This is a genomic window from Yersinia sp. IP36721 (genome assembly GCF_003634395.1).
In the GTDB taxonomy this organism is placed as follows: Bacteria; Pseudomonadota; Gammaproteobacteria; order Enterobacterales; family Enterobacteriaceae; genus Yersinia; species Yersinia entomophaga.
Genome location: NZ_QCZL01000019.1, coordinates 1 through 57671, shown reverse-complemented (window position 1 = coordinate 57671; position 57671 = coordinate 1). Strand labels below are relative to the sequence as shown.

Here is a 57671-nt window from a genome sequence, read left to right as displayed (position 1 = left end):
TTCAAGAGGCCGCCGATAGATTCAGCGTGATATTACCGAATTATCAACCCGGTGGACGCGCCGCGAATACCTATAATTTAAGCGCCGTTGCTTACGATAAAAAAGGAAACGCTTCATCCCGCGCGCAAACTGAGATTGTGGTGACGGAAGCCGCCGTCAGCACCTTAAACAGCACCTTTAGTCCAGCAGAAAGTCAGCTAACTGCCGATGGGCAGCAGACTGTCGATCTCGTGTTGAATATTCGCGATAAAGATAATCAGCCAGTTGATGTGCAAGATACTGAGATCAATCTGGATATTAGCAGTCAGGCGAGAAGTAAAGTCAGCACTCAGGTTACGCCATTTACTCGCGTGGATGTGGGGCAATATCGCGCAACGGTGACGGCAGGAACTCAAACCGAGCGAGTCATCTTAACGCCTTCGACGCGCAATATAACATTGGCTGAGGCCAAGGTTACGCTGGTGGCCGGGGATGCGGATATCGGACATTCCACTTTGACGGTATCACCTGAAACAATTGTGGCTGACGGTTCTACTCACAGCACGCTGACCTTTACCGCTAAAGATAGCCATGACAATTTGGTTAGCGGCTTAACCGATGTGAGTTTTGCTATCAGTGGGCTGAATGATAATAGCAGCCTGGTGGTAGGCAAAGTGGCGGAGAGCCACGGGGTTTATCGCGCAACATTGCAGGGAACCGAAGCGGGCACGGCCAGTTTGACACCGGTCATTAACGGTGTGGCGCTCGGTGGATTGGCGGCGTTGCTCACACTTACCGCCGATAACGGAACGGCGCAGATTACCGATGGCAATTTGTGGGTGACCTCCGACGGCGCGTTGGCAAATGATATTGAAACCAATGGTGTTAGCGTCAGAGTTACCGATGCATCGGGTAATGTAGTACCAAATCACGAGGTCACGTTTAGCACCAGTAACGGGCAGATCCTTACGCCGCATGTCATAACTGATGTGAATGGATTGGCATCGACGCTGCTGACCAGCACTCTCTCTGGGACTATTCCTGTCACCGCGACGGTCAACGGGCAATCGAAATCTGTCGATACCCAGTTTGTCGGTGATCTATCGACCTCTTTTATTACCGACCTTACGCCATCGGTGACGCAGGCCGTGGCTGATGGCAGCACGAAGGTGATATATCGAGCGACGGTAAAAGATGAAAAGGGGAATACTTTACCTAACGTACCGGTGTATTGGGAGCGCGACAATACTCAGGTTATGTTGAGTGCCGCTCGCAGTGAAACCGATGATCAGGGCATCGCGCAAATTGAGGCTTCCAGTCTGAAAGCGGGGGAGGTGATTGTCAGTGCTCAAAGTCGGCTTTCTCGTAAATCGGCAACCTCGGTTTCCTTTATCGCCGATATGACTCAGGCCAAGATCGATCGGCTTAGCGCGGATAAAAATGTCTTAGTGGCAGATAATACGGAAACCGCCACCTTGACGGTCGGCATCACTGACAAGAATGACAATATTCTGACTGGTGTACCGGTGAGCTGGCAGATTATTGAAGGCAGCGGCACGATCATTCCCGTTGAGTCAATTACCGATACGCAAGGGCTGGCGACCGCCTCTCTAAATACCCGTCAGTCTGGCGTATTAAAAGCGAGCGTAAGTCTGAATAATGGTGATTCGCGCAATATTACGCTGAATGCTGTGGCCGATAACCGCACGGCAAAAGTGTTATTGACGGCGGAAAATAACAAAGACTCGGCCATTGCGAATGACGTCGATTCTGTTGTGCTGCTTGCCGAGGTTAAAGATGCCGAAGGTAACGCCATTATTGATTTGCCAGTCACCTGGCGCAGTTCGATTAATTCAGTAAATCAATCCGTGTCCAACACCGATATCACGGGTGTTGCGCGGATGACGCTAAAAGGCAACCAGGCCGGAGATGCGCAGGTAACGGCGCTACTGTTCAATGGCGAACAGGCGGATAAAAGCGTCAGGTTTGACCCTACAGCGGCAGAAATTGGGAACAGCCAATTGAGCACATCGCCACAAACTATCGTTGCAGATGGCGTTGCCAAGTCGCTGGCCACATTGATATTGCGTGATACCAACGGTAATCCGGTATCGGGGCAAAGTGTGAGATTCAGCGCGGAAAACGGTTCCGATATTTCTTTCGTCAATCAACTCGAAAAAGGTCAGGGTGTTTATCAGGTCGAGGTGATAGGAACGCGTCAGGGAACGCATACTTTAACGGCTCATATCGATGGAGCAAATCCATTTAACAAGAGTATTGATCTGGGGCTGGTTGCCAATGCTTCAGATGTACGGATTAAGTCGGTAACCGTTGCTCGTTCGCAGGCCAATGCTGACGGCAACGATTCAGTGGAAATAACGGCTCAGGTTGAAGACAGCCACCAAAATACCGCGCTGGAAAACGTGGCGGTAGGCTGGAAAACCAATCTGGGAGAATTAATACGGCCGGTTAGCCAGACTAATAAACAAGGGGTTGCAGTGATTTCGCTGACCAGTACCGAAGCCGGAAATGCGCAAATTGCCGGGCTATTAGGTTACGGTCAGGAAGAAAATGCCGACAAACTGGTTACATTTGTGACCGGAATGGTATCCGATGACAAATCAACCTTCTCGTTGTCACCGACGGTCATTACTGCCAATGGTAACGATAGCGCCACGCTGCTGGTGACTGCGCGGGATGCTCAGGGGAATTTGTTAACTGGATTGCAGAAAGAGATCGTGCTTTCTTCTCCGGAGGGCATCACCTTAAAGACCTCGGCATTTACTGAGGTTTCCACCGGAATTTATGAAGGAAAAATCAGCGGGACTAAAGCAGGGGTTGCCACCCTAAACGTTGCGATCAAAGGGGTTACCCTTAAGCAGCAGCGCCAATTAACGCTACGGGCGGATGCGGCTACGGCGAAGATGTTGGGTAGCGCAACGGCGACCCCAGCGTCCGCTATGGTGGGCGAGTCGGTTATTTATCGGGCGACTTTAGTCGATGCCTATGATAACCCGCTGGGGGCGGGTATTCCGGTGACCTGGCGTGCTAACGCCGACAGCTACTTGAGCCAGCAGCAAACCCTGACTAATGCCCAAGGGATAACCGAGGTGTCGCTCAGTCGCACCAAGGTGGGTACGGCGCAACTGAGCCTAATATTGACCGGTGGAACCTTTGATGCGCCGAATGTGCCTTTCCACGCAGGCGCGGTTGATGAAAGTAAATCCGAGTTGTCTCTCAGTCCGGGCAGCATTACCGCCGATGGCGTAGACATTGCGACGCTGAAGGTGATACTGCGTGATAAACAAGGCAATTTGCTGTCACTGCAAAAAGTATCGGCGGAGGCGGATCAGAAAGACGCGGTGACGATCTCTGCGGCTAAGGAAAATTCACCAGGTGAATATCTGATCCTGGTTCAGGGAAAAAAGGCGACCACCGTCAGTTTATCCACTCAGGTCAATGACGCTCCGTTCAAAACTGCGCAGACGTTAACGCTTAAGGCTGATATTTCCAGTGGAAAGGTCGATAGTATTACGCCGGCCGTCACCAGCATTGTTGCAGGGAAGGACAGCGTCGTTTATCGCGCGGTGATTAGCGATGCTGAGGGTAATTTACTGAAGGACGCTATTGTGTCCTGGCAATTAATCTCAGGTTCGGCGGTCTTTGATCGAATATCCAGAACGGATGGGATGGGAGTAGCACAAACTACCTTGAGCAGCACCGTAGCGGGTGACGTGGTTATTGCAGCTTATCTGAACAGTAACCAATATAAGAATGCTATACCGGTAACGGTGAAACCCGGCGCCATCGATCAAAACGCGTCGACCTTTGTCAGTGACAAAATCACAATAGGCTCGGATGGAACCGAAGCGGCCAATTTGCTGGTTAAGCTGAAGGATATTTACGGGAATAATATTCCTAAAGAGGTGGTTAATATTACCTCATCTTCTACATTGACCGGTTTTAAGGTGACGCCTCAGCCAATGAAGGATATAGGCAGCGGTAATTACACCGCGGCTGCTACCTCTACCGCCAAAGGTCAGCAGGTGATCAGTGCCAAAGTGGGCAGCACCCAAATTGGCAAAGATATTACGATTACCATCGGGGCAATAACGCCGGATTTGCGTTTTGATAATGCGCAGCAGCAAGTGACCTATGTCAAAACCTTTAACCAATCGCAGCCGGCCAGAAATGTTCCCGTCGGCGTGCGCCAATTTTGGAGCAGTAGCGATCCTGATGTGGCGCAGGTAGATGACGTTGGCAAAGTGACCCTATATAAATCGGGCAAGGTCACTATCACGATTCAAACCAGCGGTAATGGGCAATATAACCCGGCTCAGGGCAGCTATGAACTTCAGGTAGATAAAGCCGATCCTCAGCTCACGACGGATCAGGCAATTATTGCCGATTACTGGGCGGAAGGTAACAATCCATCGGTGAAGGTTTCACTCAATAATAGTGATGCTGCCGCCTTAACCCCAACTTATCGAAGTAGCGATAGCAAAGTAGTGACCATCAATGCTCAAGGTAATCTGACGCAAGTCAGACCCGGAGCGACTGATATTACCGTTTCAACGCCGGAAACCGATCAATTCAAAGGGAGTGAATTAAAGATTGGCTATACCTTAAGTAAAGGGCGGCATCCTATTACCTTCAGCCAACCGACTTTCCAGGTAACGGATCAGGAGAATCTGTCGGTAGAGCAGCCTATTGTGGCACTACCCGCTAATGCTAAATATAGTTGGGGAAGCAGCGATAGTTCCGTCGTTAATATTAAACCTACTACTGGGGAGATAAATAGTCAGGCTGTCGGCAAGGCTCGGTTGACGTTAACCATGGCATCGAATGAATTCTACGAGGAAAGTAGCGGCTATTACGATGTGGAGATCTACGGAAAACCGAGTATTAGCGGCAAGGTAGTTCACCTGAGTAAAGGTCAGTCATCTGAATCGAATAAATGGAATCCGACGTTTACCCGCGATACGATATCGGTGAACTGGTCATCCGAGAGCAGTAATAAATACACGGCGCCAACGAAGGTGGTAATTCAGATATTTGATAACAGTACCAACGCTAAGCTTGAAGAAATAACGGAAACTTCCAGCTTTATGTCGAAAACAACGACCTTCCAACCCAAAGAAAGCTATTGGGGAAAAAGGCTAAGGATTGTTGCCACGGCATACGGGTTTAATAATCTGCAGGATCGCTACCAGTATATGGTTGACGCGTACCCCTTAGAGCCGGCCGCTATTTGGAATAGTGCTATTCTAAGATCGCGTAGCCTTATTTATATCACTAGCTCAGGGGCAAGAGATTCATCATGTCGGGAGACATGGTTGGGTCGGGAGCATCATGTTAACGCGAACATCGATAATTTGGCCTTAAACTTTAGTTCAGGGGATAGATTAATCGCACCGATGGAAGTGACGGTAAGAGTCGACTTTGGCGGTCAGTCCAATTCGAATGTTTATACAAAAACCAATATTTTCTCCAGTGAGAATATTGCCGTTAATAAAAGCACCAAAATTTTCAGCGAGTGCTGGAAAAGCCACGTTGGGGGTTACTCACCATCATTAGTTGTCAAGTTCGGTGGGATGACAAGAACTTACTGGGGCGGGTCTCATGGCTGGGGGGGAAATGGTGACGGCAACGATACGCCGCGTGTGGATAATTACTAATGCTAAAAATATGACTATGGGGTAGTCATTTTAGATAAGTAGGACAGGGACGTTATTTACAATCCTCACCGCGACACTCAGTTTCGGTGAGGGTTATTTTGACAATAACAGGTAATGATTTTCACAGTAAAAATGATATCAAAAGATCAGAAATGTCCTACGATTAGTTATTTTAACCATGATGTGATGTCGCAGGCCGACCGCGGTGATCATTTTTCTCAGAGAGAGAGTCAGTTACTGAGTATTTCTAATATAGGACACAGTTTTATTCAGGACAGAGTGATGTACAGCGAAGATGTGTTGGATTTAAATCCGGCGTCGAATAAAAGAATATTGGCAGGAAGTAAAACTAAAGCAGAGTCTAGCTGTAGAGTAAAATTACAGACATTAAAAAAAATAACCATTTATTTAATCGAGTGTAATGAAGAAGGTTTTTATTTGTTGAATCAGCGCTCTGCCTTATCTGAAAATCCTGTCGGCATTAATAATAAACAGGAGATTAAATATAGCCTTTGTAACAATGATTCTTTTCCTGCGCGTAAAGATAAATTAGGCCAGGGGATTTTGTAGTAAAAGTCAGGGGGAATAATGTTCCCCATTATGTTAATAACAGCAAATCAATCAAGAAAAAGGAATGAAATATGCATTTAAGAAATCACTCATTCAGATCCTCTTGTCGTCATTATATTAAAAATGCAGAAGTAACTAAAAAGGCATCAGAAGTTTCTATAAATATAGGGAGAGTTAATTCTGGTTATTTTGCTAGTTTATTCGGTGTAAGCAATACCAATGTTAATATTAGTTGGAAAGGAAATTCCACGTCATTAGATCTGAATAAGGTAGTTAAAAATTGTTGGAAGACAATAAAAAATAATAATAAAGATATGGAAGAATGGCGGCGGCAGGAGAGAAGCGTATATATCCCTGCTGCCATTAATAAATCAATCGACACTGCTGCTGGATATTTAGGTGCCAAGGTAAGCACGGAGACGAAGGATCGTGTTTTTGATAGAACATTCCAATATAGGTATATGTCTGCCGAGTTTTCTGGTGTGAGTAACGTAAAGAGCGCAGCTCAGACTTCTATTGGACAAACGGTAGGGAACTATCTTAGTCGGAATAATTCTCTAGACAATTTATTTAAAAATAATGAATTGGGAAGAGATGCCAGCCAGCCAGATATGAAAAGAAAAATCAGAGAAGAGCATTCTTTAGTCAGTGCGGAAGTAACAAATTTCATCTCAGACCAGATCTATAAAAAATATTTCTCACAGGATGTCAGTGCGATAAGAAAAGTTGCATTGCAATTAACACTTGAGGAAACAGGGATGTTTAAGGCTAAAAAAATCATGCCGCCGCGGGTGTAAATTCTAAGTAAACAACCAACCCACATATAAGTGATATTGCCAGTAAAGCCATATCTTGGGTAATGACCGAAAAAATAAAGCGTGATTAAAATATGCAATATATGATCGAACTTTAAATTCACGTGAACTAAAAGTGAATTCTCGCTTTATGATATATAGAAGGAACAATAATGAAGATTAACAATTCAAGCACGTTGGTGATCAACCCTACTAGGGTAAATGAAAATAGTCAGACTGAAAGTGAGAGTTCTCGTCTCAAAAAAAATGTCGCAACAACCACGGCAGTCAGTAATACGACATCTACATTAAAAGCAAAAATAAACAGATATAAAGCTCAAAGAGATGAAGCGAATAAGACATTCACACCTAAAGAACAGCGTGTAAAGGAGTTTTATGGTTCAAAGTTTACTGTGACTCAAGAAGGCGGGTTACTCACCACCTCTAAACCTTATCCTAAGGAAGTACACTCCTTATTACATACCGATGCTAATATATCCGGAGCTAAAACGGCTGCCACGATGAGGGCTTTAATTGCCGAGGGGAATATGCTTGCGGCCAAAAAGTCGCACATGCCTGATGCCAATATTGACTTGGCTAAAGCGATACAAAACACTTTGTTCGAGGCAGCCGCAAACAATTTATCAGCGCTCACTGCACCTATTTCCTTACATATAGATAAAGAGCAGGGCATTTCACTCAATAATGCTAAAAGAGAATCGGTTAATGAGTGGGTGGCAAGGAATGATAATAGTGAAACCTTTATCATCTTAAATGGAAATAATGATGAAACCTACGTCAATTTCATTGCTGAGACGCTGAAGGATTCAAAGAATATCAATTTCATTACCAGTGGATTTGGCGGACATGGAACAACGGATCGGCACAATATTGCGATAAACAAAACCGAAGGCGATCGCTTCAAGGAAATTTTGGTCGGGAAAGGGATTTCGGCTAGCCGGGTAACCGTCGATCCTTTCTCTACTAACAGTGGCCAAAACGCTACGAATGTCGCAGATATTCTAGATCGTGTCGCTGATTCAGGTAAACCTGTATCAACCGTCGTGGTCAGCGGTACGCCAGCTGCAGTACCCAGGCAGACTCTTACCTACGGACAACAGCTGAAGTTAGATAATACAAAGAGTTTCAATATAGAATCATTCCCATTCTTTAATCCAAGTGAATATAACACTTTGGCCGATAGCCTAGCGACAATCAGAGAGTTTTCAACAACGCTTAATTATCTGTTCAACACGTCATATTTGCCTGCCAAACCCGAGCTGTATTCCGATGATTTTTTCTCTGCGGCTAAAGCATGTTTTAGCACATTGGAATCGAAATTGGGTAGTGAACATTCAGAGTTCGCCCAACAGAATAAACCTCTATTAGAGGCAATGAGGAATGTGGACGATGCCATGATAGAGAGATTCCGCAGCCAAAGTTTGACTGAAAATGATAAGGCGGCGGTAAAAACAATAGATAATTTCTTCAGATCTTTGTTCAATCCTCTTGAACTGACCTTTAAGCGTGATAATAGCTAGTCAATACCAATGTGCCCTCTTTGGGGGGCACATTCAATAGTTTTTGGAGGGGGCGTCATTTGCAGCGATATGGGATTTTTTATCAGGTCATGCAGATTATCTAACGGGTACGAAGACTAGAAGGGCGGGTTTCCTTTTCGGTAAACGTCCCAAACTTTTTTCGCATATTTCATCCGCATTTCATGACGATCTTTTCCTGTTCCTGAATTATATGCCCCGACGGCTTCCCAGCTATAACCATAGATCTTCATCATATCGGATAGTATTGAGGCACCGACCAATATGGAAACACAGGGATCTGAGGTCAACATTGCATCATCTACGCCTATTTTGCGCAGTCGGGGAATATGGCTGCTGTTTATTTGCATTAATCCTAAATCGTAACTTCCGTTATTATTTTTTCCTACGGCTTCTGGTTTCAATCCAGATTCTACCTGAGCGATAGAATAGAGCAGCTTGGCCTCAATGCCGAAAAATTGTTCTGAATAGGTCCAGCAGTTGGCGTAACCTTGATAAGGGAAAAAAAAGCTCAGGATAAAAATAATTATCCTCGATAAAGTCACGCTATTCATTAATTTATTTTCCCTGGTGGAATGGAACGATTCTTGTGATAAGTGGGGTTGTAAGAATTTTATCAGTAAATATATCATCATGAAATGATAATAACTGGTTATGTATAACAAGCTGGTTTTTTGGAACAAAAGTGACATCCGGTGGATTAGTAATATTAATATTAAACACAATCATAATTTGTATTGATCTTCCATTTTTGTTTTTTGATTTCATTTGTAATTCATTGTATTTATTGGTTTTTATTTATAATGCTTGATTTTTAATCTTATCAGATAGGGTTAGGATATTTATTAAATAACGCTAAATCAATGGGTGATTGTTTGTCACTGGTACAATCTGTTCTACATCAGGAATTGATGGGGAACGGTAACACTCTTTCCTAGATAATTAAATTTCCTCTCGTTAATACTAACGTTATCGATATACTCTTACGCAGTGTCTCGTCATTTTCTCATCATGTTTTTACTGAATCAAAGACATATATTGAGCCAAGAGATCATGACGCTCCCTATAAAGAATATAATAGATATATCTTTAATCGAATATGTCGGAATGTTTCTGAAACGAATGGTAACTAACTTATGGATAGGCTTAGTACTCATCTATATCTACAACAAAATGATCGGTTAGAGTTTCAAAAGCCGCAGCTGTTGCTGACTGAACCTCATAAAAGCACCGGTGTTGATTTTAAATTGATCGGTGAGAACGGCAGCGATGTTACCTGCCAGTTTAAGCCGGGTGAAACGGGTATCGCGGCTTTTTTACCAATGTCATTGCATATTATCGAAGGGAGTATGCGCTATCGGTCATTGGATCTCATTGCCCTGTGCAAGCTACAGGCATTTATAGATACTTCGCTTAATCGCGTAGGTTTTGAACGTAACAATGATATTTGCTGGGGGTTTGAACCCCTAGGGTTTCAAGAGAATGTGACTTTTAAACATATTGAGTATTGGTTAATCCGTCAATCGTTACGGGCAGACTCCGGAACGGGGAATATCGCCAGCATCTTACGTTCTACCGAATGGTATCGCTTAGTCAGATTTTTACTACAGGAAGCGGATAGCACCGAACGTTTGCAGGATTTGGGCGCACGCTATGGCGTTTCTGTGTCTCATTTTCGCCGCCTGACGCGTAAGGCTTTGGGTAATACAACCAAAGTAGAAATGTGCGATTGGCGGCTAGTTCGGGCGTTATTAGATCTGATGGGAGAACAGAAAAGTTTGACTACGTTGGCGATGAAGCATGGTTATTCGTCTCTTTCTCATTTTTCTAACGACGTCAAAATATCATTAGGTGTTTCTCCACGTAGCCTGAAAGATGTCATTATCAGCGATGCTAAAAAATGAATTATGTTATTGGTTTTAAAAGAACCTGCGTCTGTATTTTAGGGGTGGTTGTACTAGCAGGCATGCCTGAAAAGGCATTTTCTGAGGAAGATTCATCAAGTCTTTCGGGCTATGTAGCACGGCAAAATGATATAAAAGGGCTGATTGACGCTTTGTCATCAAGAATGAATAAGCCAATTATTATCAGCAAAGCCGTGGCGCGAAAGAAGATTAGCGGGGAGTTTGATCTTAATAATCCTCAGCGTTTAATTGACAACATTTCGGCGCAGTTAGGGCTGATTTGGTATCACGATGGGCAGGCTATTTATATTTACGATGCATCAGAGATGCGCAATGCCGTGGTGGTATTAAGAAACACCTCTTTTTCAGCGGTGAGCAATTTTTTGCGTAAATCTGGTCTATATGATCAGCGTTACCCATTGCGCTCAGATAGCGTGAGTTCCACGTTTTATGTATCTGGGCCCCCGATCTATGTTGAATTGGTGACAAATACAGCCAAATTCTTAGATGAAAAGAACAACGATTTGGATGGACGCTCAAAAGTTGCGTCTATCCCGTTGTTTAATACGTTTGTTCAGGATCGTGATTTTAAATATCGTGACGATAGGATCATTATTCCGGGAGCCGCTAGCATTGTTCAGCAATTACTTAACGGTAATGAATCCGGTGGGGATGTTATGGTGCCAGCACCGGCGACAGATACTATTGCCACGGATTTACCTCCTCGGCTGGATGAATTTCCCGGTGTCAGTCAGGCAAAACCCAAATTACCTTTTGCAGATTTGACTACGGCAATAAGGGGGCGTCCTTCAGCCTCGGGTTTTCAGATTGTGGCTAATCCGGGAACCAATAGTCTATTGGTTAAAGGAAGCGCTGAGCAAGTCTCATACGTGCAAAATATTGTCAGTGTTCTGGATTTGCCCAAGCGCCATATTGAGCTATCGGTGTGGATTGTCGATTTGCAAAAAGATGCGCTGGAACAAATGGGCGTTGAATGGAATGGTGGCGTGAATGTTGGGGGGAAACTAGGGATTTCTTTTAACGGTGGAGCATCCAGTACTGTAGATGGCGCAACATTTATGGCCTCAGTGCTGGCATTAAGCCAAAAGAACCAGGCGAATATAGTTTCCCGTCCGATGGTATTAACACAGGAGAATATTCCTGCCATTTTTGATAACAGCCGGACGTTTTATACTCAATTGATCGGTGAGCGTAGCGTTGAATTACAGCATATTACCTATGGTACTTCGGTTAACGTATTACCGCGTTTTACCGATGGTAACGAAATTGAAATGATGCTGAACGTAGAAGATGGGTCGCAGGTTCCTGTCTCTTCAGACACTCCAAATGGTTTACCGGAAGTTGGACGCACCAATATCAGTACTATTGCCAGGGTGCCCAGAGGGAAAAGCTTGTTAATTGGCGGTTATACGCGAGATGAAAGTACCGATGGGGAGGCCAAAGTTCCACTATTGGGAGATATTCCTCTAATAGGCGGGTTATTTAGATATAAAAAATCGCGCAACTCTAATACGGTACGGGTTTTCCTGATTCAGCCGCGAGAGATTGAATCTCCGTTACAACCGGATGCCAGTAATCTTATTGCCGATATGCAAAAAAATCTGGCCAATCCTGCGTTGCAAGACTGGATGCGAAATTATGTGGATAGCCAGAAATGGCTATAGATATTGGCAAGTTTTCCTCTTCATCACTCGATTTGTACCAGTTACGTCGGGATAAGGTGAGCAGTGAAAAAAGTGCTAATACGCAAAAAGCTGCCCAAGAAGGGGCTGTGAATAGTGACGAAACGCAGAATATTGCAGATGATTCACCAGCCGCCGCGGTGCAGCGTTTTGGCGACTCTATTGATGAAATGTCAATTCTATTATCGCAATTTCGCAATCGTCGAGATTATGAAAAAAAGATTGGTAGTGCGAGTGAAAGCAGCTTTGAACAAATTTTGGACGAGGACGTACTGCCTAAAGTCTATGCATTATTAAAAGTCACGTCGAGTGTCGATGGTTCAAATATAAAGAATCTATTGCAACAGGTGCGCTCATTATTTCCTGATGACAGCGATCTGGTTTTGGTGCTGCGCGAACTGCTACGTCGCCGCAATATTGATGAGGTAGTTAGACGCCGCCTTAAAATCATGTTGCAGCAGGTTGAAAAGCAGGCTAATCCGCGCCGGCTTAAAGCTGGAATAAATGTGGCGTTTAAGGCCCGCTTATTTGGGAAGGCACTGCAGCTTGATCCGGCACTCATGCGCGAGAGTTACCGTGATTTTTTAGAGAGTGATGCCCATGAGGTCGAAGTTTATCAAGATTGGATTTCGACATATGGCGCTAAGCATCGTGCCGCGGTGGTCGATTTTATGGAAAGTTCGCTGCTTAGCGATATGGATGCCCAGGATCCAAGTTGTTCTCATATTGAATTTGGTAATTTATTAGGGCGGTTAGGACAGGTAAAACTGATTCGTTCAAGCGACAGTGCCTTTATAGATAACGTATTGAAAAATGCCTTAATACGGGCGCATAACGATTCGGAACAAGCTTGGTTGTTATTTATGCTATGCGTATTACAGCATCCGGAACATATAAAAGATTATTTACAAGAAGCGATTGGTGAGAGAATAAAATTAAGTAAACACGCGGAACGTTCCTCGTTACTACATATTATCTCGCAAGCCTGTAAAAATTTACCCAGAGAATTATTTTATGAACCTGAAGATGCCGATGTATTAGCGCGGGAATTCGAGAGATTGGCAACAATAGCCTATCGCTACGAGTTAATTGAGCTTCGTCGGGGCAATTTAGAGTAAACGAAAAAATTACCCGGCTCGCACACTGACTCTATTGTTAAACCACCGCCCGTTATTATGAATTCGAGCATGTCGGGTTGTGCCTGAAATTGCAGTAGACCTTTTACTGTTAATTTCTTATTGCGTATATGATTTATAACTCTGTTGGCATCAATAATGGAACCTGATTTTGATTACTGAATTTCTTATTAAAACTAGACGGCATCCAGAGTTATTTATTCTACTGCTGGTTATTGTCATTATTGCCATGTTGGTTATACCACTGCCGACTTATCTGGTCGATTTTCTCATTGGCCTGAATATTGTTATTTCTGCATTGGTTTTCCTGTCGTCTTTTTATATTGACAGAATATTGAGTTTTTCGACCTTTCCAGCCGTACTGCTGATAACCACGCTGTTTAGGTTGGCTCTATCTATTAGCACCAGTCGATTGATACTTAATGATGCTGATGCAGGCGATATTATTGCGACATTCGGCCAGTTCGTTATTGGCGATAATCTGATCGTTGGCTTTGTTATTTTCTCTATTGTGACCATAGTGCAGTTTATGGTCATTACCAAAGGCGCAGAACGCGTTGCGGAAGTTGCCGCTCGTTTTTCTCTGGATGGAATGCCTGGTAAACAGATGGGGATTGATGCCGATCTCCGGGCGGGTTCTATTGATGCAGATGCAGCAAAAGAGCGCCGCAGCGTGGTTGAAAGAGAAAGCCAGCTCTACGGTTCTTTTGATGGCGCGATGAAATTTATTAAAGGTGATGCTATCGCTGGCATTATCGTCATTTTCATCAACTTTATTGGCGGTATGGGCGTGGGCATTAGCCAGCATGGCATGGATATGTCCACAGCGCTGGCGACATACACCATGCTGACTATTGGTGATGGATTAGTGGCTCAAATTCCATCTCTGCTGATTGCTATCAGCGCCGGTTTTATTGTCACCAGAGTCAACGGCGATGGCGATAATATGGGCCAGACCATGATGGACCAGTTATTAGGCAACCCATTTGTGTTGCTGATTGCTGCCATGCTGGCGCTAGGAATTGGCAGTTTACCGGGTTTCCCGTTCTTTATTTTTGCTATTCTCGCCGCAGGACTCAGTGGATTATTCTATTTCAAATGGAGTGAGAAAAAGCGCCATGCAGCTAAAAAGAATGCTCCGGCAGAAATAGCTTCAGGAGAAAAGAATATCGATGCCGAAGGGACATCTCTGGGGCTAATTGGTGATCTGGATAGCGTGGCGGCAGAAACAGTGCCTTTAATCCTATTGGTTCCGACAGCGCAACTGGCCGCATTACAGAAAGCCAGCGTGGTGGAGCGTTATCGGAGTCAATTCTTTATCGATTACGGCATTCATTTGCCTGAAATGATGTTGAAGGCATCGGATAATCTTAGTGCTAATACCGTCGCCATCTTAATAAATGAAATAAAAGCGGACGAATTTAATATTTACTTTGGCCTGCTGCGTATCGTCAACAGTACCGATGAGCTAAAGCAGTTAGGTGTTGAATGCGTTACCCATAATAAAGAAAGTTGGACCGATAGCACTAATCAGGCATCGCTTACACAGCTAGGCTATCAGCTTAGACCGGCAATTGATGAGCTCTATTACTGTCTGTCAGTTTCTCTGGTTCGCCACGTTAATGAGTATTTTGGCGTACAGGAAACCAAAGATTTATTAGATAAGTTAGATAATAAATATCCTGACCTGATGAAAGAAGTCCTGCGTCACGCGACGGTTCAGCGTATTGCCGAGGTATTTCAACGCTTGCTGAGCGAAAAGATATCTATCCGTAATATGAAGATGATTATGGAGTCGCTGGCTTTATGGGCGCCCAGAGAAAAAGACGTGATTGCGTTAGTTGAACACGTACGTACTTCATTATCGCGTTATATATGCCATAAATTTTCACAGGGAGAGACGCTACGCGTTATTAATCTCTCTGCGGAGTTTGAAGAGAAATTACGGCAGGGAATAAGAAATACCTCCGGTGGTTCATTTTTGAATCTGGAACCTGCGGTAGCGGAGGAACTCATTGATGCGCTGACGTTAGCCACAGATAAATTGACAATATCTAATAAAGACATGGTTATTTTATCTTCGGTAGATATAAGGCGATTTGTTAAGCGCTTTATAGATTCTCAGTTTAAAGACTTGGAGGTAATGTCTTTTGGCGAAATCACGGATAGCGTATCTATTGATGTTTTAAGAACTGTCTAATCAACAAGGAGATAATAATGAATCTAGATATTGTAACTTTAATTCGTGACACACTATTGGAAACAGGCTGCGATGAATCGTTATTAAATGATTTCGACGGCCACTCGACTATATCGCTAGATTTTTCAGATCGTGCCAGCATGTTAATTAGCCTGATTGACGATCAGGTCTGGTTATGGTCGCGTATTGGTGAGGAAAATACTCACGTATTAAGTCAAAAAGCTGATGACCTTTTAAAAACTTTAATGGAAGGCTGCGCTTTCACTCCGTCAGGGCAATTACAGTTAGCCACCAATGATGGGTATATCGAATTAAAGGGGCTAGTTAATTCAAGCTATACCGAGACCAGTACTCGATTTGCTGAAGCATTAGATGAGTTCTTTGCGCTGCAAGAAAAGTTTGTGGAAATTCTTCAATAATGAGTGAAATACCATTGATCCGTTATCAGGCTCATCCTTTGCGCCTGAGCGGGCCGATTCTTGAATCGGTTCTGCCAGGGGTAAAGATCGGTGAAATCTGTGAAATACGTCAGCATTGGCAAAGTACCGAGGTGGTTGCTCGTGCCCAAGTGCTGGGATTTAATCGCGATCTGGCGGTACTTAGCCTGATTGGTAACGCCAATGGTTTATCCAGAGATGCCGTGATTAGCCCAACCGGTAGCGCATTGACGGTCGCACTGACCCATTCATTATTAGGTTGTGTATTAGATCCCTCAGGGCAAGTCGTCGAACGATTCTCCGATTCCGCCGCCATATTGGGGCATGAAATTCGCCCCATTGATGCACCGCCACCATCATATTTGCAGCGCGTAGGTATTCGTCAATCGTTTATTACTGGCGTGCGAGCCATTGACGGCTTGATTACCTGCGGGATCGGTCAACGGCTCGGTATTTTTGCTGCGGCAGGCTGCGGAAAAACTACGCTAATGCATATGTTGATCGAGCAGGCAGATGCAGATGTGTTTGTTATCGCACTCATAGGTGAGCGCGGCCGAGAAGTGACTGAATTTACTGATATTTTACGAAGGTCTGGGCGGCAACAGCAGTGCGTGTTGATTTATGCCACCTCGGATTTTTCTTCTTTGGATCGCTGTAATGCGGCTTTAGTGGCTACCACGGTTGCTGAATATTTTCGTGATTCAGGCAAAAAAGTGGTGCTGTTTCTGGATTCAGTTACGCGTTATGCCCGCGCTTTGCGGGATGTGGCATTAGCCGCAGGCGAAGCACCAGCCCGGCGAGGCTATCCGGCTTCGGTATTTGAGGCTTTGCCAAAATTACTCGAGCGTCCCGGCTGTACTCATAGTGGAAGTATCACCGCGTTTTATACCATTTTACTGGAAAGTGATGATGAACCAGATCCAATTGCGGAAGAGATTCGCTCTATTTTGGACGGACATTTTTACCTTAGCCGCAAACTGGCGGCCAAAAATCATTATCCGGCAATTGATATTTTACGCAGTGTGAGTCGTGTAACCGGTCAGGTTTGCCAACCGTCGCATTTACACAGCGCAGCCGAAGTCCGACGGATATTGGCGAAAATCGAAGAATTACAGATTTTTGTGGACCTAGGGGAATACAGCGCCGGAGAAAATGCGGAAAACGATCGCGCTATTCAGCGACGTGATGATTTATTCCGTTGGCTGTGTCAGCCCGTTGAAGAACACGCTGTATTTGAAAATACATTGAGTCAATTGCATGAATTTGCTTCGTAAATTCACTGCACTACTACTGCGCAGTGAAAGCAAAACTCAGCGTCAGGAGCGGATATTAACGCAGCTTGATAGCCGGATACGTGAGTGCCAAAAATCTGTTCAGGCTCTAGACGCTCAACGCAAAGCGGCAACCGGCCTGTTGCACAGTTTGCGCCCGCAGGGGCAGGGACTAAATCGCGCCATGCTGTATGCAGTACAGCGGAAACAGTCCGCGCTTCGTCGCCGAATTGCCAATATTGACCTGGAAAAAGTACAGCAGCTAACGGATCTGAAAAGCTGTGAAGAGGACAGGCAAAAGGCGCAGGTGCAGCGTCTGAGACTCATTCATCAGTCTGATAAATACAAGCATTTGCAAATGCTTGAGCGGAAAGCTCACCGCCAGATGGCCGACCGAATGGAAGAAACCGAAATTGAGGAGATTATTGCATGGAACAAGTAAATAGCGTTTCAGGAGCCAATACGGGGCGAACGGAAAATATCTCCGAAGTTGCGCAACCTATTTCCGATATTGTCAGAAAGAAACAGCAGGAAGAAAAGGGCGAGCGTTTTACCGAGATCGCCGATAAAACCGTTCCGTCTATGCCAACCCTATTATCGCCGCTATTGGCCTTGCAGCTTGGAATTGGTCATAACGCTGACTCTACAACCAAAAAGGCTGAAATAAGCGCGCTGAAAGGATCTAAGCTTCAGGCAACTCATCCGCGTTTGGATTATTTAACTCAGGAAATTCCTGCTAAGCCGATCGCACAGCTTCAGCAAAGGATTCCTGAGCGTCTAACAACGAAAGATATGACAGATAAATCCCTACTGGCTGCTCTACCGACGGGAAAAGAAACAAAAAATATTGAAGTAATAAGAAATCCGCAGCCGTTGCAGAAAAATAGCCATGTCACAGATGCCATACCCGTTGCTTCTCTTGCCCGGTTCCCTACAGATAAAACCAGCGAGTTTTCTGCCAATGGAGATCGTCAAAATTTAACTGCGCCGAATCATGAAAAGTTAAATATTGTGCAACAGATTGGCGGCAAACCGACATCGACTGATATGACAGCTACTGGAGAGAGTGAAGCTTTATTTCCTCAGTTTAAAAAAGAGGTAAAAGTGGATTCTCTAGCCTCAGATAAAGGGCGCCCTGAATGGTTATATCCGGTACCGAATAAATCAACCCATTCGGTGGTGGATATAGCAACCAAGGCTGCATTGCCTATGGGAAAAACCGATAAGTTTCCACAGCCGCAATCAGGAAATAATGAAATAGAAGGGCCAGGGAAACTCACTTACCGTTTTAAACAATGGGGTGAAGGACATCATGTCAATATTTCAACGCAAACCCAAAATCACTCAGCTCAGGTGGTCTTTCAACCCTCGGACGCCACGGTTCAACAGCGTTTAGGCACTGGAGAAATGCCCCAGCATTGGAGCTTATTGCGTGACGGGGAATCGCAACAGCAGCAGAAACAGCATCAGGAACAACCGACTCAGGACGAGGAGGAAGCTCAGTGATTGGCCGGTATTTTCGTCAAATAAGTCAGGAACAACTTGTCTGGTCACGTGTTGCTGAACATTGGGAACGGCAAGGTATCGACGTGAGTTTTACTATTCCTCCGCAAAATGTTTGCCTGGTGTCATTTGCTACTGATGCCGGTTGGGAAGGCCTTCTTGATTTACGTAACTGGTTTATGCAAATGATGCCAGAACAGGCAGGGTTAGCGACCAGCGCTTTTACCAATGAACAAATTAAAAATTTATTTATCGGATGCTCGCAGCCGATAAATATGGCGTTGCCGGAATTTAGCTATCAATCAATGCAGAATATTGAGACGGTTGAAGATAACAAGCTATTTAATACTCCGTTGTACGCCATAGATACGGATCGCGGTCGAGTATGGTTGACTAAATTTGTTCACGAATCTGTCAATATTCCAGCAAAAAATCAACGGACAGATTTATCCCATCTTCCTTTGCCGATATGTTTTGAAATAGGAAGTAGCAAGGGGAGTTTAAGGTTACTTAATAAATTAATCTGCGGTGATGTTTTACTTATTACTGATGTCAGGCAGCAAGTAACAATTCATGGCAAACATATTAGATATTACCAGCGTAATGGAGATGAAATAATGCTAGAGGAAGCGATGTCAGATATGCCTGTAGAAAACAAATCTCAGGATAACCAGAGTGATGGTAGCCATGACCAAGAAATATCTATGGGTTTGTCCCCTCGCTCTCAAATGCCTGTTCGCTTAACATTTACCTTGCAACAAACTCAGGTAACGGTTGAAGAACTGGAATTACTATATAAAGGACATATTTTCACCTGTGATCCTGATGCGGAAAAGAAAATCATCATTAGCGGTAATGGCCTGGCACTGGCTCGCGGCGAATTAGTTTGGATAGAAGATCGCTTAGGCGTTGAAATAACCGAGATATACCACGAGGCTGGCAATGGAAAATGATGTTTCCCTTGTTGGGCTATTAGCGTTTGCCACTTTACTACCTTTTATTATTGCCTGCGGCACCTGCTATATCAAATTCTCCATTGTCTTTGTTATGGTCAGAAACGCGCTGGGATTGCAGCAAATCCCTTCAAATATGACGCTTAACGGTATCGCGCTGTTGTTATCGATGTTTGTCATGATGCCTGTGGTGCAAGAGGGCTACCACAGTTATCGCGAGAATAATGTCGATATTAGCAGCGTAGAGTCGGTGACTTATTTCGTAGAGAATGGCTTCGAAGGTTACCATCGCTATTTAGAAAAATATTCAGATCCGGAGTTAGCGCGCTTCTTCTCTGATGCGCAGCTAAAAAGGGACGGTGTTAAAAGTGGTAGTGCAGAGGATACCGAAAGGGTTTCTATTTTATCCCTGTTACCAGCCTACGCTCTAAGTGAAATCAAAAGTGCCTTTAAAATTGGCTTTTATTTATATCTACCTTTCGTGGTAGTTGATTTGCTAATTTCCAGTATTTTGCTGGCTTTGGGAATGATGATGATGAGCCCGGTGACCATTTCTGTGCCGATAAAATTGGTGCTGTTTATTGTGCTGGACGGTTGGTCGCTATTGTCTAAAGGCCTAATCACGCAGTATCTGGATCTGGCTCTATAGCTCGGAGGGCTGGAACAATGAATGAACTCGTCTTTGCCGGTAATAAAGCCTTATATCTGATTCTAATGCTTTCCGCTGGGCCAATTGCCGTGGCAACCATCGTCGGATTAATTGTAGGCCTGATCCAAACAGTCACGCAGCTACAAGAACAAACTTTACCCTTTGGTATTAAATTACTTAGCGTCGCGTTATGCCTTTTTTTAGTTTCAGGTTGGTATGGTGATGTATTGTTGGGCTTTGCTCAAGAAGTATTAACAATAGCGTTGAAATAACCTATGCAAATCGGACTGTTTTTTAATATTCACGACTGGCTCTACGCAATGATATTGGCTTCGGCCAGGTTGATGCCTTCTTTTATCCTACTGCCGTTCCTTAATAATAATACTCTAACGGGTATGATCCGTATGCCGGTTGCCATGATTGTGGGGGTGTCATTGTGGCCTTATCCACTCCAGGAACTACCTGATTTTGATACGTTGTTTTATTTCGGGCTGGTTGCAAAAGAAGTTATCATTGGACTATTAATGGCCTGTTTTTTTTGCTGGCCATTATGGGTATTACATGCCGTCGGTAGCATGATTGATAACCAGCGGGGTGCGACGCTAAGTAGTAGCATCGATCCATTAAGTGGTGTCGATACATCAGAACTTGCCAATTTATTTAATTTGTTTGCTGCCGTGATTATATTAGAAAGCGGCGGGCTTTTGCTCATTTCTCAGGTATTTCAAGCAAGTTATCAACTTTGGGACCCACTGTCTTTTACTTTGCCTTCCCTTTATCCAGCGCTAACTTTCCTGAGTATTATGATGGCGAAAGCATTTATTCTCGCCAGTCCGGTTTTGGTCGGCTTTCTATTGGCTGAAGCGCTGTTAGGTTTATTATCCCGTTTTGCCCCGCAAATGAACGCATTTTCGCTGGCGTTGACGATTAAAAGCAGCATAGCGTTCTTTATTCTTATTTTGTATTTCACCCCGATTATTCCAGTCGAGGTCATTAATATGCGCTTTCATGCGGATTCATTATTTGGCTGGTTGAAATAATACGGTAAAATGGACGTTTTATGTCATCAAATAAAACAGAGAAACCCACGCAGAAAAAACTGAAGGATGCGGCTAAAAAGGGCCAATCTTTTAAAAGTAAGGACTTGGTTATCTCATGTCTTATCTTAATTGGTGCCGAGTACATTATTAATATATCGAGCTTTTTAGAAATGGGGAAAATCGTTACCGAAGCCATCGCAAATGGTTTTTCCAGTACCTTCCATGAGTATGCGCGAATGGTGGCATGGACGGGATTAAAGTTATTGCTTCCCTTTTTACTGCTATGCATATTTGCGTCCGTATTCCCGACGTTGTTACAAACGGGATTTCTCATCGCCACTAAAGCACTAAAGATTAATTTTGCAGCGCTTAATCCTGCGAGCGGTGTGAAAAAGCTATTTAGCTTACGGTCAGTTAAAGATGTGATCAAATCATGTTTGTATTTGGTTAGTTTTATCGTTGCCGCAAATATTTTTTGGGAAAAAAATAAAGAGCTCCTTTATTCGCAGGTTAACGGGGCGCCTCAGCAGATTATATTAGTTTGGGGGGTGCTGTTTCACTCGCTGATCCTGATATGTCTCTCTTGTCTGCTTATGGTCATTATTCTGGATGCATTAGCTGAGTTCTTCCTGCACATCAAAGACAACAAAATGGATAAGCAAGAGGTTAAACGGGAAGCCAAAGAGCAGGATGGCAATCCGGAAATGAAATCCAAACGTAAAGAAATACATATGGAAATGTTGTCGGAACAGGTGAAGTCTGACATTGAAAATTCCAAGGTGATCGTGGCTAACCCAACTCACATCGCCGTGGGAATTTATCTAAATGTAGATGTTATTCCAATCCCCTTCATTTCAGTGCTGGAAACCAATCAGCGAGCCATTGCCGTTCGTACTTATGCGAAAAAGGTCGGCATACCAGTAATCGAAGATGTGAAATTAGCCCGACAAATCTTCAAAACTCACCGACGCTATTCCTTTGTCAGTATGGAGGAATTAGATGAAGTACTCCGTTTACTGGCCTGGCTTGAACAGGTTGAAAATGCCTGGAGCAGCGAGGTCCCTAAAGAATAAACATCGTTTTACAAAGATATTTTTCGCTCATTATTTAAGAATTGCCTGTGTTTGAAAGGGGATGAGCGTTCCTTAAATGTAGTTTTTATTTACCCATGATTAAATATCGTTATCGGCAGCAGCATTCACGCGGTAACGAACAACCTAGGAGATAACAAGGTATGACCCAGGAAAATACGATTATTAGCGATGATGAAATTGAAAACATGCTGTGGGCTGCTCTCAATCAGGGTGCCATGCTAAAAGACATTCACGGTGTATCTGATGAAATGATGGAGCATATATATGCTCATGCCTACCAGTTTTATCACAAGGGGCATTTAGACGAGGCTGAAAATTTCTTCAGTTTTCTCTGTATGTATGACTTAAATAATACCGATTACTTTATTGGATTAGGCGCAGTGAATCAGCTGAAGAAAAACTATCAGAAGGCATGCGATCTCTATTCTCTTGCTTATGTGATGGGGAAAGATAATTTCAGCCCGGTATTCTTCAGCGGTCAATGTCAATTATTAATGGGTAATTTTGTTAAGGCCATGCAGTGTTTTGATTTGGTGTGTAAGCGTAGTGACGATGAAAATTTAATTAAAAAAGCGAAAGTTTATTTACAAACTATTCGACAAAACAGGAAAGAAACGAACGAAGAGGCAGATTAAGCCGAAGATCGTTACGTAATTGGAGAAATTATGGCTACGACGAGTGTTAATAATACCCCTATCCAGCTTGCTGGCTATTTGTTAAATGACGCCAGCAATGAAAATATGGCGGCATTAAAGCAAAAAACTCGAATGCTGCCGCAGCAGGGTGGTTCAATTATGGCGGCGGCCAATCAAAAATTGCAGGCAGCGCAAGAATCTGCACGCAATATCATTTCCGCCGGCATTGACCCAACGCTTAGTGGTGATGTTGAAGTTGAGCTGAATAATGCGCTTTTACAGGAAGCTCCAGTCCTGAGAAAAGCGAACAGTAATCTGACTAAAGACGGAGCTCTGTTGCTGTTATTAACTCAAATGCTGAATTTAAGCAGTGAAATGGCATTGAGTAAACTCTCGTCTAACCTTTCCATATTAATGTCTACCCTGGACGCGCGTAAGAAAGAGGGAGAAAAGGCAAATGCCGAGATTGATAAAGCAATGGGCGAGACCGAGCAGGCTTTATCTGAGTTTGAAAATGCGGTAAGCCAATTAGGCTCGGCTAATAAAAATCAATCGCAGAAAAAAGAGCTTCTCGATCAGGCCAAATCAGATCTGGACAAGCTAAAGAGAGAAGGCGTAGAAAAAGACGATCCTCGTTATATTGCCGCGGAAAAGAAAGTCGCTGGCGCGCAGTCCGATCTCAATACGGCAGAGGCGGCAACCAGTAAAGCTCAGGCCGTGGCGGATCAAAAGCAACAAGCGGCCATGAGTCTGCAAACGAAACTTGAAGGGTTAATAAAGGCGGCGGACGTTAAATACAGCGCCGCTTTACCTGGCAACGCAGCTATCGCTGGGCAAATCGATCAGCAGAAAGAAAAACAGCTCAGCAGCATGGCCACCATGACCATGCTGATGGGGAAATTTATTGAAATCGTAGGTGAGAACTCGATCAATAAATTAAAGAATGATTTAGCCATGACGCAAAAACTCCAGGAAGCGCGTCAAAAGGATATGACCAAAAAAGCCGCTGAATACGATGAGCAACTGCGTAAGGCGGAAGAAACGCGCAAGATGACCGGCTGCATTGCTGATATTCTGGGCGGACTAGCCATTGCCATTGGTGCTATTACATCGGTATTTGGCGGCGCCGGAGTAGCATTAATGGCAATAGGTATAGGTTTAATGGTTGCCGACCCTATTATGGAGGCGGCGACGGGACAATCTTTGACTGGCATGATTTTAAATCCATTTATGGAACATATCTTTATGCCATTAATGTCATTAATTTCTAAAGTAGTGGAAGAGATATTTGATAAAACTCCGATTGGTTTATTGCTTAAAGCAATAGATAAAGCCACCGGGGCAAATATGATGGATACCATTCATAGCGTAGTTTCTGCCGCAGTGACCGTTGCGGTTATTATTGCCGTAGCTTATTTTGCTAAGTCAGCGGCTAAGTTTGTCATCGAAAAAATGGGTAAGGCGATGACAAATATGATTATGGAAACGATTAAGAAAACCATCGAGCAAGCGCTGAAAAAACTGGTGCCGAAAGTAGTTAAAAGTGCCGGTAAGCAAGTGAATCAGGTTTTCAAACAAGCGAGCAAAAGCCTGTCCAAGTCACTATCAAAAGATCCGGTAGCATTGAAAAAGCAATTGAATAATATGGAGATGTTACGTAGCGTAACCACCGTTGGCTCTGGCGTGACTCAAACCACCGGCAATATAGTGGCAGGGAATTTACAGGCTGATGCTATGGAGGCGTTAGCGGCATTTAAACTCGGTAGCGCAGATATGGAAATACTGAAAAAATTCTCAGAGCAGATTCTTGCGTATTTTAAACAAGAGCAAACGCTAATGCAGGAGTTGATGAAGAATATGTCCTCGGTACTCCTTAAACAACAAGACACAGGACGTACTATTCTTCGCAATATGCACGTTTAATATCACTCCATAACCTAATAGGTAAATAATATGTCATCATCCATTGGCAGTAATAGTCACAACCTTATTCTGAATTATCCGAATCTAGATATTACAAAAAAAGAATTAAATGGCGATAAAGAGTCAATTAAAAAAAATGCAAATAATACGAATCAGCCGACTGAATCGAATAAATCAACGGCTGAAAATAAAAATGTAAAAACAGAGGGGAAAATTAGCCCTCAGGCGGCGGCGCTGCGAGAACCTCAAGGTGAGATTCAACCAACGGCGAGTAAATTGATGATGGTGGATTTGGCTGAGAAGAGAACCACCGCTGCGGTGAGCCCTGCGGACGACACGCCAAAACCGGCGATTGCCGCACCGACGGTTGAAACCCAGCCAACGCTGTTGCAAGAGCAGCTGAAACATATTACCGGCGTCAGCAATTTCGCTGCTGAACAAACCAAGGCTACCGATGCAGCACAGCCTAAACAGGGCTTTGCCATCACCAATCTTAATAATTCATTTGGTGCCAGATTATCTAATGTCGTGATGCTTGCAGTGAAAGTATTGACTGAAATGCGAGTGGCGGAAAATAAGCTGGGCGGCCATCAGCTAGAGCTTTCGGCTAAAGCGGCGCAAGCCTCTGCCGCACATACTATCCAAAGTGGTAAAGAAGCACGAAATCAAGCGATTACTCAAGGTGTCGTTGGTTTGGCCACCACCGTGGGTGGGCAAGCTCGGGCGATGAAGGGCACCAAAATGTCGAATAAATCGCTTGATGTGTCCAAACAACAGGCTAATTTCCAGAATCAGGCGAACAAAAGTATCAGCGCTCTGAACAAAGTGGGGCCAGGGCAAAAACCTGGCTCTGCCGTACTACAGAATGATAAATCAATTATCGAAGGCGGCGCGATCCACGATAAACAATACAGTGCAACGCTGAAGGGGATCGAAAGCAGTCGCCAAATGAATAATGCGCAAAAAGTCATTGGTCAAGGTAACGCGGCCAGCCAGATGGGCAACCCTATGGGGGCGGTAGCGGCGTCCCAGTTCCAGGTGAATGAGGCTGAAGAGAAAGCCGGCGCGGCGATTCAGGAAAATGAGAAATCCGTCAAGCAGGAAACCCATGCTGAATCAGTCAAACGTAGCGACCGTGATAAGCAATTGCTGAATTTGCTGATGAATATGCTGTTCCAAACGGTAACGGCAAAAAATGAAACGATCAGCAGCATGATCAATAACAAAGTGTAGTTGCTAAGCCCCCGGAGTTTTGGGGGCGATTTTTCATATGTCTGAGCGATAAGTGAGTCAGTTATGGATGGAATTACTAATAATCACAACACTGTGCGTTTTTCCGAGCATTTAGCGGTTAATTCTAATGAAACGTCGCAGGCTCCCGCCGCTGCGGTTAATGAAGAGGCAAAAGCTGCTCGCATGACCATCCGGCAACAGGTTTTGACGAAAACAAAAACTCAGTTAGATACCTTGCATAATTCAGATAAAATCGCTCAGGGCGCCAACGCGCTGTTAGGCACATTACGCGATATTGAGCAGCGTCAGCCTGAGCGAGCTGCGCGATTAGCCGCATTTTCTACTGAGGGAAAAAGTCAGCAGGATTGTGATAAACAGCTAGAGATATTGCTAACACCCGATAAAAGTGACGCTCTTGCTCGCACGCAGTTAGATGCATTACGTGCTGCGGCTTCGGATAAAAGCAGCCTTGCTCGCCGCACATTGTTAATTGACAGCACCAGTAAGCAATTGCAAACCATTGCACAATTGGCGCAGGCAAATCCTGAGAACTATGACTTAACGGACGAACAAGCGGCTGAATTACAGGCTGCCGCTCGGTCTGTTCGGTTCGCTCCTGCGACAGAACCTACGGAAAATAAAGGTCCGATCTCCAGTTGGGATATTTATAAGGACTTGGCCGACGCCATTGGCGAAATGGATGACAGTTATTTATCCGTCCATGAGTACGCAGTGAAACAATATTCTGATTTTTTCAGTGATTTCTCCGATCTGAAATCTAAATTACAGGAATTTATTAGTTCCGGTAAAGACGGAAATATCATTCTGAAGTCAGGTGAGATCAGAAAGGAATTAGATGCATTACTGAAAAAATATTCTGTAAACCCTGTCACTAAAGCCGCCGTTTTATTTCCTAAACAAAGTGAGACCGGTGGGATTAAAGGGGCATCTAAGGAAGATGCAAAGGCATGGGCCAGTGAATTAGGTGTTGATCCAGATACCTGCGTTAAACAACTGCCTGATGGTTCTTGGGTTTGTACCATAGACACCAGCCCGCTAACAAAAATGAAAAGCGATCTGCCGCATAACGATGTTGAAGATATGAACTCTGCCAAATTCCAGGCTTGGATGGCAGGTTTTGACGCGCAGGCAGAAAAACTACAAACAGCTATGCAAAGCCACTTACAGAAATACAGTACCGCCAGCTCCACGTTCGATAATTTAATTAAAGTTCTCAGTAGCACTATCTCCAGTTTGCTTGAGACAGACAAAAGCTTTTTCAGTAATTAGCGATAAGGAAAGAATATGCCATCTTCTATACAACTGGCTGTCACTCCTCAACTTGATTTCAGCCGTATCACGCAGAACGCTAATACCCATAGCCAGTCTTCTGTGGCTGCGAATATTAGTCACATACAGAATGTGCCTGTTAAACCCTCAACAGAACCTGCATGCAATAATCCCAGCAGCAAGTGTTCTAATGTGCGTAGCGTTTGTGCCCAGTTACATACCCAAACGCAGTCGCAGTTGCAGGGTTCAAACTCCCCTGAGCCGCAGGCTCGTGCTGCGACCTTAAATGCTCCCGCTGATATTCCAACCGGCGAGATTTTTTACGGTCAGCATATGGAACAGGCTAAAGAAGCCTTTCTCTCCGAGCTACCGGCAGACAAAAAGGCTGAGGTCAAAGGAATATTAGACAATGCCATTGATGCAAAGGGGAAAGATAATGTCCTGAGATTTATGCAGTTATTTAGCGAAACCAAAAACTATTGCTGCGAAAATCAGCTTACAGGGGAGAGTAAAGACAAGGCGTTTTCTGATATCGCTAATTCTTTAGTCAAACTGCTGACACAGGATAAATTGCGTAATAATTCTGCGCTAGGCGATAATAGTACAAAAAAGAATCACGAAAAATTTGCTGAATTGCAGCAGAAGCTAATTAGTATGGGATCAGCGGAACCGAAAAAACTTGGTGAACAAATATTGGTTAATCAGGTGTGGCCGCTGGTGTCTGCTTATTTTAGCGATAATGCCGATCCTCACGAAATATTTCGTGAATCACTGTCATTGCTCGATGGGCAAAGGGATCAAAATATAGCGGACAGTGCCAAGTCGCGGTTTGAGAATCTTACTCAGGATTTCAAGCTGATTGCGGTGGTATTAGATCTTCTGCAATCGAGAATTAACGCTCCGCAGGGAGACACCATCGACGGCCCAAATCCGCCCGCGGCACCGAACAGAGAAACGCCTGCCGCTCCGGCAGCACCGGCCACGCCAACAGCAAACGCGCCTGGAGTAACCTACAATACTTACAACTATTACTTTGGTGCTAGTTCCTCATCGCCAACTCAGCCGGCTAATCCAACGACTGTTACGGTAAATCCGACTATCAGCCCTTTATTTAATCCGGTATTTAGCCCATCTATTAATGGTTATCCGGCAGGTGACAGACCAGCATCGGCTCATGCGACGGAGACTAAACGCGTTAATGTTGCAGATAAAACTCTGGAAAACGATGGGCAGAAAGACATCGCGCAAAGAGAGGCAATGGGTAAGTCGGTCATTGGTGTTAGTAATGACAGCAAGCCAACGCCATTCACAACTTTTGTTGATGGTAATACGCCGGGAATGGATTCAACGGAAGTTCGTGAACCCATTAGCCCCGCGCCTTTGATGAATCATAAATCGATTTTGACCCGCGACAGGTCAGCGCAGGGGGATCATGTACCTGCGACTGAAACAGATACCCACGACGAATTGGTGGTCCAGAAAAAAGTTTCTCATCAGTCAGAGATAACTCGGTCAACCCGTGTAGTAACAGATAGCATTTCACAGCTTGATTCAGATGTGGTACTGCGTAGCAAGAATTCTAATCATGAAACGGGAGTCTCTACTCGTTCCGCGACTATTACAGCTAATCCGATTAAGGCTGAGATAAATGCGCCAGAGACAAACGCGCAGGTAAATAATAGGGTAGTGCCGCCACGGTTTAATGGTTCCACTACGACGTGGGATTCAGTTACTCCGTATTTGCCGAAGCAAAATCATGTCAATCCGCCTAATACGCGTACTGTAGGGCCTGCTTTTATCGGAGGAATGGAATCGCCAAACCGAATTGATCAATTAAACCGGAGAAGTAGTGAAGCGGTTCGTAATAGCGGCCAGTTTTTGCCTAAGATGACTGCGGAGAAAACCTCCTCACCAGAACAAGAGAGTCATAATGTCAATCGTACCCGCGTGATAATGCCGCCAAATCGGCCATTGAATAATCCTACGGTGCAGACTCAGGTTGAAACAGCGTTAAATATTACTGAAACAGATTCTATTTCGACACCAAATGCAGCACATACTAATTTAAATGCAGTACCCGAAGAGCATCCAGAATCATTTACCGCCAAACGCCAACGCTTCGAAGATGAGAGTAAAGGGCGTGATGCGTCACGATTAAAACCTAAAAACCCTGCACCTGCGGCGGTTGATTCTGATCGAATAGTGATGAGTCCAGGTTCTTCCTCGGCATTATCTGGGTATCAGCCTCCTCGCAGCGCAAACAAATAAATTTAACTGAGCTAATTTCACCTTTCCTTATTGTAGATAAGGAAGGGTGAAATTAAAGGACAGATTAGATATGAAAGCGATTATTGATGAAGTTTTGGTGTCCTGCCTATTTTGTGAGCAGGTTGATATTTCACCAGATAAGCACATTGTTAACGATCTTTATGCTGACTCCGTTGCTTTGCTTGATATTACGATGGCTTTGGAAGAACGATTCGGATTTGATTTCAATAAACAGGATATCGAGCAGTTTGAAACCGTTGGCGACCTTTACGAAATTGTCATGAGAAATACGGTAACTCTTTAGTAGTATCTTAATGTTCAATGAAAATCATTATTTTCTTATCTCAAGGATAAATCAATGACTCACAAATCACTTTGAGTTAATGCATCAGCCATCATAGTTTTGTAAATATATGTATATATTTATCATCGGCAGTGAGTAAGATATTGCGCAGAATCTTTCTTTATCAAAAGGCCTTAGGTTACGACCTCAAAAAAATCAATTTAATCTAAATCATAATAATTATAATGATCGTTTTTTTAAAGTAATCACTTAGTGATCTGGTTAATTATATAAGCATGTAGATATCTTGTGAGTTTATATTTGCAGGCCGATTAGTCTATTTTTCAGCATGGCTGCGACTCGTTAGATATGTTGCATAATAAGAATGATTTACATTACACCTTGTAAAATTAATATTCCCTTTTGATTTTTTAAAGGGTGAACATAGGAAAGAGTAAACTATGAGGGCCGCAAAGTGATTCAGCATCGATTTGGTAATTACTCATTAAGCTATGATGGCGACCTTATGCATCTTAACGAACGTATTCTTATTCCACCGAAAGAATTGGCGCTCTTAAGATTGTTTCTTGATTCACGAGAGCAACTGCTCTCTAAAGATACGATTATTGAAAAAATCTGGCATGGTGTGCAGATTTCCGATGAGTCTTTAACCCGCTGTGTTTATGGCCTAAGGCGATTATTAGGTGGGAATAAAGATTATATTGTTACCGTATATGGACGAGGTTATCGCTTTGTTCCTCCTGCGAAGGAAAAAGAAGCTTCAACGCTGTTTTTCTCCCGCAGTAATAGCTTCTTTCAACGGCCGGATCGATTCATCTATCCATTACTAAATTAATGTTAACTTGACGGTTAACTATATGGTTTTATAATGATTTTTATTGAGATTTACTTCGTGTTTTGAGAGGGCGTATTTTATATGGCTCTCTCGCTTTTTCATGCTAACTCTTCTACTTAGCCTGTTCCTTTCGGACTGTAAACCTGCATCAATCTCTCATCATTTTTTAATCAAGATCTCACTCTAAAAAATGTTTCTAATAGCGCCAGTAATTTGAATATTTCAATAAATTAATAACGCGCGCTTGGGGCTAGAACTCTCAATTATGGTTAATGAAACTGAACATGGCGGCACATCACCACGCATTGTTGTGCGTCTACTTAACAGTGTCTTGCGAGGGTGCGAGTTTGTTTTAGACTCGGGTACAACTTTATTTATCGTGTCTGAACGGGAGAATATTCACGCTCAAAATTCAGGAACGGTACTTCCAGAAAATATGATATTTGTTCCTATGGAACAAGGCGGTGTTAGCTTTGAAGCCGTGGTGGAGAATAATCAAAATGAAAAAACCACTCTAACACTACGAGAGTTAAAACCTGACGGTAACATAGAAAATACAGTTAATCTTAACGAAGTGATTCATATCGGTACTTTAGATCTCGCCGCGCGTTTTGAACATGATACGTGGAGCCAGGATATCCTCAACCATCCTGAAACGGGAATCAAAAATACGTCAAAGCCGATGGAGAAGAAAAAAGGTTGGTTTTGGACTGGGCTGATACTCCTGTTGCTCACGCTGTGCATAACGGTTTGGGGCTATACCTATTTTAATAGCCAGCAGCGTAAGATTTTAGAAATTTCGTCTCTGCTTGGATATAAAAAGAATCAGTATCAGTATCTTCAGGGAAGAGACAAGATAACTTATATTCTGGCCAATGATGAAAAATCAATGTATTGGGCACAACAAGCCTTGGTAAGAAATCCACCTTCATCTTCAGTTAAAGTGGTCAATATCCCGGCAGAGGAGTCGCGTATTAGCCTTTGGCTGAATGAACATTGGCCAGCGTTAAAATTTCATCGCATTTATCTCAGCAATCCCACAGAGCCGGTTGTTCTGTTGAGTTATGAAAGAGGGCGTCTGGACAATACTCAGAAAAACAGATTGTCTGAATTGCTGAAAAAAGAAATACCTTATGCTGATTCAATTGTTTTTAATCAGATGAAAGATTCGTTAGTGGCGAAAGAAGCTGAGCAAGGCTTGAGTAAAATGTCGATTGTTTTTAGTGAGAATAAGAACGTTGATAGCGTCACTTTTGTTATCCGGGGAGAAATGGATGACAGCGAATTACAAAGAATAAAGACCTTTGTCCAAAGTTATTATCAGCTTTGGGGGGGCCAGTATGTGCAATTTTCCATAGAGCTAAATAATGACTGGCTCAAGGGCAAATCCTTTAAATATGGTGATCAGGGGTATGTAAAGGTTTCTCCTTCTCACTGGTATTTTCCTAAACCTTTATCTTTAAATGAGAAATAAATATGGCTAATCCTCCAATTTATGCGACACCTCCATGGGAAGGTTTTCTTTCCGAGAAATCAGCCTCTTTTGATACTGGCGTAACCAGTTTGAACGAGGAACTTGAGAAAGCATTGGCCTCGTTGAAAGGGGATCCATCTGACCCGATGCTGTTAGCACAATATCAATCACGACTTTCCGAATATACGTTGTACCGAAATGCACAGTCCAACGTGGTTAAAGTCTATAAAGACGTTGGTTCGGCGATTATTACCAACTTCCGCTAGTTATTACGTATGAGTTATTACACAAAGGGTATGACTGCCCTTTGTCATTAATTAATTGAGATCACTATGTCCGAATCTATTACTGGAGTTATGTCCGTCACGGCGTTTTCTCATGATGCGGTGATGGCATCTGATGATGTTATGTCGCTAGATAGTCTGGTTATGCAGGCTCTGGCTAAAGGCGTGGTGACATCTGATGCTGAAAAAAGCCATGTGCTGAATAAAATACAGGACCCGCAAACAACGTCAGATCCGGCACAGCTATTCGAGTTGCAGCAAAGAACCGCTGAATATAATTTGAAAATGTCCTTATTCGCCACGCTGACCCGAAAAGCTATCGGGGCAGTTGAAACCGTTGTGCGTGCATAACAATGCTTAAATTTAAAATACTTGTTCCTCTGTTGTTGTTGTTATTGGTCGGCTGTAAAGAGCAGGAGCTGCTTAAAAAGCTCGATCAAACGCAGGCCAACGAAATTATCGCGTTATTACAGCGTAATAATATTGATGCCAGTAAGAAGGAAATTACCAAAGAAGGCTATGTGGTATCGGTCAATAAGATCGATTTCGCCGCGGCGGTTGATCTGATGAATACCTATGATTTACCCACCAGACCTCGAATAGAAATTGCCGAAATGTTCCCCAGCGATTCTTTGATTTCTTCTCCACGAGCGGAGAAGGCACGACTTTATTCGGGAATCGAGCAACGTCTCGAACAGTCGTTACAAACCTTGCAAGGGGTTGTTTCAGCGCGGGTTCATGTCAGCTACGATTTAAGCTCGAGTGAAGGCCAAAAGAATAGTATTCCGGTTCACCTTTCGGCGCTGGTGAAATACGATGCTGAAAATATTGATGCCACAGTGATGATCAGCGATGTGAAACGCTTCCTGAAGAATAGCTTTGATGACGTTGCCTATAACGATATTTCGGTGGTTCTTTCCAAAATACCGCAAATGCAACATCAGGCTCCTTTCACGGTGAAAAAAGGTTTAGGTGGGACGCTGTGGTTTATGATTGCCGCGGTAATTCTCTTTATTTTTTCCAGTATCGCTATGTACCTGTATCGGAAAAAACGCACTGAAATTCATCCAGCGGCGGAAAGTGAATGAGCTTGAAGAAGGGAATGGGTGTTAGCCAGCTTGACCGGATATTATTTGATCCTTTGTCCTGGATACATCCTGAGCGCGTTCGAATTCCCGACCAATTTAACCGCGGCCTATGCCGCAGCGTAATCAATCAAGTCTTGCTTGACGCGTTGAATATTTCGACACAATACGACCACAGGATATCTAATGGGCTAACGCGCCTTTTTATTGATAACTGGTTCATTCTTCCCAAGGTGGCTTTTTTAATGAGCTGCCAGCGTTATCGTGCCTGTCTGGCATATGGTGGAAAGCTGGAAATGCTTTCTGCTATGGCACGTCAGTTCGCCCAATTAGAATTAATAGAAACCAGTCGTTGCCCGTCAGATATCTCGCCGGATGTTCAGTGGCTGCGGGCTCAGGCAATAAATGAATTATTGTGCTTCAGTCAGGATTTACCTGACGCAATCAGGCAACGTATTCCATTACTCTTTCCTGGCGGTGGAGCAATCAGCCTTGAGCGGCAGATAAATCCGACTGCTGATGTATTGTTATTAAGGTTAGCTATCCAACATGCAAAACGATATAGAGACTAGCCATCCGCTAAATGCGCTAGAAGGTATCTTGTTAACTAAGTCGGCTATTTTACGACGCAAGATGGCTAAAAATATTCTGGTAGAGGCTCAGATTCGCGCCAGAAAAATAATTAAACAGGCGCAGGCAGACGCTGAAATTTTACATCATCAGGCTTATACCCAAGGTTATGAAAAAGGGATAGTGAGCGCGGCAGAAGCCGTAGTCGGTTATATGGAAGATTATCAGTCTCTCAGCCACCAATTATACCAAGAGTTACAGCTCGAGGTTAAAAACATGTTATCGGGGATATTACATCAAGACGAAGTTTTTCTTGCCCTGCTGGATAATTGGTTACATGAATTGCGTGTTGAAGATACGCCACAATCTCTGCATCTATTACTTCCTGCGACGATGAATCAAGGCTCGAAAGAATTGGCTGGATTGCTGGAGCGAATTTGGAAAGGGCCGGTGGTGATTGATTACCACGCCGATCGGCGTTTTGTCATGAAATATAAAGATCAGCTCGCTGAGTTTATTCCAGATGAGTTTATTGATAGCGAAATGCCCAAACTGTTAGGGACAAAATCACTACGGGAATCATGTGGGAAACTGTCTGAGAGTGGCTTACAGCGGCTGAGAACTGTACTGACTCGACATTTGGATAACGCGCCACAGAATTTACCGGTAAACGAGGCGTAATTAACTAAGGATGAATGTGATGATCGGTGATATTAATAAGATTAGCGGTGGGAACCTTGCAGGGGATGTGGCTGATAACACAAAGGTAGAATCGCTGGATGTCATGATGAATCAAAAAACAGATATACCCATGACGCCTGAAGAGTTTGCTTTCAAAATGCTTTATAACGAGTGGATGCAGGAAACATTATTATCAGACGGACTTCGCCCTGAAGATAAGGTTGAATGGTGAAACCGATGATATTTAAAAGAACAACATCACCGCTATATTTTCTCCCTTTGGGGCTAGTAATTGTTCTGAGTGGCTGTAGTTACCATAAACAAATAACCCCTTTGTTTAAATCGCAGGAATCCTTAACGCGAGCTGAAATAATAAAGCAGTTGCAGTGCAATGATGCTAAAGATAATACGGCTGACTCATTGTTACCGGTGGCGCTTTACCAGCAAATGAATCAATGTGCTGAACAGGGAAATTACCGCTCGGCTACGTTGTTATTTTCATTAGCGGGAACCTACACCTGGTACGACGCCAGTCGAATAGATACGGATTCGGCGCGCAATAAACATGCACAATTACTGGGAGAGGCTCTCGGACGATTAGCGCCAGAGCGAAGAGAATACCTGTGGCGCAATATTCAATCGGTGCTAGGAGATCGCCAACAGCTGGATACCGTTTGCCAAATGGTTCGCCTGATCGGCCCGCCAGCATACCAGCCGGATTATATGGCTGGAGGTGAGGGTAAGATGATGCCTGATTTTTCGGCGTTGCCACGTTGGGATGGAGCATTGCAGAATTATCTACATTGTCCGATAGATTAAATGGTCGGATTGATATTGGCCAGCCGCTTTTGTCTTTCCATTTTCAATCTCTTCATGCCAATGGCGTTTGTAAATTAGGGGTGGCCAATTTAATTTCCCATCGTTCACAAACGCCGGTTCCAAGCAGTGATTCAGGGCATAACGCGGATAAATGCAAATAATAGTGCCAGTAGGATAACGATTACCCCCGTGGCTACAGCAAGCCTTTCAGAAAATAGACGACGCATTAGGAATATCCTTAGGCAAAGTGATAACGTTCGGAGTGGTATTTGGATAGCGGCACGTTCAATTCATCCAACGCTTTTTCTATGGCATCCATCATGATATCTGGGCCGCAGATAAAGTATTCATGGTCTGCATATTCGGGCGGCAGATGACGTTTTAGCAGTTCACCGGTAATAAAACCACGTTCACCCGGCCAATCCGGCGGTGGCTGGGTAAGTACATGTACCACCTTCAGATCCAGTTTTAATTGCAACGACTCTAACTCTTCGCGAAAAGTAATGGATTCCCAGCTTTTACTGCCATAAAGCAGAATGACAGGGCGTTTATCCCCGCGATCGGCCAGCGTGCGAATCATGCTCATCATGGGGGTAATGCCTACGCCGCCCGCAATCAAGATATGCATATCGGCCGGATGACCCAAAGTAAAAGCGCCGTAAGGCCCATCAAGGTAAAGCCGTTGTCCGGGAGTGACCTCTGGAATTCTCTGAGTAAAGTCCCCAAGATTGCGAATTGACATCTCAACTCGCCCATCCTGAGCCTCGGCGCTCGACGAAAATGAAAATGGATGACCGGTAATCTTAAACGGGCTGCCCCAAAGCGTTAACCAGCCAAACTGACCCGGAGTAAAACGAAAGCCCTTATGCCCATCCGGATGCATCACCAAAGTCACGGTATCGCCGCGCTCCCGGCGCACTTCGCTCACTCTATAAGGTTTTCGTAGCATAAATAACGGCTTAACCAGGCGAATGTAGAGCAGCAAGGAAAACCAGAAAGCGATCAGCGCCACCCATAGCCCGCGTTTCCACGGGTCTTGCAAATAGAAACTCCAGCCAATCATATGCAGAATACCGGCGATCACCGCCAGTAATGCGAGAATAATGTGGGTTAGATGCCAAATTTCGTAGCGAATTTTTAACTGCACACGCCATAAAGCCGTCACAACCAATGCTATTAATGAATAAGTTGAAATAGCGGCGAAGCGGGCGCGCCAAGGTGCTTCGATAAAATTCAGCAGAGCCAGGAGTTCGGGGCGAATAACAAACAGAATTATCGGGTGAGCGATAACCAGCGCAACGGCAATCAGAGAAATGCGACGGTGGAAGTGATAAATTACGTCCTCCCCCCAAGGTTCAGTTACATAGCGAAAGCGAGCGGTCAGGCCGAATTGTAGCCCCATCATCGCCAAACCGGCATAGCCTAGAGCCACAGAAAACTCGGTCCAGAAATCTCGCGCAGGCGGCATGGTGCCAAGCAACATGGCAAATAGCGGAGCCAGAATAAAGAACAGATAGGTTAGAATCCAAAGCGTGCTGCGTATGGCATAAGGCATCTATTGTCCCTTTTTCTGGATCACGATATGACTAAGTATAATCGGACAATATAAGCCTCCATTTTTTTATTAATCTTGAAGCGTTCCCATGCATAACTCATTGTAAAAACTGAATTGTGCCCTGCGAGCTAAATTAGCTAAAGGGGAGGGGAAATACCGGCGGGCTATCACCCCTTTTGGCGTCAACGTTGTCAATTCAGTCGGTTTAATCAATTGGCTTAATTAATAGGAGAATAGCAACCGGAAAGTCATCTATGCGGTTATAGCGGCTCTTGTTGTGTTGTGCAGTGAATACCGCCGCCGCCTGCTGCGATCCCGTCAATGTTAATCATCACGATATCTCTATTTGGATAAAGGTGTTTAAGCTGCGCTTTGGCCGCTGTATCAGTGATTTTGTCGCCAAACTCCGGTGCAATAACCGCATTATTACAGACATAGAAATTGATATAACCGGCGGCAAAATCGTGGTTTGCATATTCCCCTCGGCTATCAGAAGGATTTTCTAATACCACGACGTTGAGCTTACGGCCTTTGGCGTCCCGCGCATTGCGTAAAATAGCCAAATGCTTTTTAGTGACTTCGTGATCGAAAGACTGCGGATCGGGATCGTAACCAGCCACCACCGTTCCCGGCGTGGTGAAACGGGCATAGAAATCGGTATGACCATCGGTAATATCTTTACCTTTGATACCGGGCAACCAGATGATTTTTTCTAAACCTAACAGGCGCTTGAGTTCGGTTTCACAATCTGCTTTGCTCAGACTTGGGTTACGATTTTGGTTCAGCACGCAGCTTTCGGTGATAATGGCGGTGCCTTCGCCGTCAACCTCAATTCCTCCTCCCTCAAGAACCAGGTTTGTGGTCATCCGTTCTACGCCCGCCTGTTCAGTGACAAAACTGGCTACGTGCGCATCCTGTCGATGCAGTTGCTTATTTCCACAGCCGTTAAAGTTAAAATCAATACCGGCTTTTTTACCCTGAGCGTTATGGACAAACACCGGGCCGGTATCGCGTAGCCACAGGTCATCTAATGGGCAAATCAACAGTTCTACCGCCGACCCGATTAATTGATAGGCGATTTGGTAATCATCCTCTCTGACGAGCATGGTGACCGGCTCATAGTCGGCGATAGCTAACGCAATGGTGGCAAGATTACGCTGCACTTCCGGTAATAAACGACCGCCCCAGATGGCTTTGCTGGCACCAAATGCCATCCAGGTGCGACGATGGGGCGCGCTTTCGTCGGGCATCATCCAGCGCTGTTTATCATCCTGATCAATCATAGAGAACACCTTATTTGGTTGTAATAATAAGCCGCCCGCCATCAGCGTGGCGGCCTGAATAAATCGTCTACGGGTTGCCATATTTTCGTCCTTCGGGTTTATGTTTACTGTAGATAAGTATCGCTGGTGCGGCAGCTTATCTCGCGCTGGCACCGTTCATTTCCTGCATAGCGGGTGAGTGGCTTTATTATCTGCCTTCTGTTTCTTGATAAAAATTGATGTTTATTGCATTAATACCCCAATAAAATTAATGTGTGAGTGAAAAGTGAACCGTATTCCCTCTCTCAAACTATTAATGGGGTTTGAAGCCGCAGCGCGATTAGGCAGTTTTGCGCGAGCCGCCGATGAGCTTTGCCTATCGCAATCCGCCATTAGTCATCAGATTTCGCAGATAGAAGCTCAGACTGGGCAGCCGCTGTTTCGACGGGTTGGCCGAGGTGTAGAATTAACCGTAGCGGGAGAAGTGTTACAGCGAACGGTACTGCGCACGCTGGAAACTTTGCGTAGCGGAATGAGCCGGATTGCGACTTATCTTGATCCTGGGCTGGTGGCGATGGTTTGTCCCTCGCCGATATTACAGGGTTGGTTACAGCCGCGTTTAGATGCGCTACAACAGCAGATTCCCGATCTTTGTCCGCTGTTATCCTCCGATGAAACCGCCCGTTTTATTGACGAAATTGATGTGGATATTGCCATTGGGAGTCGACCTCTCGATCAGGAAGGATTGCTACAGCTTCCTTTTTTGCAGGATGAGTGGGTGATGGTGGCGAGCGCTGCCGTAGCGGAAAAATTGATTCTTCACCCGGCGAATCACCACAGCGACATCACCAGCCTGATTTGTCTGGAGGAGCATCTCACCGGTGAGAAAACCGGCGCGCTGCTGGCGAGCTTGTTACAGCGCTTCCGGCTGTCCGCCATTTATGATGATCAATCTGGCGTGATGGATGCAGTGCGGCGGGGAAGGGGAATGGCGTTGCTGTCCCGTTTGGCCGCAGATAGCGGATTACAGGATGGAACGCTGGCTGTGGTTGACGATTATGCGCCGTTGCCGGGGCAAACGTTCTGGATTTCCCGCGTGGCGGGAGAGGCGCGATCGCCTCAAGTCATGGCGGCATTCGCTTGGCTACAGCAGCAAAATAATATATCTGAGTCATTCCAAAAACATATTTGATTGACTACAGATAACCCGCTTTAATTTGCTGAATGGGGTTTTAAAATCAATCGGTAGCGATTAAGTGTGAGTTAGGATGAAATGTAACAAATAAGTTAATTAACTCCATGATTGCAGGCGTTAATTTTATTTAGTACATTGTTGCGCGTATTTAGTCTTTATCTGGTTTTTAGCACGCCTAATTGGAAAATTAATACAATCTAGAGAAATAGGGATATATGAAAACCTCTCATAAGTTACTCATCAGCTTCATTTGTGTCGCTGCGCTTTCCGGCTGTGCACGTACCGTTCCTGTATTAACGCCTTACACCAATATCACGACCCATAATTCTACCGAACAGATCAAAACGGCCATCCTGGATGCAGGTCAGAATCGTGACTGGATCATGACTCCGGTGGCGCCAGGTGTGATTGATGGGCGCTTAATGAACCGCGATCACAGCGTGAACATCCGTATTAACTACACCCCGACCAACTACACCATTAAATATGTCAGCAGCACAAACTTAAAATCTGCTAATGGAAAAATCCATCGTAATTATAATCGTTGGGTTAATAACCTCGATAAAGATATTCAAAAACGTTTAATGGCTAATGCTAATAAATAATACGGAAATTTGAGTTAAGTCGGGGCCGGATTAACCGTAATCTGGCTTTGGCGATTTGATATTGGACATCAAACCATGGCCGTGCGCTATAACTACGATAAAGATAATATTAGTGCGCTTGACGCAATTACCGAGGCACAGAGAATTGCTTTTGCGCCCATGTTATTTCAAGCGGCGGTAAATCTCAGGGATTCAGGCATTCTATCGCTGTTGGATAATTGCAGAAAGCAGGGCGCGACCCGGCAGGAAATTACCTGCGGCTGCGAGCTGAACGATTATGCCGTAGGCGTGTTGTTAGATATGGGCATGAGCGGGAATATTGTTTACCAAACCGAAGGCCGCTATTTTATCGGCAAAATTGGCCACTATTTACTGCATGACGCTATGACCCGCGTCAATATGGATTTTACGCAGGACGTTTGCTATCAAGGCTTATATCATCTGAAAGAATCATTACAGCAGGGTAAACCGGCTGGACTTCAGGTTTTCGGTTCCTGGCCGACGATTTATCCGGCGCTGAGCCAGTTGCCTGAGCCTGCGAAACAAAGTTGGTTTGCTTTCGATCATTTCTATTCCGATGGCGCTTTCAGCGCTGCTTTGCCTCACGTCTTTGCCCTTGAGCCGGCAAAAATTTACGACGTGGGCGGCAATACCGGAAAATGGGCTTTACGCTGCTGCAAATATCATGCGCAGGTCGAGATGACCATCATCGATTTACCGCAGCAAATTCTGCTAGCTGAGAAAAACATCGCGAAGCATGGGCTGTCTGAGCGTATTTCTGTCCATGAGGCAGATATATTGACCGATGTGCAGTTACCGCAGGAGGCTGACGTTTGGTGGATGAGCCAGTTCCTAGACTGTTTCTCGGAAGCTCAGATTATTGCTATTCTCAAAAAAATCGCAGCGGCGATGAAGCCCGACGCCAGAGTGTGTATTATGGAGCTCTTCTGGGATTGCCAGCCCTACGAGGCTGGAGCATTTAGTTTAAATGCTTCTTCGCTGTATTTTACCTGCATGGCTAATGGTAACAGTCGTTTTTATAGCGTCACTGATTTCCTGGGTTATTTACAGAAAGCCGACCTTGAGTTGGAAAAGCAAATAGATAATCTTGGCGTTGGCCATACTTTATTGATTTGTAAAAAACGATAGCGGCTGACTGAAAAAAGCCGAATCGAGGCACTAACCGAAAAATTATAAGAAATAAGGGGCAATTGGGCATCAGTCAATTATTGCCTCGGTATTTTTCTCATTTTCTCCGCCAGAGATCACGAATTCATGCAGTTTACTCTGAACATCACCGATTGGCAGGCTATCGCGCCTGGATTAGCCTTGGCAGATGAATGGCGCAGATGGGCTAATCAATCGCCTGCCAGGATAGATCACACCCAGCCGCTGGCTAAATGTAGCCTGTTGCCGATGATGACGGCTCGTCGCCTGAGTTCAGGAAGTCGTCTGGCCGTGGAATGCGGGTTAGCGATTTTGCGCCGCCAACCGGTGGATGCGATTGTATATACCAGCCGTCACGGTGAGTTGGAGCGTAACTACCGCATTTTGCAGGCGCTGGCGACGGAACAAAGCCTGTCACCCACGGATTTTGCTATGTCGGTGCATAATTCTGCGGTGGGTAATCTTACTATCGCCGCCAGAAAACCGCTGGTTTCATCGTCTTTATCCGCCGGCGCGGAAACTTTTCAGCAAGGTTTGCTCGAAGTTATGGCGTTACATCAGGCCGGCTATTCCCGTGTATTAATAGTGGATTTCGATGGCGTAATTCCAGATTTTTACCATCCATATATGACATCGGATATGCCAAAATATCCGTTTGCCGTAGCTTTACTGATTGAACCGGGTGATATCTTGCGCTGCGCTACCCGCAAGGGGCTGTCGCCCGAGCCGGAGGTGCCCCAGAGTCTGCAATTTTTGCATCATTGGCTGGGTTCGCACGCTTCCTTTGTCGTAACCGGCGGTCGATTTGATTGGCAGTGGAGCCGTTAGGATGAAAGCGTTGAAGCTGGGGCGACAAATTAATGGGCTGTGGCGGCTGATCATGACGGGGCTATGTTTTGCCCTGTTCGGGCTGGGCGGGCTGTTATTATCGTTGCTGTGGTTCAATTTTCTCCTGCTGACTCAGCGTGATGGTCAGCAGCGGCGCATTCTGGCCAGACGCAGCATTTCCGCCAGTTTTCGCCTGTTCCTCGCTTTGGCCCGCAGGCTGGGTGTGCTGGATTACCGCTTGCAGGGCATCGAAAAGATTCGCGCTGATAAAGGTTGCCTGATCGTCGCGAATCATCCCACGCTGTTGGATTACGTTATTTTGGCTTCGGCCTTGCCGGACGTCGATTGTCTGGTTAAGGCTGAACTCTTGCGTAATCCCTTTGTAAACGGCGTGATTAAAGCCGCCGATTATCTGGTCAATAGTCAGGGACAAACCCTGCTGCTGGCCTGTCGCCAACGTTTAAACCGCGGCGAGAATATTTTGATTTTTCCCGAAGGTACGCGCACCAGTCCGGGAAAACCGCTGAAATTACAGCGGGGTGCGGCCAACGTTGCCGTCCGTTGCGAATGTGATTTGCGTATTGTGCATATTCACTGTAGCCAACAAACGCTGAATAAACAGAGCCGCTGGTATCAGATACCGCCAGAAAAACCGGTGTTCAGCGTTGTGGTGGGCGAACGTATTGCTAACGAATATTTTGTGGCTGTCGAAGAGGATGCGCAAGCGCTTGCCGCTCGCCAGCTGAATCGACAATTAGCCCAGTTATTGACGCCTGAGAATGGCCAACCCATGGATACGGATGATGCAAGAACGCTCTCTTGAATTAAAAAAACTAATTATTGATACCCTGAATCTCGAAGATATGACTCCCGATGAGATAGACGCAGACGCCGCGCTGTTTGGCGACGGTTTGGGACTGGATTCCATTGACGCGCTGGAGTTAGGTCTGGCGGTCAAAAATCGCTATGGCGTGATGTTATCTGCCGAAAGCGAAGAAATGCGTCAGCATTTTTACTCCATCGCCACGCTGGCGTCATTCATTCAATCTCAACGCGCTAAATAGTCGGATAACTTATGGATAAACAAGATATTTACCAGGAAGTGTCGGATCTCTTGGTCAAACTTTTCGAAATCGACCGGTCGCAGATCACGCCGCAGGCGCGTCTGTATGAAGATCTGGAATTAGACAGTATTGACGCCGTGGATATGGTGGTTCATTTACAGAAAAAGACCGGCCGTCGGATCAAGCCTGAATCCTTTAAGTCTGTGCGTACCGTGCAAGACGTCGTGGATGCGGTAGAACAATTATTACAGCAACCAGGCTGATCGGTTGTTTCGGAAAACCACGCCGTTTATGCAAAATTTCCTGCGCATCGCCAATGGACTAATTATGTTGTTATGGCCGTTCATTATTTGGGCGGGCGTGACACAGGGTCTGTCCTTCTGGTTAATTCCGCTGTTTATTGCCTTTTTCCTGCTACGCCTGTGGTTACTGAAAGATCATGGGGGGCTGCAAGGTCAAACGGACGGCCAAATGTATGCGGGGAAAGCGCTGGCGTTAACCGGTATTGCTCTTTGCGCTGCGAGCGTGCTGATGCGCGATCATCATGTGCTGATGTATTACCCGGTGGCGGTTAATCTAGTGCTGTTGGTTCTGTTCGGCAGCTCTCTGTTTTATGGCATGCCAATCGTGGAGCAAATCGCCCGTTGGCGTGAGCCGGATTTACCGCCGCAGGGTGTGCGCTATACCCGGCGTGTCACTCAGGTTTGGTGTTTGTTTTTTATCATCAACGGCTCGATTGCACTGGCGACCTGTTTGTATAACGACATGAAAATCTGGGCGTTATGGAATGGCATGCTGAGCTATATCTTTATTGGCGGCGTGATGGGCGTGGAATGGCTGGTACGCCGACGGATAAAAAACCGATGAATACATTACCGTTGACTCAATGGCTGTCTGAAGAACGGGCGGGTAGCACTTTGATTGCCCGCCGCGGTGATAAAGATATCCACCTGAAGACGTTTCGACAGGATGTGACCCAGCTTTATGCGCGCCTGATAAGCAGTTCAGAAACCTGTTGGGCGCTGTGTTTTAACGATAGCTATCAGTTTTGTGTCGCGCTGCTGGCCACTCTGTACGCGGGCAAAATTCCGGTACTGCCAGGGCATAATCGGCGAGCGCAGCTCGTTGAGCAAAGCCAGCATTTCGAGGGGGTATTAAGCGATCTGCCGCTGAAACTAGACTGCCCGGTGTGGTCGCTATCGGACACCGCCCCTGCGAGCGTGCCGTTACCGTCGATTGCCGCTGACGCTAGTCTGCGGTTATTCACCTCGGGTTCCTCCGGCGAACCCCGTCGGGTGGATAAACCGGTTGCCGTGATGGATAGAGAGGCCGTCTGGCTGGCTGATTTATGGGGCGATCGGCTGAGTCACTGTGTGGTTCGGGCATCCGTAAGCCATCAACATCTGTACGGTCTGACGTTCCGCATCTGGCTACCTTTAGCGCTAGGGCTGCCTTTCGCCAGCGAAACGGTGGAGTTCCCTGAGCAACTGGCGAACAGTCCGCGCTGCGCCTTTATTACCAGCCCGGCGTTTTTACAGCGGCTGGATAGCCAGTTGCCGCCGCCGCGTTGCGAATGGGTGGTTTCCGCCGGTGGGCAGCTACATTTTGACGATGCTCAACGAGCGCAGAACTGGCTCGGAATCACGCCCGATGAAATTTATGGCAGCACTGAAACCGGAGTGATGGCATGGCGTAACCGGCATCATCCGCAGACACCGTGGCAGCCGTTTAGCGGCGTGCAGCTGAGTCGCGATGAGCAGGATAACTGGCGCGTGGTTTCCCCTTTGATTCCCGATCCGTTGGGAATGGCGTTGGATGATCGAATTATTGTCGACGATCAAGGGCTATTTACACTGGCCGGTCGTCGCGATCGGGTAGTCAAAATTGAAGAAAAGCGTCTTTCTCTCAGTGAGATTGAGCGGCGATTGCAGACTTTGTCTGGCATCGAAGACGTTGCGGTGCTGGTGGTTAAACGCGGTGCGCGGCAATGTATCGGCGCGGCGGTGGTGCTGAATCAGGCAGGATTGGACGAATTAGAGCAAATCGGTTGGCTGCGGCTGACCCGCCGCTGGCGACAGCAGCTTGGCGGTTGGCTGGAACCGGTGGCATTACCGCGCTATTGGCGCAAATTATCGGTTATTCCGCTTAATCAGCAAAGCAAACGTTCTTGGCCTCAGTTACAGGAGTTATTTAATGAAACCCGTTGAGCTATCCCGTCAACAGTCGGAACGGCATCAGATGGAGGTTAGACTGTATCTGGACCCCAAATTAAGCTGGTTTACCGGACATTTTGACGTACAACCGCTGCTGCCGGGCGTGGCGCAGATCGATTGGGTGATGGGGTACGCGGCAGATATCGCGGGCGCAGCCTGGCAGTTTTCCGGTATCGATAAAGTCAAATTCCAGTTGCCGCTGTTGCCGGGCAATCAGGTGTTACTCCGCCTCGATTGGAATGAATCCCGTGGCTTGCTCAGTTTTAGCTATACGCTGGATGAAGGCGTCGCTGCGCGCACGGCCAGTAGCGGAGCCATAAAATTATGTCGTTAACCGTTCACGCCTTCGCGCCGTGCGTGGTTATTCCTTGCTATAACCACGGCGCAATGATGAATGATGTGTTGGCGCGGCTGGCTCCCTTTGGCCTGCACTGTTTTATCATTGACGATGGCAGCGAACCTGCCACGCAACAGATTTTACAGCAGTTGGCCGGAACGCACTCTGGCATCACGTTGGTTAGATTGCCTTGTAATCAGGGCAAAGGTGTGGCGGTATTAACAGGTTTTACCGTGGCTGCCGAGGCGGGATATAGCCACGTGTTACAGGTGGATGCCGATGGGCAACACTGTATTGAAGATATTCCCGAGATGCTGAAACAGTCGCAGCGCTATCCGGATATGCTGATCTCCGGCCGCCCGATTTACGACCAGTCGGTGCCAAAATCTCGTCTGTATGGTCGCTATATTACCCATGTGTGGGTATGGATAGAAACTCTGTCGCTCTCCCTGAAAGACAGTATGTGCGGGTTTCGGGTCTATCCGCTGGCTCCGGTAATAGCCCTGATGGCGCAATATCCATTGGGGAAACGTATGGATTTTGATACGGAAATCATGGTGCGCCTGTACTGGCAAGGCATTGATAGTCGTTTTGTTCCTACGCGAGTGACTTACCCCGCCGACGGGCTTTCCCATTTTGATGCACTGCGGGATAACCTGCGGATTTCGTGGATGCATACCCGGTTATTTTTGGGCATGTTGAGACGTCTCCCGCAATTGTTAACGCGACGTCGTCCGCGTCACTGGGCTGGAGTCAAAGAGCGTAAAGGTCTGAACGGCATGCGCTTTATGCTCGCGGTTTATCGTCTATTAGGGCGGAAAACTTTCGAGATATTACTACGTCCGGTAGTGGGATATTTCTGGCTAACCGGCCGAACTCAGCGGCAGGCCTCGCAGCAATATCTGGTACGTTTGCAGCAAACTGCCCAGAAAAAGTCATTGGCTTTGCCGGGCAATCTAACCAGTTATCGACATTTCCTGCGGTTTAGTCGCGCGATGCTGGACAAAGTCGCCAGTTGGCGCGGGGATTTGCGACTGGGGCAGCAAATTGTATTTGCTCCCGGAGCGCAAGAAACCATTAATGCCGAGTCTGACGGTGGGAAGCTGATTTTGGCTTCTCACCTCGGAGATATCGAGGTGTGCCGCGCATTAGCACAGCAGGATGGTCATAGGGTAATTCACGCTCTGGTATTTAGCGAACATGCCCAAAGGTTTAAGCAGGTATTGGAAGAAATCGCGCCGCAGGCGGGGATTAATCTGATTCCCGTGACCCGCATGGGGCCAGAAACCGCTATTTTGCTGAAAGAGAAGCTGGACGCCGGTGAATGGGTGGCGATTGTCGGCGATCGTACCTCGGTGACTACCCAGCGCGGTGGAGACCGCCGCGTGGTGTGGAGCGAATTTCTCGGTGCGCCCGCGCCGTTTCCGCAAGGACCATTTGTTCTGGCATCGGTATTGCGCTGCCCGGTGTTACTGATGTTTGCCTTGCACCAGCAGGGCAAACTCCATATCCATTGCGAACCTTTTGCCGATCCGTTGCTGTTGCCACGTCAGCAGCGTGAGACCGCATTGCAACAGGCGGTGGATCGCTATGCGTCACGTCTGGAGTACTACGCGCTGCAATCGCCGCTCGACTGGTTTAACTTTTTTGATTTCTGGCGGCTGCCTGATTCGCCGTCTGGCAAGGAGTAACAAGTGCTGACCGATGCCCGTTTTACCGCCGAAGTAGAGATTACCGTGCCTTTCCACGATACCGACCCGATGGGCGTGGTATGGCACGGTAATTACTTCCGTTATTTCGAAGTGGTGCGAGAGGCGCTACTGAATCAGTTTAATTATGGTTACCGGCAAATGCGTGAGTCTGGTTATGTTTGGCCGGTTGTTGATACGCGGGTGAAATACCGTGACGTGCTGGAGTTCGAACAGCGAATTCGGGTCAGAGCCCACGTTGAAGAGTTCGAAAATCGGCTGAAAATTGTGTATCAGATTTTCGATGCTCAAAGCGGCAAGCGGACTACCACCGGCTATACCATTCAGGTTGCCGTCGAAGAAAGTACGCGAGAAATGTGTTTTGTCAGCCCTGATATTTTGTTTGAAAGAATGGGAATCAAACCATGAAAAAATGGATTTTAATGTTGTCGCTGGCGATCGCCGCTGGCGCACAGGCAGTGACGCTGGATGAGTTACAGCAGCGTTTGGCGCAGCAGCCGGTGGTACGAGCGCAGTTTAGTCAGGAGCGCCAGATCAAGGATATGCCGCAGCCGCTGCGTTCCAGCGGTGAGTTACTGATCGCACAGAAAAACGGCCTGTGGTGGCAACAGCAAAAACCTTTTCCATTGACGCTGGTGTTGGATGATAAGCGTATGGTTCAGGTAATTAATGGGCAGGAGCCACAGATTGTTACCGCTGATTCCAATCCGCAGATGTTCCAGTTTAACCACTTGCTGCGCGCACTGTTTCAGGCTGAGCGTCAAGTGTTGGAACAAAATTTCTCGCTGACCTTCAGCGACTTAGGACAGGGGAAATGGCAGTTGGAGCTGAAACCGACCACGTCGCCGCTAGATAAGCTGTTTAACACTATCACGCTGCAAGGGCAGCAGTATCTCGATCAGATTTCGCTTAACGATCGTCAAGGGGATCGCACCAAGATTACCTTTAGCAATCAGCGCCTGACACCAGATACGTTGACCCATGATGAGCAGCAACGTTTTGTCTTCTAAGCCGAGTTTATGGGCCTGGCTATGGCTGGCGGCTTGCCTGTTGCTGGGGGCGACGCTCACGGTATTGTTACCGCAATCCAAGCTTTCCAGTAGCGTGCTGGCGCTGTTACCTGCGCAAAGTATGGGGCAGATTCCTCCGGCGCTGAACGACGGTTTTATGCAGCGTTTGGACCGTCAGGTGGTCTGGATGGTCAGCCCCGCCGAAGGCGATGATCCAGCGGCGGCCGCGCGCTGGCTGGAACGCTTGCAGGGTCTGCCGTCGTTGACCGCCGTTCAAGGACCTATCGACGCTGATCAGCAGCAGAAATGGGGGAAATTCTTCTATCAGCATCGTAATGGCATGATTGACCCGCAGACGCGACAGCGCCTGATGAACGGTGGTGATGAGCAGGCTAACTGGATACTGGCACAGCTTTATTCGGCCTTTGCCGGTGTGAGCGGCAGCGAAATAAAGAACGATCCGTTGATGCTGGTGCGGGGCTCCCAGCTGGCGCTACAACAAAATACCAGCCGTTTGAGGATGAAAAATGGCTGGTTGGTGGCTCAGGATGAGGCGGGGCGCAGCTGGTATTTTATCCACGGCGAGCTGAGTGGCTCCTCCTACAATATGCAGCAGGCGCATCAGGTAGTGACAGATTTGGCGGCGCTCGTGACCGATCTTAAGCATCATTTTCCGGGCGTCGAGGTCATGTCGCGCGGCACGCTATTTTATAGCGATTATGCCAGCCAGCAGGCCAAACATGATGTTTCCACCTTGGGTTCCGCCACGGTCATCGGCGTTTTGCTATTGATTCTGGGCGTGTTTCGCTCTCTGCGTCCGTTACTGTTGTGCGTGTTGTCCGTCGGTATCGGCGCGTTGGCTGGCAGTACACTGACCTTATTGCTCTTCGGCGAACTGCATTTAATGACGTTAGTGATGAGTATCAGCATTGTCGGTATTTCAGCTGATTACACCATTTATTATCTTACCGAGCGCATGGTGCATGGGCGTGAAACCTCGCCGTGGCAAAGTCTGCACAAGGTTTTTCCGGCGTTAATGATGGCGTTGGGGACCACGGTTCTGGCCTACCTGATTATGATGTTGGCGCCGTTCCCTGGCCTGCGCCAGTTGGCGGTTTTTGCCGCCGCGGGTCTGACTGCCTCTTGTCTCACCGTGGTGTGCTGGTATCCGTGGTTATGTCGAGGATTACCGGTCCGGCCGGTGCCATTCATGATGCCATTGATGCGTTGGCTTTCCGCGTGGCGCACTCAACGCACGCTGTATTTAGGTTTGCCACTGGTATTGGCGTTGTTCTCCGTAGCCGGACTGCTACGCTTGCAGATTAATGATGATATTGCCCAATTGCAGGCGCTGCCGCCGGATATTCATCGGGAGGAGCAGGCTATCACGGCCTTGACTGGGCAAGGCATCGACCAGAAGTGGTTTGTGGTTTATGGCGATACGCCCGAGCAGACGCTACGGCGGTTAGAGCAATTTGCTCCGCAGTTACAACAGGCGAAAAAACAGGGCTGGCTCAGCGGCTACCGTTTGCTGCCATTGGCCTCTCAGGCGCAGCAACAGCAGGATCTGACGCTGCTGCAACAGGTTGCCCCCAACGTGCTGGCACAGCTTGATACCGTTGGGATAGACGGGTTGAAGATCGATCTCACTCCAATGCCGGTCACGCCGGAGAACTGGCTCAATAGCGTAGTGAGTGAGGGCTGGGCGTTGATGTGGATGACGTTACCGGATGGGCGTAGCGGAGTATTGGTGCCGACCGACGGCGTGCAAAACAGCGCCGCTTTGGCTGCGCTGGCGGCCAATCATGCTGGCGTCAGTTGGGTTGATCGCAAAGCCAGCTTCGACCAGATGTTTTCTTTCTATCGCACTATGCTGGGTTGGCTGTTGCTGGGAGCCATTGTGGTTATCGCCTTGAGTTACATGTTGCGCCTGGGCGTGCGGCGTGGGCTGGTGTGCGTATTGCCTTCGTTACTTTCTCTCGGCTGCGGGCTGGCAGTGCTAGCGTTTAGCGGCCACTCCCTCAACCTGTTCTCGCTACTGGCGTTAGTTCTGGTGCTGGGGATTGGCATTAATTACACCTTATTTTTCAGTAACCCACGAGGAACACCGCTGACGTCATTATTAGCCGTAACCGTGGCGATGAGTACCTCATTGCTGACCTTGGGTATGCTGATCTTTAGCAGCACTCAGGCTATCAGCAGTTTCGGTATTGTGCTGTGCAGCGGTATATTTGCCGCATTTTTGCTGGCTCCATTGGCGATGCATCAACGCCGTAAAGGGAAGAAATCATGATGATTTTACGTTGTATCTTGGCTATGTCCTTGGCTTTGATGCTGACGGCATGCGCCACTAAACCCGCGGATAATCGGCCTCAGGCCTGGTTAAAACCGGGCGTGAAGGTCAGCTTACCTGCGCCGGGTATCACGCCGGCGGTGAATGAACAACAGTTGCTGACCGCCACGGTGAAAGGTAAGCAACAGTCTTTGCTGGTATTGCTTAATGCAGATCGGCAACAGCTTTCGCTGGTGGGATTGTCATCTCTGGGTATTCGCCTGTTCAAACTGACCTACGATACGCAGGGGATCGAAAGCGAGCAGTCAATCGTGCTACCTGAGTTGCCTCCGGCCAGTCAAGTTCTGGCCGATATTATGCTGAGCTACTGGCCGATTTCTGCCTGGCAAGAGCAGTTACCCGCAGGCTGGACGCTGGTCGACATCGGATCCCGCCGCGAACTGCGTGATAAGCAAGGAAAACGGGTAACCGAAATTGTTTATATGACCAGCAAAGGCGTGCGTCAGCCGATTAGCATCCGCCAGTACGTTTTTGGTTATCAGATCGCGATTCAACATCTGGACAGCTAACATGATTTATATTTCTGCGGTAGGCATGCTGAACGCGTTAGGAAGCAATGCCGATCAGATTGCCAGCCAGCTTCCTTTGGGCATCGCTCCCGGCATGAAGCCGCGCGATGGCTGGGTTCAGCCCGAACAACCCTGCTGGTTAGGCGCCGTTGAAGGTGAACTACCGGAAATCCCGGCGGCGCTTGCTATGCATCGCAGCCGCAATAATCAATTGTTATTGGCGGCGTTGGAGCAAATTCGTCCACAGGTCGATCAAGCGATAGTGCGCTTTGGCCGCGATCGTGTGGCGGTGGTATTGGGCACCAGTACTTCTGGATTAAATGAGGGCGACCGACAGGTTAACCAGCGCAGTCACGACGAGGAAAGTGACGGCTATGATTATTATCAACAGGAATTAGGCGATCCGGCACGTTTTCTTTCGGCCTATCTCGAACTGGAGGGCCCCGCGTTCACCTTGTCTACCGCCTGTTCTTCCAGCGCCAGAGCTATTATCAGCGGCCGGCGTTTAATCGAAGCCGGGCTGGCGGATGTGGCAATTGTAGGCGGCGCAGATACGCTTAGCCGGATGCCGGTCAACGGTTTTCTCAGTCTTGAATCGCTTTCCACTCAGCTTTGCCAGCCTTTTGCCGCCGAACGCTGCGGTATTACTATAGGTGAAGCATCGGCTCTGATGCTGCTCACGCGGGAGCCTCACGAGATAGCCTTGCTCGGAGTCGGTGAATCTAGCGACGCATGGCATATGTCGGCGCCGCACCCTGAAGGCGAAGGTGCTATTCGCGCCATTGAACAGGCGTTGGACGATGCGGCAATTCAACCTCAGGATGTGGGGTATATCAATCTGCATGGCACCGCTACCCGGCTCAACGATCAAATTGAGGCTAAAGTGGTCAATCGCATATTCGGTAATGGCACGCCCTGTAGCTCAACCAAGCATTTAACCGGGCACACATTAGGTGCGGCAGGCGTGTGCGAAGCCGCGCTGTGCTGGCTGTTATTGACTCGTGATTTACCCTTGCCGGCACAGGATTTCTCTCATTCAACGCCGGATGACAGCTTGCCGTCTTGTGGGTTACTGCTAGAGCAGGAGCCATTGATGAAGGCAATTGTTATGTCCAATTCATTTGCCTTTGGCGGTAATAATACCTGCCTGATTCTGGGGAAGCGTCATGCCTGAATATTTACCGGCGGGAGATTATTTGCCTCACGCGGCGCCGATGATGCTGCTGGATGAGGTTGTCGCGGTAGAAGCAGAAAGCGTGCATTGTCGGGTTAAAGTCACAGAACAGGGCGTTTTAGCTCCTTTCCTCACTGCCGAAGGGCATTTGCCTGGATGGTTTGCGTTGGAATTGATGGCACAGACCGTCGGCGTGTGGTCGGGTTGGCATAGCCGCCAGCGGGGCGAGCGGGCGGCGAATTTGGGCATGTTGCTCGGCGCGCGTGCGCTACGCAGCCAGACTCGGTTGATTGAAAACGGAAATTTATTGGATATCACTATGGTCTTGCTAATGCAGGACGAAAAATTTGGCAGCTTTGAAGGTGAAATCAGCTGTGCAGGGCAGGTTTTGGCCACCGCGCGGTTGAATACCTATCAACCGGATCAACAAGAACTTAAACAATTATTTCAACAGGATGAAATGGAATGACACGTTCAGTTTTGGTCACGGGCGGCAGTAAAGGTATTGGGCGAGCGATAGCCCTCCAACTTGCCGCCGATGGATTTAGCGTGGCCGTGCATTATCACAGCGATCTTCCAGGGGCTCAGCAAACGGTAGAACAGCTAACTGCGCAAGGCGGACAAGGGCGGATTATCGGTTTTGACGTAGCCGATCGTGATGCGACGCGGCAGGCCATCGAGCAGGATATTGATACTCATGGTGCTTACTACGGCGTGGTGAACAATGCCGGAATAGCTCGCGACGGCGCGTTCCCAGCGCTCAGTGAAGACGACTGGGACAGCGTGATCCATACCAATCTTGACAGTTTTTATAACGTCATCCATCCCTGTATTATGCCGATGATCGGGTTGCGTCAAGGCGGCAGAATCATCACGCTGTCGTCGGTTTCCGGTTTAATGGGGAATCGAGGTCAGGTCAACTATAGCGCGGCGAAAGCGGGCATTATCGGCGCAACCAAAGCGCTGGCAATAGAACTGGCGAAGCGCAAAATCACTGTCAACTGCATAGCGCCGGGGCTGATTGATACCGGTATGATTCAGATGGAAGAAGCATCGTTAAAAGAAGCGATGAATATGATCCCGATGAAACGGATGGGCGCCGCAGAGGAAGTGGCCGGGCTCGCCAGCTATTTGATGTCTGATATTGCCGGTTACGTGACGCGTCAGGTGATTTCCGTTAATGGGGGCATGCTATGACCCGCCGCGTAGTGATCACCGGCATGGGCGGCGTAACTGCCTTTGGCAATGACTGGCAGAGCGTGGCCGCTGGGCTAAAGTCTGGTAAAAATGCGGTACGCAGCATGCCGGAATGGCGGGAATACGCGGGATTGAATACCTTGGTCGGCGCGCCTATTGATGATTTCACTTTACCGGAGCATTACACCCGCAAACGCATTCGCTCAATGGGGCGAGTTTCCCTGCTAGCGACCAGAGCGACCGAACTGGCGCTGATTCAGGCGGGTTTGATCGGCGAAGCGGTGCTAACCAATGGTGAAACCGGCATCGCCTACGGCTCTTCTACCGGCAGTACCAAACCGGTCAGCGAATTTGCCACCATGCTAACGGAAAAACACACCAATAATATCACCGGCACCACTTATGTTCAGATGATGCCGCATACCGCGGCGGTGAATACCGGGTTGTTCTTCGGGCTGCGTGGGCGAGTGATTCCAACTTCTAGCGCCTGTACTTCCGGCAGCCAGGCAATAGGTTACGCGTGGGAGGCCATTCGCCATGGTTATCAAACGGTGATGGTTGCCGGCGGAGCGGAAGAACTTTGCCCGTCCGAAGCCGCGGTGTTTGATACCTTATTTGCCACCAGTCAGCGCAATGATTCGCCACACACCACGCCGTCGCCTTTCGATATCAATCGAGACGGGCTGGTAATTGGCGAGGGCGCGGGCACGCTGGTGTTGGAAGAATTGGAGCATGCCAAAGCGCGAGATGCGAAGATCTACGGCGAAGTCGTGGGGTTTGCCACTAACTGCGATGCGGCTCACATTACTCAGCCACAGCGTGAAACTATGCAAATTTGTATCGAACAGGGGCTGCGGATGGCGCAGTTACAGGCGGCGGATATCGGTTATATCAGCGCTCACGGTACGGCGACCGACCGTGGCGATCTGGCTGAAAGTCAGGCTACCGCCGCGGTGTTTGGCAATAATACGCCGATTTCATCGCTGAAAAGTTATTTCGGCCATACGTTAGGTGCCTGCGGAGCGCTGGAGGCCTGGATGAGTCTGGAAATGATGAATGAAGGCTGGTTTGCGCCGACGCTCAATCTGACTCAGCCCGATCCGGCCTGTGGCGAACTTGATTACATCATGGGGAAGCCACGCCATATTGATACCGAGTTTTTCCAAAGCAACAACTTTGCCTTTGGCGGTATCAACACTTCACTGGTTTTCCGGCGCTGGCGTTAATCGATGATGCGCATCGCTCTGGCTCGAATCAGCGATCTCAGCCAACCTGCTGTCATCACCGATTGGTTGTCGCCGGAGTTACTGGTTCAGGCTCCCAGCGGCAAACGGCGGGAGGCGTGGCTGGCGGGAAGAGTGTTGCTGGCGCAGCGGGTGGGTCAGCGACCTCTCAGGGAAATGATCATTGAAGCATCGGGAAAACCTGCGTTTCGGTGCGATCAATTGCCACATTTCAATATCAGTCACAGCGGCGATTTTGTTTTTGTCGCCGTGAGTGATAAAGGGCCGATTGGCTGCGATATTGAAGTGATCAGGCCGCGAACCGGTGCGATAGAGATTGCACAACACTATTTCTGTGAGGCTGAATATCTGTGGTTGGCGGCGCAGCCTGCCGAAAATGTCATGATGGCGTTTTGGCGCTTGTGGACCGCGCGCGAGGCACGATTAAAACAACGCGGGCTGAGTGTTTGGCAAATGCGTTCAATAGCGTTAAAGCCCGAAACATTGGGCATTGCCGGCAGCGAAATTTATCATTGGTATCAGCAAGGGTTGAGCATGGCGGTCAGTTGCTGTCCGTCAGAAACGGCAAACAGCGATCTCACCGTGGATAAATGAGCGTATTCCTGACATTTATCAGATTATTACCGATGAACTTCCCCACAAAGCAGCACCACATCCGGGCGGCGCTGATGGATTTTAGCCGCCACGGCAAGGCATTCCTGACGGGTAGGATATATATCTTCAGACACGGGAAGCGCGTCACAAGCATCTATTCCGCATGTGCTGACCAGTAGAACAAATCCTATAAGCATATATCCCCCTTATTCTTCAAAGTATAGCGCGCTTATCTTGCGAGTATAGAGGTTTTGTTGTGGCATAGCGCTCGCTTTAATCATAAAAAATGCCTTACTAACAAAGATTTCCACAATATGCCGCGCACGGCGAATTCCACATGGCGTAACCCGCTCTTGGGGGATGTTATGAATAATCATATTGGCAGCCATTAGCGCGAGACGGCAGTGGAAGGATCACTCTGTCTGCTATTGAGGGTCCATCGTCTATTAGGATTTTCTGCTTTGTATTTATGCCGTCACCATATTGGCTATTGTAAGCGTTTCATTTTCATCTTCACCGCTATGGGATATCACCTATGGGTAAATCATCGCGTATATATTCTTTAAAACTTTAGTTGGCCTTAGAGCGGAGTGAGCGCGCGTGTCTGTGGTGGTAAAAAGAGTGAAAAGGATTCTCACTAGTTGGAGATATGTCTGAAAACCATTAATAAGATAAGGGTTTGAGCTTAAAACACTAACGTAATGGAGTACATACCAATGAAAGGTAAGTTGCTATTAGCGATATTACTGAGCGCGAGCTTTTCGCTTCAGGCTGATGAAACCAGCTCTTGGACTGATGAAGGTCAACCGTCTCCAGAGCATTTGGAGATGCAGAAACCCGAATTTCATCTTTGTCAGGATGGACAAAACCAGTCACCGATAGATATCCGTGGGGAGTTAAGAAGTAACCTGGCACCGCTGACCATGCAATATTTTACCACGACGCTGAATATCGTAAATAATGGTTATACGATTCAGTTGAACGTACCCAAAGGGAATAAAGTGCAGTTAGATGGCGAAACTTTTATGCTGAAACAGCTGCATTTCCATGCTCCCAGTGAAAATACCATAAAGGGTAAGCAATATCCGATGGAGGCGCACTTCGTACATAAAAATGAGCAGGGAGAATTGCTGGTTGTTGCCGTGATGTACAATCTGGGCAAAGAAAATATGGCGCTGGAAAAAGTGTGGCAGCAAATGCCAAAAGGATTGAATCAGGAACAGAAGATCAATCCAGCGTTGGATCTCAATGGCCTGATTCCGGACAGCAAATATTATTATCGCTTCAGCGGCTCGCTAACCACACCGCCTTGTTCTGAAGGGGTACGCTGGCTGGTGTTTAAACAGCCTTTAAGCATTTCTGAAAACCAGATTACGCAGTTTAAGTCGGTCATTCATCGCGATAATAATCGACCGGTACAGGAGTTACACGGTAGGGTTATTGTAAATTGATTTCTGGATATTTTAATTTTTCAGGGAACCTAAAAGGATTTTCAATAAAACTGTTAATAAACCGCTAAGGGTGAAAATAAATCTTTATCGATATATTTAATGTAATGTTTCGTCAGCGTAAAACAGCGTGCTTTATTTGGTTTATGCTGGCGGAATCTTATTGGATATATTTATGGCTAAACAGCCAGACGTCTAAATGGGTATTTAATTTATTTATAAATAAGGCTTGATTAAAATGATTGGCTATGAGTAAATAGCGTCATCGGTTTGGAACACAGACCTTATGAAAGCAGTTTTAGTAAAGCAGTTCACAGTATTAGCGTTATCCTCAAT

The 57671-nt window shown here is 46.6% G+C and carries 56 protein-coding genes (1 of these 56 running past the window's edge); 53 read left to right on the top strand and 3 right to left on the bottom strand.

Annotated elements, in window-relative coordinates; genetic code table 11:
• From DBA33_RS14945 to DBA33_RS14930, 4 genes are all read left to right on the top strand, one after another.
• A protein-coding gene (locus DBA33_RS14945) for an Ig-like domain-containing protein (RefSeq protein WP_120806717.1) crosses the window boundary here: on the top strand, positions 1 to 5657 show its 3' portion. 1420 nt of this gene lie to the left of the window's left edge; only the last 5657 of its 7077 coding nucleotides appear in the window; its start codon lies beyond the left edge, outside the window; its stop codon occupies positions 5655 to 5657.
• Positions 5658 to 5939: 282 nt separating this feature from the next.
• The gene (locus DBA33_RS14940; protein ID WP_120806716.1) at positions 5940 to 6227 is read left to right on the top strand and encodes a hypothetical protein; all 288 of its coding nucleotides are present in this window, start codon (positions 5940 to 5942) and stop codon (positions 6225 to 6227) included.
• A gap of 71 nt (positions 6228 to 6298) precedes the next feature.
• The gene (locus DBA33_RS14935; protein ID WP_064517775.1) at positions 6299 to 7024 is read left to right on the top strand and encodes a hypothetical protein; all 726 of its coding nucleotides are present in this window, start codon (positions 6299 to 6301) and stop codon (positions 7022 to 7024) included.
• A 170-nt stretch (positions 7025 to 7194) separates the two neighbouring features.
• The gene (locus DBA33_RS14930; RefSeq protein WP_064517777.1) at positions 7195 to 8562 is read left to right on the top strand and encodes an ElyC/SanA/YdcF family protein; all 1368 of its coding nucleotides are present in this window, start codon (positions 7195 to 7197) and stop codon (positions 8560 to 8562) included.
• Between the two features lie 116 nt (positions 8563 to 8678).
• Here DBA33_RS14930 and iagB read toward each other — a convergent pair whose 3' ends face one another.
• Complete coding sequence (gene iagB / locus DBA33_RS14925; protein ID WP_084414354.1) at positions 8679 to 9134, bottom strand: type III secretion system invasion protein IagB; 456 nt, start codon at positions 9132 to 9134, stop codon at positions 8679 to 8681.
• 582 nt (positions 9135 to 9716) lie between these two features.
• Between iagB and DBA33_RS14915 the strand changes: the two genes are divergently transcribed.
• From DBA33_RS14915 to DBA33_RS14780, 28 genes are all read left to right on the top strand, one after another.
• Complete coding sequence (locus tag DBA33_RS14915) at positions 9717 to 10484, top strand: helix-turn-helix domain-containing protein (RefSeq protein WP_071925615.1); 768 nt, start codon at positions 9717 to 9719, stop codon at positions 10482 to 10484.
• Positions 10481 to 12169, top strand: a complete 1689-nt coding sequence (gene sctC, locus DBA33_RS14910) for a type III secretion system outer membrane ring subunit SctC (protein ID WP_120806714.1) — start codon at positions 10481 to 10483, stop codon at positions 12167 to 12169. The genes DBA33_RS14915 and sctC overlap by 4 nt, the downstream gene beginning before the upstream one ends.
• The gene (gene sctW, locus DBA33_RS14905; RefSeq protein ID WP_084414356.1) at positions 12160 to 13305 is read left to right on the top strand and encodes a type III secretion system gatekeeper subunit SctW; all 1146 of its coding nucleotides are present in this window, start codon (positions 12160 to 12162) and stop codon (positions 13303 to 13305) included. Before sctC ends, sctW begins: the two co-directional genes overlap by 10 nt.
• A 169-nt stretch (positions 13306 to 13474) precedes the next feature.
• Positions 13475 to 15523, top strand: a complete 2049-nt coding sequence (locus tag DBA33_RS14900; protein WP_064517781.1) for an EscV/YscV/HrcV family type III secretion system export apparatus protein — start codon at positions 13475 to 13477, stop codon at positions 15521 to 15523.
• 17 nt (positions 15524 to 15540) lie between these two features.
• Positions 15541 to 15942: a hypothetical protein gene (gene spaK / locus DBA33_RS14895; protein ID WP_084414357.1), complete on the top strand. Its 402-nt coding sequence runs from the start codon at positions 15541 to 15543 to the stop codon at positions 15940 to 15942.
• Entirely contained in the window at positions 15942 to 17234 is a 1293-nt protein-coding gene (gene sctN / locus DBA33_RS14890; RefSeq protein WP_064517786.1) for a type III secretion system ATPase SctN, read from the top strand. The genes spaK and sctN overlap by 1 nt, the downstream gene beginning before the upstream one ends.
• Positions 17218 to 17673 (top strand): hypothetical protein, encoded by a 456-nt coding sequence (locus DBA33_RS14885; RefSeq protein WP_064517789.1) that lies wholly within the window; start codon positions 17218 to 17220, stop codon positions 17671 to 17673. Before sctN ends, DBA33_RS14885 begins: the two co-directional genes overlap by 17 nt.
• Positions 17661 to 18737 carry a type III secretion system needle length determinant, SpaN/EivJ family gene (locus DBA33_RS14880; RefSeq protein ID WP_064517792.1) on the top strand — a complete coding sequence of 359 codons (1077 nt, stop codon included), beginning with the start codon at positions 17661 to 17663 and terminating at the stop codon, positions 18735 to 18737. The genes DBA33_RS14885 and DBA33_RS14880 overlap by 13 nt, the downstream gene beginning before the upstream one ends.
• Positions 18734 to 19687, top strand: coding sequence for a type III secretion system cytoplasmic ring protein SctQ (gene sctQ / locus DBA33_RS14875; RefSeq protein ID WP_064517794.1), 954 nt, complete (start codon positions 18734 to 18736; stop codon positions 19685 to 19687). The genes DBA33_RS14880 and sctQ overlap by 4 nt, the downstream gene beginning before the upstream one ends.
• On the top strand, positions 19677 to 20336 hold the full coding sequence (locus DBA33_RS14870; RefSeq protein WP_064517796.1) for an EscR/YscR/HrcR family type III secretion system export apparatus protein: 660 nt from the start codon (positions 19677 to 19679) through the stop codon (positions 20334 to 20336). Before sctQ ends, DBA33_RS14870 begins: the two co-directional genes overlap by 11 nt.
• A 17-nt stretch (positions 20337 to 20353) precedes the next feature.
• Entirely contained in the window at positions 20354 to 20608 is a 255-nt protein-coding gene (locus tag DBA33_RS14865; protein ID WP_049596341.1) for an EscS/YscS/HrcS family type III secretion system export apparatus protein, read from the top strand.
• A gap of 3 nt (positions 20609 to 20611) precedes the next feature.
• Complete coding sequence (gene sctT / locus DBA33_RS14860; protein ID WP_064517798.1) at positions 20612 to 21376, top strand: type III secretion system export apparatus subunit SctT; 765 nt, start codon at positions 20612 to 20614, stop codon at positions 21374 to 21376.
• 20 nt (positions 21377 to 21396) lie between these two features.
• Positions 21397 to 22449, top strand: a complete 1053-nt coding sequence (locus tag DBA33_RS14855; RefSeq protein WP_064517800.1) for an EscU/YscU/HrcU family type III secretion system export apparatus switch protein — start codon at positions 21397 to 21399, stop codon at positions 22447 to 22449.
• A 161-nt stretch (positions 22450 to 22610) separates the two neighbouring features.
• Entirely contained in the window at positions 22611 to 23105 is a 495-nt protein-coding gene (sicA, locus tag DBA33_RS14850; RefSeq protein WP_064517803.1) for a type III secretion system translocator chaperone SicA, read from the top strand.
• A 30-nt stretch (positions 23106 to 23135) separates the two neighbouring features.
• Positions 23136 to 25028, top strand: coding sequence for a type III secretion system translocon subunit SctE (sctE, locus tag DBA33_RS14845; protein ID WP_064517805.1), 1893 nt, complete (start codon positions 23136 to 23138; stop codon positions 25026 to 25028).
• 30 nt (positions 25029 to 25058) lie between these two features.
• Complete coding sequence (locus tag DBA33_RS14840; RefSeq protein WP_064517807.1) at positions 25059 to 26261, top strand: hypothetical protein; 1203 nt, start codon at positions 25059 to 25061, stop codon at positions 26259 to 26261.
• A 63-nt stretch (positions 26262 to 26324) separates the two neighbouring features.
• Positions 26325 to 27551: a type III secretion system needle tip protein SctA gene (sctA, locus tag DBA33_RS14835; RefSeq protein ID WP_120806712.1), complete on the top strand. Its 1227-nt coding sequence runs from the start codon at positions 26325 to 26327 to the stop codon at positions 27549 to 27551.
• A gap of 15 nt (positions 27552 to 27566) precedes the next feature.
• Positions 27567 to 29819 carry a hypothetical protein gene (locus DBA33_RS14830; RefSeq protein ID WP_120806711.1) on the top strand — a complete coding sequence of 751 codons (2253 nt, stop codon included), beginning with the start codon at positions 27567 to 27569 and terminating at the stop codon, positions 29817 to 29819.
• A 70-nt stretch (positions 29820 to 29889) separates the two neighbouring features.
• Entirely contained in the window at positions 29890 to 30123 is a 234-nt protein-coding gene (locus tag DBA33_RS14825; RefSeq protein ID WP_084414358.1) for a phosphopantetheine-binding protein, read from the top strand.
• Between the two features lie 454 nt (positions 30124 to 30577).
• The gene (locus DBA33_RS14820; protein WP_128821904.1) at positions 30578 to 30958 is read left to right on the top strand and encodes a winged helix-turn-helix domain-containing protein; all 381 of its coding nucleotides are present in this window, start codon (positions 30578 to 30580) and stop codon (positions 30956 to 30958) included.
• 265 nt (positions 30959 to 31223) lie between these two features.
• A complete protein-coding gene (locus DBA33_RS14815; RefSeq protein ID WP_071925616.1) occupies positions 31224 to 32432 on the top strand; it encodes a PrgH/EprH family type III secretion apparatus protein in 1209 nt (402 codons plus the stop codon).
• Between the two features lie 2 nt (positions 32433 to 32434).
• Positions 32435 to 32698, top strand: a complete 264-nt coding sequence (locus DBA33_RS14810) for a type III secretion system needle complex protein (RefSeq protein ID WP_064517818.1) — start codon at positions 32435 to 32437, stop codon at positions 32696 to 32698.
• Between the two features lie 66 nt (positions 32699 to 32764).
• A complete protein-coding gene (sctI, locus tag DBA33_RS14805; RefSeq protein ID WP_064517821.1) occupies positions 32765 to 33067 on the top strand; it encodes a type III secretion system inner rod subunit SctI in 303 nt (100 codons plus the stop codon).
• 2 nt (positions 33068 to 33069) lie between these two features.
• Positions 33070 to 33804 (top strand): EscJ/YscJ/HrcJ family type III secretion inner membrane ring protein, encoded by a 735-nt coding sequence (locus tag DBA33_RS14800; RefSeq protein WP_064517823.1) that lies wholly within the window; start codon positions 33070 to 33072, stop codon positions 33802 to 33804.
• A gap of 14 nt (positions 33805 to 33818) precedes the next feature.
• Positions 33819 to 34373 carry a type III secretion apparatus protein OrgA/MxiK gene (locus tag DBA33_RS14795; RefSeq protein ID WP_162975212.1) on the top strand — a complete coding sequence of 185 codons (555 nt, stop codon included), beginning with the start codon at positions 33819 to 33821 and terminating at the stop codon, positions 34371 to 34373.
• Positions 34351 to 35052, top strand: a complete 702-nt coding sequence (locus DBA33_RS14790; RefSeq protein ID WP_120806710.1) for a hypothetical protein — start codon at positions 34351 to 34353, stop codon at positions 35050 to 35052. Before DBA33_RS14795 ends, DBA33_RS14790 begins: the two co-directional genes overlap by 23 nt.
• A 19-nt stretch (positions 35053 to 35071) precedes the next feature.
• A complete protein-coding gene (locus DBA33_RS14785; RefSeq protein ID WP_064517830.1) occupies positions 35072 to 35284 on the top strand; it encodes a hypothetical protein in 213 nt (70 codons plus the stop codon).
• A gap of 101 nt (positions 35285 to 35385) precedes the next feature.
• Positions 35386 to 35871, top strand: a complete 486-nt coding sequence (locus DBA33_RS14780) for a hypothetical protein (RefSeq protein WP_162975211.1) — start codon at positions 35386 to 35388, stop codon at positions 35869 to 35871.
• Between the two features lie 238 nt (positions 35872 to 36109).
• On the opposite strand, the gene DBA33_RS14775 is transcribed toward DBA33_RS14780, so the two are convergent.
• The gene (locus DBA33_RS14775; RefSeq protein ID WP_064517832.1) at positions 36110 to 37426 is read right to left on the bottom strand and encodes a ferric reductase-like transmembrane domain-containing protein; all 1317 of its coding nucleotides are present in this window, start codon (positions 37424 to 37426) and stop codon (positions 36110 to 36112) included.
• Between the two features lie 260 nt (positions 37427 to 37686).
• A complete protein-coding gene (locus tag DBA33_RS14770) occupies positions 37687 to 38790 on the bottom strand; it encodes an agmatine deiminase family protein (RefSeq protein ID WP_120806708.1) in 1104 nt (367 codons plus the stop codon).
• A gap of 184 nt (positions 38791 to 38974) precedes the next feature.
• On the opposite strand from DBA33_RS14770, the gene DBA33_RS14765 reads away from it, so the two are divergent.
• From DBA33_RS14765 to DBA33_RS14660, 21 genes are all read left to right on the top strand, one after another.
• Positions 38975 to 39880, top strand: coding sequence for a LysR family transcriptional regulator (locus DBA33_RS14765; protein ID WP_120806707.1), 906 nt, complete (start codon positions 38975 to 38977; stop codon positions 39878 to 39880).
• A gap of 218 nt (positions 39881 to 40098) precedes the next feature.
• A complete protein-coding gene (locus DBA33_RS14760) occupies positions 40099 to 40488 on the top strand; it encodes a hypothetical protein (protein ID WP_064517839.1) in 390 nt (129 codons plus the stop codon).
• Between the two features lie 75 nt (positions 40489 to 40563).
• Positions 40564 to 41637, top strand: a complete 1074-nt coding sequence (locus DBA33_RS14755) for a class I SAM-dependent methyltransferase (RefSeq protein ID WP_120806706.1) — start codon at positions 40564 to 40566, stop codon at positions 41635 to 41637.
• 126 nt (positions 41638 to 41763) lie between these two features.
• Positions 41764 to 42483 carry a beta-ketoacyl synthase chain length factor gene (locus tag DBA33_RS14750; RefSeq protein WP_064517840.1) on the top strand — a complete coding sequence of 240 codons (720 nt, stop codon included), beginning with the start codon at positions 41764 to 41766 and terminating at the stop codon, positions 42481 to 42483.
• Between the two features lies 1 nt (position 42484).
• Positions 42485 to 43306, top strand: a complete 822-nt coding sequence (locus DBA33_RS14745) for a lysophospholipid acyltransferase family protein (RefSeq protein WP_064517842.1) — start codon at positions 42485 to 42487, stop codon at positions 43304 to 43306.
• Entirely contained in the window at positions 43287 to 43547 is a 261-nt protein-coding gene (locus tag DBA33_RS14740) for a phosphopantetheine-binding protein (RefSeq protein ID WP_064517843.1), read from the top strand. The genes DBA33_RS14745 and DBA33_RS14740 overlap by 20 nt, the downstream gene beginning before the upstream one ends.
• A gap of 11 nt (positions 43548 to 43558) precedes the next feature.
• Positions 43559 to 43810, top strand: a complete 252-nt coding sequence (locus DBA33_RS14735; protein WP_064517844.1) for an acyl carrier protein — start codon at positions 43559 to 43561, stop codon at positions 43808 to 43810.
• A gap of 64 nt (positions 43811 to 43874) precedes the next feature.
• Positions 43875 to 44414, top strand: a complete 540-nt coding sequence (locus DBA33_RS14730; protein ID WP_240442710.1) for a hypothetical protein — start codon at positions 43875 to 43877, stop codon at positions 44412 to 44414.
• On the top strand, positions 44381 to 45754 hold the full coding sequence (locus DBA33_RS14725) for an AMP-binding protein (protein ID WP_240442709.1): 1374 nt from the start codon (positions 44381 to 44383) through the stop codon (positions 45752 to 45754). Before DBA33_RS14730 ends, DBA33_RS14725 begins: the two co-directional genes overlap by 34 nt.
• Positions 45741 to 46094, top strand: coding sequence for a hydroxymyristoyl-ACP dehydratase (locus DBA33_RS14720; RefSeq protein ID WP_064517849.1), 354 nt, complete (start codon positions 45741 to 45743; stop codon positions 46092 to 46094). The genes DBA33_RS14725 and DBA33_RS14720 overlap by 14 nt, the downstream gene beginning before the upstream one ends.
• On the top strand, positions 46085 to 47788 hold the full coding sequence (locus tag DBA33_RS14715; protein WP_120806703.1) for a glycosyltransferase family 2 protein: 1704 nt from the start codon (positions 46085 to 46087) through the stop codon (positions 47786 to 47788). The genes DBA33_RS14720 and DBA33_RS14715 overlap by 10 nt, the downstream gene beginning before the upstream one ends.
• 3 nt (positions 47789 to 47791) lie before the next feature.
• Entirely contained in the window at positions 47792 to 48214 is a 423-nt protein-coding gene (locus tag DBA33_RS14710) for a thioesterase family protein (protein ID WP_064517854.1), read from the top strand.
• Entirely contained in the window at positions 48211 to 48816 is a 606-nt protein-coding gene (locus tag DBA33_RS14705) for an outer membrane lipoprotein carrier protein LolA (RefSeq protein ID WP_064517857.1), read from the top strand. The genes DBA33_RS14710 and DBA33_RS14705 overlap by 4 nt, the downstream gene beginning before the upstream one ends.
• A complete protein-coding gene (locus DBA33_RS14700; RefSeq protein WP_064517859.1) occupies positions 48788 to 51109 on the top strand; it encodes an MMPL family transporter in 2322 nt (773 codons plus the stop codon). The genes DBA33_RS14705 and DBA33_RS14700 overlap by 29 nt, the downstream gene beginning before the upstream one ends.
• Positions 51106 to 51678 (top strand): DUF3261 domain-containing protein, encoded by a 573-nt coding sequence (locus DBA33_RS14695; RefSeq protein WP_120806702.1) that lies wholly within the window; start codon positions 51106 to 51108, stop codon positions 51676 to 51678. The genes DBA33_RS14700 and DBA33_RS14695 overlap by 4 nt, the downstream gene beginning before the upstream one ends.
• 1 nt (position 51679) lies before the next feature.
• Entirely contained in the window at positions 51680 to 52852 is a 1173-nt protein-coding gene (locus DBA33_RS14690; RefSeq protein ID WP_120806701.1) for a beta-ketoacyl-[acyl-carrier-protein] synthase family protein, read from the top strand.
• Positions 52845 to 53321, top strand: coding sequence for a hypothetical protein (locus DBA33_RS14685; RefSeq protein ID WP_064517865.1), 477 nt, complete (start codon positions 52845 to 52847; stop codon positions 53319 to 53321). Before DBA33_RS14690 ends, DBA33_RS14685 begins: the two co-directional genes overlap by 8 nt.
• Positions 53318 to 54049 (top strand): 3-ketoacyl-ACP reductase FabG2, encoded by a 732-nt coding sequence (locus DBA33_RS14680; RefSeq protein ID WP_064517867.1) that lies wholly within the window; start codon positions 53318 to 53320, stop codon positions 54047 to 54049. The genes DBA33_RS14685 and DBA33_RS14680 overlap by 4 nt, the downstream gene beginning before the upstream one ends.
• A complete protein-coding gene (locus tag DBA33_RS14675) occupies positions 54046 to 55275 on the top strand; it encodes a beta-ketoacyl-ACP synthase (protein WP_064517869.1) in 1230 nt (409 codons plus the stop codon). The genes DBA33_RS14680 and DBA33_RS14675 overlap by 4 nt, the downstream gene beginning before the upstream one ends.
• Positions 55276 to 55278: 3 nt before the next feature.
• Complete coding sequence (locus tag DBA33_RS14670) at positions 55279 to 55887, top strand: 4'-phosphopantetheinyl transferase superfamily protein (protein WP_120806700.1); 609 nt, start codon at positions 55279 to 55281, stop codon at positions 55885 to 55887.
• Positions 55888 to 56603: 716 nt separating this feature from the next.
• Positions 56604 to 57338 (top strand): carbonic anhydrase family protein, encoded by a 735-nt coding sequence (locus tag DBA33_RS14660; RefSeq protein WP_064517873.1) that lies wholly within the window; start codon positions 56604 to 56606, stop codon positions 57336 to 57338.
• Positions 57339 to 57671 lie beyond the last annotated feature (333 nt).

Coding starts and splice junctions, on each gene's coding strand:
- DBA33_RS14720 (WP_064517849.1), top strand. CDS start 45,741: ATGAAACCCGTTGAGCTATCCCGTCAACAGTCGGAACGGCATCAGATG.
- DBA33_RS14885 (WP_064517789.1), top strand. CDS start 17,218: ATGAATTTGCTTCGTAAATTCACTGCACTACTACTGCGCAGTGAAAGC.
- DBA33_RS14825 (WP_084414358.1), top strand. CDS start 29,890: ATGAAAGCGATTATTGATGAAGTTTTGGTGTCCTGCCTATTTTGTGAG.
- DBA33_RS14935 (WP_064517775.1), top strand. CDS start 6,299: ATGCATTTAAGAAATCACTCATTCAGATCCTCTTGTCGTCATTATATT.
- DBA33_RS14690 (WP_120806701.1), top strand. CDS start 51,680: ATGATTTATATTTCTGCGGTAGGCATGCTGAACGCGTTAGGAAGCAAT.
- DBA33_RS14870 (WP_064517796.1), top strand. CDS start 19,677: ATGGAAAATGATGTTTCCCTTGTTGGGCTATTAGCGTTTGCCACTTTA.
- DBA33_RS14700 (WP_064517859.1), top strand. CDS start 48,788: ATGATGAGCAGCAACGTTTTGTCTTCTAAGCCGAGTTTATGGGCCTGG.
- DBA33_RS14810 (WP_064517818.1), top strand. CDS start 32,435: ATGGCTAATCCTCCAATTTATGCGACACCTCCATGGGAAGGTTTTCTT.
- DBA33_RS14775 (WP_064517832.1), bottom strand. CDS start 37,426: ATGCCTTATGCCATACGCAGCACGCTTTGGATTCTAACCTATCTGTTC.
- DBA33_RS14830 (WP_120806711.1), top strand. CDS start 27,567: ATGCCATCTTCTATACAACTGGCTGTCACTCCTCAACTTGATTTCAGC.
- DBA33_RS14800 (WP_064517823.1), top strand. CDS start 33,070: ATGCTTAAATTTAAAATACTTGTTCCTCTGTTGTTGTTGTTATTGGTC.
- DBA33_RS14855 (WP_064517800.1), top strand. CDS start 21,397: ATGTCATCAAATAAAACAGAGAAACCCACGCAGAAAAAACTGAAGGAT.
- DBA33_RS14785 (WP_064517830.1), top strand. CDS start 35,072: ATGATCGGTGATATTAATAAGATTAGCGGTGGGAACCTTGCAGGGGAT.
- iagB (WP_084414354.1), bottom strand. CDS start 9,134: ATGAATAGCGTGACTTTATCGAGGATAATTATTTTTATCCTGAGCTTT.
- DBA33_RS14750 (WP_064517840.1), top strand. CDS start 41,764: ATGCAGTTTACTCTGAACATCACCGATTGGCAGGCTATCGCGCCTGGA.
- sctC (WP_120806714.1), top strand. CDS start 10,481: ATGAATTATGTTATTGGTTTTAAAAGAACCTGCGTCTGTATTTTAGGG.
- spaK (WP_084414357.1), top strand. CDS start 15,541: ATGAATCTAGATATTGTAACTTTAATTCGTGACACACTATTGGAAACA.
- DBA33_RS14660 (WP_064517873.1), top strand. CDS start 56,604: ATGAAAGGTAAGTTGCTATTAGCGATATTACTGAGCGCGAGCTTTTCG.
- DBA33_RS14675 (WP_064517869.1), top strand. CDS start 54,046: ATGACCCGCCGCGTAGTGATCACCGGCATGGGCGGCGTAACTGCCTTT.
- DBA33_RS14715 (WP_120806703.1), top strand. CDS start 46,085: ATGTCGTTAACCGTTCACGCCTTCGCGCCGTGCGTGGTTATTCCTTGC.
- DBA33_RS14730 (WP_240442710.1), top strand. CDS start 43,875: ATGTTGTTATGGCCGTTCATTATTTGGGCGGGCGTGACACAGGGTCTG.
- DBA33_RS14795 (WP_162975212.1), top strand. CDS start 33,819: ATGGGTGTTAGCCAGCTTGACCGGATATTATTTGATCCTTTGTCCTGG.
- DBA33_RS14670 (WP_120806700.1), top strand. CDS start 55,279: ATGATGCGCATCGCTCTGGCTCGAATCAGCGATCTCAGCCAACCTGCT.
- DBA33_RS14815 (WP_071925616.1), top strand. CDS start 31,224: ATGGTTAATGAAACTGAACATGGCGGCACATCACCACGCATTGTTGTG.
- DBA33_RS14770 (WP_120806708.1), bottom strand. CDS start 38,790: ATGGCAACCCGTAGACGATTTATTCAGGCCGCCACGCTGATGGCGGGC.
- sctA (WP_120806712.1), top strand. CDS start 26,325: ATGGATGGAATTACTAATAATCACAACACTGTGCGTTTTTCCGAGCAT.
- DBA33_RS14840 (WP_064517807.1), top strand. CDS start 25,059: ATGTCATCATCCATTGGCAGTAATAGTCACAACCTTATTCTGAATTAT.
- DBA33_RS14740 (WP_064517843.1), top strand. CDS start 43,287: ATGCAAGAACGCTCTCTTGAATTAAAAAAACTAATTATTGATACCCTG.
- DBA33_RS14760 (WP_064517839.1), top strand. CDS start 40,099: ATGAAAACCTCTCATAAGTTACTCATCAGCTTCATTTGTGTCGCTGCG.
- DBA33_RS14940 (WP_120806716.1), top strand. CDS start 5,940: ATGTACAGCGAAGATGTGTTGGATTTAAATCCGGCGTCGAATAAAAGA.
- DBA33_RS14705 (WP_064517857.1), top strand. CDS start 48,211: ATGAAAAAATGGATTTTAATGTTGTCGCTGGCGATCGCCGCTGGCGCA.
- sctN (WP_064517786.1), top strand. CDS start 15,942: ATGAGTGAAATACCATTGATCCGTTATCAGGCTCATCCTTTGCGCCTG.
- DBA33_RS14915 (WP_071925615.1), top strand. CDS start 9,717: ATGGATAGGCTTAGTACTCATCTATATCTACAACAAAATGATCGGTTA.
- sicA (WP_064517803.1), top strand. CDS start 22,611: ATGACCCAGGAAAATACGATTATTAGCGATGATGAAATTGAAAACATG.
- DBA33_RS14930 (WP_064517777.1), top strand. CDS start 7,195: ATGAAGATTAACAATTCAAGCACGTTGGTGATCAACCCTACTAGGGTA.
- sctT (WP_064517798.1), top strand. CDS start 20,612: ATGCAAATCGGACTGTTTTTTAATATTCACGACTGGCTCTACGCAATG.
- DBA33_RS14755 (WP_120806706.1), top strand. CDS start 40,564: ATGGCCGTGCGCTATAACTACGATAAAGATAATATTAGTGCGCTTGAC.
- DBA33_RS14790 (WP_120806710.1), top strand. CDS start 34,351: ATGCAAAACGATATAGAGACTAGCCATCCGCTAAATGCGCTAGAAGGT.
- sctI (WP_064517821.1), top strand. CDS start 32,765: ATGTCCGAATCTATTACTGGAGTTATGTCCGTCACGGCGTTTTCTCAT.
- DBA33_RS14680 (WP_064517867.1), top strand. CDS start 53,318: ATGACACGTTCAGTTTTGGTCACGGGCGGCAGTAAAGGTATTGGGCGA.
- DBA33_RS14735 (WP_064517844.1), top strand. CDS start 43,559: ATGGATAAACAAGATATTTACCAGGAAGTGTCGGATCTCTTGGTCAAA.
- DBA33_RS14685 (WP_064517865.1), top strand. CDS start 52,845: ATGCCTGAATATTTACCGGCGGGAGATTATTTGCCTCACGCGGCGCCG.
- sctE (WP_064517805.1), top strand. CDS start 23,136: ATGGCTACGACGAGTGTTAATAATACCCCTATCCAGCTTGCTGGCTAT.
- sctW (WP_084414356.1), top strand. CDS start 12,160: ATGGCTATAGATATTGGCAAGTTTTCCTCTTCATCACTCGATTTGTAC.
- DBA33_RS14725 (WP_240442709.1), top strand. CDS start 44,381: ATGGCTGGTACGCCGACGGATAAAAAACCGATGAATACATTACCGTTG.
- DBA33_RS14745 (WP_064517842.1), top strand. CDS start 42,485: ATGAAAGCGTTGAAGCTGGGGCGACAAATTAATGGGCTGTGGCGGCTG.
- DBA33_RS14695 (WP_120806702.1), top strand. CDS start 51,106: ATGATGATTTTACGTTGTATCTTGGCTATGTCCTTGGCTTTGATGCTG.
- DBA33_RS14865 (WP_049596341.1), top strand. CDS start 20,354: ATGAATGAACTCGTCTTTGCCGGTAATAAAGCCTTATATCTGATTCTA.
- DBA33_RS14880 (WP_064517792.1), top strand. CDS start 17,661: ATGGAACAAGTAAATAGCGTTTCAGGAGCCAATACGGGGCGAACGGAA.